The 55,744-nt window shown below is 71.4% G+C and carries 54 protein-coding genes and 2 pseudogenes; 31 read left to right on the top strand and 25 right to left on the bottom strand.

Annotation, left to right across the window (positions count from 1 at the left end):
* Positions 1–126 precede the first annotated feature (126 nt).
* The 3 genes from AB0N03_RS21700 (at position 127) to AB0N03_RS21690 (ending at position 2,643) form a co-directional block, all read left to right on the top strand.
* Positions 127–588 (top strand): hypothetical protein, encoded by a 462-nt coding sequence (locus AB0N03_RS21700; RefSeq protein ID WP_364374451.1) that lies wholly within the window; start codon positions 127–129, stop codon positions 586–588.
* A 150-nt stretch (positions 589–738) separates the two neighbouring features.
* On the top strand, positions 739–1,749 hold the full coding sequence (locus tag AB0N03_RS21695; protein WP_364374448.1) for an NAD-dependent epimerase/dehydratase family protein: 1,011 nt from the start codon (positions 739–741) through the stop codon (positions 1,747–1,749).
* A gap of 9 nt (positions 1,750–1,758) precedes the next feature.
* Positions 1,759–2,643: a MurR/RpiR family transcriptional regulator gene (locus AB0N03_RS21690; protein ID WP_364374445.1), complete on the top strand. Its 885-nt coding sequence runs from the start codon at positions 1,759–1,761 to the stop codon at positions 2,641–2,643.
* 186 nt (positions 2,644–2,829) lie between these two features.
* On the opposite strand, the pseudogene AB0N03_RS21685 reads toward AB0N03_RS21690, so the two are convergent.
* The 9 genes and pseudogenes from AB0N03_RS21685 to AB0N03_RS21645 form a co-directional block, all read right to left on the bottom strand.
* Positions 2,830–3,306 (bottom strand): annotated as a pseudogene (locus AB0N03_RS21685) (transposase); the annotation flags it as partial.
* A gap of 113 nt (positions 3,307–3,419) precedes the next feature.
* Entirely contained in the window at positions 3,420–4,196 is a 777-nt protein-coding gene (gene proC, locus AB0N03_RS21680) for a pyrroline-5-carboxylate reductase (RefSeq protein ID WP_364374442.1), read from the bottom strand.
* Positions 4,193–5,167, bottom strand: a complete 975-nt coding sequence (locus tag AB0N03_RS21675) for a proline racemase family protein (RefSeq protein ID WP_364374439.1) — start codon at positions 5,165–5,167, stop codon at positions 4,193–4,195. Before AB0N03_RS21675 ends, proC begins: the two co-directional genes overlap by 4 nt.
* The gene (locus AB0N03_RS21670) at positions 5,164–6,090 is read right to left on the bottom strand and encodes a pyridoxal-phosphate dependent enzyme (RefSeq protein WP_364374436.1); all 927 of its coding nucleotides are present in this window, start codon (positions 6,088–6,090) and stop codon (positions 5,164–5,166) included. Before AB0N03_RS21670 ends, AB0N03_RS21675 begins: the two co-directional genes overlap by 4 nt.
* On the bottom strand, positions 6,083–7,489 hold the full coding sequence (locus AB0N03_RS21665) for a serine hydrolase (RefSeq protein WP_364374433.1): 1,407 nt from the start codon (positions 7,487–7,489) through the stop codon (positions 6,083–6,085). Before AB0N03_RS21665 ends, AB0N03_RS21670 begins: the two co-directional genes overlap by 8 nt.
* The gene (locus AB0N03_RS21660) at positions 7,486–8,328 is read right to left on the bottom strand and encodes a PHB depolymerase family esterase (protein ID WP_364374430.1); all 843 of its coding nucleotides are present in this window, start codon (positions 8,326–8,328) and stop codon (positions 7,486–7,488) included. The genes AB0N03_RS21665 and AB0N03_RS21660 overlap by 4 nt, the downstream gene beginning before the upstream one ends.
* A 31-nt stretch (positions 8,329–8,359) precedes the next feature.
* Positions 8,360–9,559 carry a DUF4149 domain-containing protein gene (locus AB0N03_RS21655; protein ID WP_364374427.1) on the bottom strand — a complete coding sequence of 400 codons (1,200 nt, stop codon included), beginning with the start codon at positions 9,557–9,559 and terminating at the stop codon, positions 8,360–8,362.
* A 160-nt stretch (positions 9,560–9,719) separates the two neighbouring features.
* A complete protein-coding gene (locus AB0N03_RS21650) occupies positions 9,720–10,616 on the bottom strand; it encodes a MurR/RpiR family transcriptional regulator (protein ID WP_364374424.1) in 897 nt (298 codons plus the stop codon).
* Between the two features lie 34 nt (positions 10,617–10,650).
* Positions 10,651–11,478, bottom strand: a complete 828-nt coding sequence (locus AB0N03_RS21645; protein ID WP_364374421.1) for an alpha/beta hydrolase — start codon at positions 11,476–11,478, stop codon at positions 10,651–10,653.
* Between the two features lie 142 nt (positions 11,479–11,620).
* Here AB0N03_RS21645 and AB0N03_RS21640 point away from each other — a divergent pair, with 142 nt between their 5' ends.
* The 4 genes from AB0N03_RS21640 to AB0N03_RS21625 are packed head-to-tail and all read left to right on the top strand — an operon-like array spanning position 11,621 to position 14,831.
* Positions 11,621–12,358, top strand: a complete 738-nt coding sequence (locus tag AB0N03_RS21640; RefSeq protein WP_364374418.1) for an amino acid ABC transporter ATP-binding protein — start codon at positions 11,621–11,623, stop codon at positions 12,356–12,358.
* 23 nt (positions 12,359–12,381) lie between these two features.
* Positions 12,382–13,323: a transporter substrate-binding domain-containing protein gene (locus tag AB0N03_RS21635; protein ID WP_364374415.1), complete on the top strand. Its 942-nt coding sequence runs from the start codon at positions 12,382–12,384 to the stop codon at positions 13,321–13,323.
* A gap of 12 nt (positions 13,324–13,335) precedes the next feature.
* The gene (locus AB0N03_RS21630) at positions 13,336–13,980 is read left to right on the top strand and encodes an amino acid ABC transporter permease (protein WP_364374412.1); all 645 of its coding nucleotides are present in this window, start codon (positions 13,336–13,338) and stop codon (positions 13,978–13,980) included.
* Positions 13,977–14,831 carry an amino acid ABC transporter permease gene (locus tag AB0N03_RS21625; protein WP_364374409.1) on the top strand — a complete coding sequence of 285 codons (855 nt, stop codon included), beginning with the start codon at positions 13,977–13,979 and terminating at the stop codon, positions 14,829–14,831. Before AB0N03_RS21630 ends, AB0N03_RS21625 begins: the two co-directional genes overlap by 4 nt.
* Before the next feature lie 73 nt (positions 14,832–14,904).
* Here the strand turns inward: AB0N03_RS21625 and AB0N03_RS21620 are convergent, their stop codons facing one another.
* Genes AB0N03_RS21620 through AB0N03_RS21610 form a run of 3 tightly spaced genes read right to left on the bottom strand, consistent with a single transcriptional unit; the run spans position 14,905 to position 17,604 of the window.
* Positions 14,905–15,831, bottom strand: a complete 927-nt coding sequence (locus AB0N03_RS21620) for a hypothetical protein (RefSeq protein WP_364374406.1) — start codon at positions 15,829–15,831, stop codon at positions 14,905–14,907.
* Complete coding sequence (locus tag AB0N03_RS21615) at positions 15,828–16,643, bottom strand: SIS domain-containing protein (protein ID WP_364374403.1); 816 nt, start codon at positions 16,641–16,643, stop codon at positions 15,828–15,830. The genes AB0N03_RS21620 and AB0N03_RS21615 overlap by 4 nt, the downstream gene beginning before the upstream one ends.
* Position 16,644: 1 nt before the next feature.
* Positions 16,645–17,604 (bottom strand): threonine/serine dehydratase, encoded by a 960-nt coding sequence (locus AB0N03_RS21610; RefSeq protein WP_364374400.1) that lies wholly within the window; start codon positions 17,602–17,604, stop codon positions 16,645–16,647.
* A 41-nt stretch (positions 17,605–17,645) separates the two neighbouring features.
* Between AB0N03_RS21610 and acnA the strand changes: the two genes are divergently transcribed.
* The 4 genes from acnA to AB0N03_RS21590 are packed head-to-tail and all read left to right on the top strand — an operon-like array spanning position 17,646 to position 23,251.
* On the top strand, positions 17,646–20,210 hold the full coding sequence (gene acnA / locus AB0N03_RS21605; RefSeq protein ID WP_364374397.1) for an aconitate hydratase AcnA: 2,565 nt from the start codon (positions 17,646–17,648) through the stop codon (positions 20,208–20,210).
* Complete coding sequence (locus AB0N03_RS21600) at positions 20,203–20,367, top strand: hypothetical protein (protein ID WP_364374394.1); 165 nt, start codon at positions 20,203–20,205, stop codon at positions 20,365–20,367. Before acnA ends, AB0N03_RS21600 begins: the two co-directional genes overlap by 8 nt.
* Positions 20,364–22,586 carry an aminotransferase class III-fold pyridoxal phosphate-dependent enzyme gene (locus AB0N03_RS21595; protein WP_364374391.1) on the top strand — a complete coding sequence of 741 codons (2,223 nt, stop codon included), beginning with the start codon at positions 20,364–20,366 and terminating at the stop codon, positions 22,584–22,586. Before AB0N03_RS21600 ends, AB0N03_RS21595 begins: the two co-directional genes overlap by 4 nt.
* On the top strand, positions 22,583–23,251 hold the full coding sequence (locus AB0N03_RS21590; RefSeq protein WP_364374388.1) for a GntR family transcriptional regulator: 669 nt from the start codon (positions 22,583–22,585) through the stop codon (positions 23,249–23,251). Before AB0N03_RS21595 ends, AB0N03_RS21590 begins: the two co-directional genes overlap by 4 nt.
* On the opposite strand, the gene AB0N03_RS21585 is transcribed toward AB0N03_RS21590, so the two are convergent.
* Complete coding sequence (locus AB0N03_RS21585) at positions 23,229–23,630, bottom strand: helix-turn-helix domain-containing protein (RefSeq protein WP_364374385.1); 402 nt, start codon at positions 23,628–23,630, stop codon at positions 23,229–23,231. The two genes, AB0N03_RS21590 and AB0N03_RS21585, sit on opposite strands and share 23 nt — an antisense overlap.
* An 88-nt stretch (positions 23,631–23,718) precedes the next feature.
* On the opposite strand from AB0N03_RS21585, the gene AB0N03_RS21580 reads away from it, so the two are divergent.
* From AB0N03_RS21580 to AB0N03_RS21565, 4 genes are all read left to right on the top strand, one after another.
* The gene (locus AB0N03_RS21580; protein WP_364374382.1) at positions 23,719–24,462 is read left to right on the top strand and encodes an SDR family oxidoreductase; all 744 of its coding nucleotides are present in this window, start codon (positions 23,719–23,721) and stop codon (positions 24,460–24,462) included.
* A gap of 278 nt (positions 24,463–24,740) precedes the next feature.
* Positions 24,741–26,282 carry an alpha/beta hydrolase gene (locus AB0N03_RS21575; RefSeq protein WP_364374379.1) on the top strand — a complete coding sequence of 514 codons (1,542 nt, stop codon included), beginning with the start codon at positions 24,741–24,743 and terminating at the stop codon, positions 26,280–26,282.
* A 174-nt stretch (positions 26,283–26,456) separates the two neighbouring features.
* A complete protein-coding gene (locus tag AB0N03_RS21570; RefSeq protein ID WP_364374376.1) occupies positions 26,457–27,602 on the top strand; it encodes a histidine kinase in 1,146 nt (381 codons plus the stop codon).
* A complete protein-coding gene (locus tag AB0N03_RS21565) occupies positions 27,599–28,273 on the top strand; it encodes a response regulator transcription factor (protein WP_364374373.1) in 675 nt (224 codons plus the stop codon). Before AB0N03_RS21570 ends, AB0N03_RS21565 begins: the two co-directional genes overlap by 4 nt.
* A 16-nt stretch (positions 28,274–28,289) precedes the next feature.
* Here the strand turns inward: AB0N03_RS21565 and AB0N03_RS21560 are convergent, their stop codons facing one another.
* Positions 28,290–28,712 (bottom strand): MarR family transcriptional regulator, encoded by a 423-nt coding sequence (locus AB0N03_RS21560; protein ID WP_364374370.1) that lies wholly within the window; start codon positions 28,710–28,712, stop codon positions 28,290–28,292.
* 94 nt (positions 28,713–28,806) lie between these two features.
* Here AB0N03_RS21560 and AB0N03_RS21555 point away from each other — a divergent pair, with 94 nt between their 5' ends.
* From AB0N03_RS21555 to AB0N03_RS21545, 3 genes are read left to right on the top strand one after another with little or no spacing between them, the layout of a single operon-like run.
* A complete protein-coding gene (locus AB0N03_RS21555) occupies positions 28,807–29,586 on the top strand; it encodes an alpha/beta hydrolase (RefSeq protein WP_364374367.1) in 780 nt (259 codons plus the stop codon).
* A gap of 27 nt (positions 29,587–29,613) precedes the next feature.
* Positions 29,614–30,369, top strand: a complete 756-nt coding sequence (locus tag AB0N03_RS21550; RefSeq protein ID WP_364374364.1) for an MBL fold metallo-hydrolase — start codon at positions 29,614–29,616, stop codon at positions 30,367–30,369.
* Positions 30,366–30,713, top strand: a complete 348-nt coding sequence (locus AB0N03_RS21545) for an antibiotic biosynthesis monooxygenase (RefSeq protein ID WP_364374361.1) — start codon at positions 30,366–30,368, stop codon at positions 30,711–30,713. Before AB0N03_RS21550 ends, AB0N03_RS21545 begins: the two co-directional genes overlap by 4 nt.
* A gap of 110 nt (positions 30,714–30,823) precedes the next feature.
* Here AB0N03_RS21545 and AB0N03_RS21540 read toward each other — a convergent pair whose 3' ends face one another.
* On the bottom strand, positions 30,824–31,462 hold the full coding sequence (locus AB0N03_RS21540) for a LysE family translocator (protein WP_364374358.1): 639 nt from the start codon (positions 31,460–31,462) through the stop codon (positions 30,824–30,826).
* Between the two features lie 89 nt (positions 31,463–31,551).
* Between AB0N03_RS21540 and AB0N03_RS21535 the strand changes: the two genes are divergently transcribed.
* Complete coding sequence (locus AB0N03_RS21535; RefSeq protein ID WP_364374355.1) at positions 31,552–32,484, top strand: LysR family transcriptional regulator; 933 nt, start codon at positions 31,552–31,554, stop codon at positions 32,482–32,484.
* A gap of 365 nt (positions 32,485–32,849) precedes the next feature.
* Here AB0N03_RS21535 and AB0N03_RS21530 read toward each other — a convergent pair.
* The 3 genes and pseudogenes from AB0N03_RS21530 to AB0N03_RS21520 form a co-directional block, all read right to left on the bottom strand.
* Positions 32,850–32,894: pseudogene (locus AB0N03_RS21530) on the bottom strand (hypothetical protein); the annotation flags it as partial.
* An 810-nt stretch (positions 32,895–33,704) separates the two neighbouring features.
* Positions 33,705–34,052 carry a hypothetical protein gene (locus tag AB0N03_RS21525; RefSeq protein WP_364374352.1) on the bottom strand — a complete coding sequence of 116 codons (348 nt, stop codon included), beginning with the start codon at positions 34,050–34,052 and terminating at the stop codon, positions 33,705–33,707.
* A 67-nt stretch (positions 34,053–34,119) separates the two neighbouring features.
* Complete coding sequence (locus AB0N03_RS21520) at positions 34,120–34,524, bottom strand: helix-turn-helix domain-containing protein (RefSeq protein WP_364374349.1); 405 nt, start codon at positions 34,522–34,524, stop codon at positions 34,120–34,122.
* Positions 34,525–34,777: 253 nt separating this feature from the next.
* On the opposite strand from AB0N03_RS21520, the gene fabG reads away from it, so the two are divergent.
* From fabG to AB0N03_RS21485, 7 genes are all read left to right on the top strand, one after another.
* Positions 34,778–35,539, top strand: a complete 762-nt coding sequence (gene fabG, locus AB0N03_RS21515; protein ID WP_364374347.1) for a 3-oxoacyl-ACP reductase FabG — start codon at positions 34,778–34,780, stop codon at positions 35,537–35,539.
* Positions 35,540–35,544: 5 nt separating this feature from the next.
* Entirely contained in the window at positions 35,545–35,997 is a 453-nt protein-coding gene (locus tag AB0N03_RS21510) for a MaoC family dehydratase (RefSeq protein ID WP_364374344.1), read from the top strand.
* Between the two features lie 105 nt (positions 35,998–36,102).
* Positions 36,103–37,128, top strand: a complete 1,026-nt coding sequence (locus tag AB0N03_RS21505) for a phosphotransferase family protein (protein WP_364374341.1) — start codon at positions 36,103–36,105, stop codon at positions 37,126–37,128.
* The gene (locus AB0N03_RS21500; protein ID WP_364374339.1) at positions 37,128–38,351 is read left to right on the top strand and encodes an acyl-CoA dehydrogenase family protein; all 1,224 of its coding nucleotides are present in this window, start codon (positions 37,128–37,130) and stop codon (positions 38,349–38,351) included. Before AB0N03_RS21505 ends, AB0N03_RS21500 begins: the two co-directional genes overlap by 1 nt.
* Positions 38,348–39,532, top strand: a complete 1,185-nt coding sequence (locus tag AB0N03_RS21495) for an acyl-CoA dehydrogenase family protein (protein ID WP_364374337.1) — start codon at positions 38,348–38,350, stop codon at positions 39,530–39,532. The genes AB0N03_RS21500 and AB0N03_RS21495 overlap by 4 nt, the downstream gene beginning before the upstream one ends.
* Complete coding sequence (locus tag AB0N03_RS21490) at positions 39,529–40,635, top strand: acyl-CoA dehydrogenase family protein (protein ID WP_364374335.1); 1,107 nt, start codon at positions 39,529–39,531, stop codon at positions 40,633–40,635. The genes AB0N03_RS21495 and AB0N03_RS21490 overlap by 4 nt, the downstream gene beginning before the upstream one ends.
* A gap of 382 nt (positions 40,636–41,017) precedes the next feature.
* Positions 41,018–41,905 (top strand): alpha/beta hydrolase, encoded by an 888-nt coding sequence (locus AB0N03_RS21485; protein WP_364374333.1) that lies wholly within the window; start codon positions 41,018–41,020, stop codon positions 41,903–41,905.
* On the opposite strand, the gene AB0N03_RS21480 is transcribed toward AB0N03_RS21485, so the two are convergent.
* Genes AB0N03_RS21480 through AB0N03_RS21465 form a run of 4 tightly spaced genes read right to left on the bottom strand, consistent with a single transcriptional unit; the run spans position 41,902 to position 47,627 of the window.
* A complete protein-coding gene (locus AB0N03_RS21480) occupies positions 41,902–44,328 on the bottom strand; it encodes a hypothetical protein (RefSeq protein WP_364374331.1) in 2,427 nt (808 codons plus the stop codon). The genes AB0N03_RS21485 and AB0N03_RS21480 overlap by 4 nt on opposite strands.
* Before the next feature lie 8 nt (positions 44,329–44,336).
* On the bottom strand, positions 44,337–44,960 hold the full coding sequence (locus AB0N03_RS21475; RefSeq protein ID WP_284740207.1) for a TetR/AcrR family transcriptional regulator: 624 nt from the start codon (positions 44,958–44,960) through the stop codon (positions 44,337–44,339).
* 41 nt (positions 44,961–45,001) lie between these two features.
* Positions 45,002–45,970 (bottom strand): phosphotriesterase-related protein, encoded by a 969-nt coding sequence (locus tag AB0N03_RS21470; protein ID WP_364374329.1) that lies wholly within the window; start codon positions 45,968–45,970, stop codon positions 45,002–45,004.
* 4 nt (positions 45,971–45,974) lie between these two features.
* Positions 45,975–47,627 carry an AMP-binding protein gene (locus tag AB0N03_RS21465; protein ID WP_364374327.1) on the bottom strand — a complete coding sequence of 551 codons (1,653 nt, stop codon included), beginning with the start codon at positions 47,625–47,627 and terminating at the stop codon, positions 45,975–45,977.
* A 287-nt stretch (positions 47,628–47,914) separates the two neighbouring features.
* On the opposite strand from AB0N03_RS21465, the gene AB0N03_RS21460 reads away from it, so the two are divergent.
* Positions 47,915–48,730 carry a hypothetical protein gene (locus tag AB0N03_RS21460; protein WP_364374325.1) on the top strand — a complete coding sequence of 272 codons (816 nt, stop codon included), beginning with the start codon at positions 47,915–47,917 and terminating at the stop codon, positions 48,728–48,730.
* A gap of 3 nt (positions 48,731–48,733) precedes the next feature.
* Here AB0N03_RS21460 and AB0N03_RS21455 read toward each other — a convergent pair whose 3' ends face one another.
* Positions 48,734–51,802, bottom strand: a complete 3,069-nt coding sequence (locus AB0N03_RS21455) for a glycoside hydrolase family 2 TIM barrel-domain containing protein (protein WP_364374322.1) — start codon at positions 51,800–51,802, stop codon at positions 48,734–48,736.
* Between the two features lie 101 nt (positions 51,803–51,903).
* Positions 51,904–52,338, bottom strand: coding sequence for a MarR family transcriptional regulator (locus AB0N03_RS21450; RefSeq protein WP_364374319.1), 435 nt, complete (start codon positions 52,336–52,338; stop codon positions 51,904–51,906).
* 37 nt (positions 52,339–52,375) lie between these two features.
* Between AB0N03_RS21450 and AB0N03_RS21445 the strand changes: the two genes are divergently transcribed.
* The 4 genes from AB0N03_RS21445 to AB0N03_RS21430 all read left to right on the top strand — a co-directional run bounded on the left by AB0N03_RS21445 (position 52,376) and on the right by AB0N03_RS21430 (position 55,400).
* The gene (locus AB0N03_RS21445) at positions 52,376–52,882 is read left to right on the top strand and encodes a hypothetical protein (RefSeq protein ID WP_364374316.1); all 507 of its coding nucleotides are present in this window, start codon (positions 52,376–52,378) and stop codon (positions 52,880–52,882) included.
* 27 nt (positions 52,883–52,909) lie between these two features.
* Positions 52,910–53,707 (top strand): enoyl-CoA hydratase-related protein, encoded by a 798-nt coding sequence (locus tag AB0N03_RS21440; protein WP_364374313.1) that lies wholly within the window; start codon positions 52,910–52,912, stop codon positions 53,705–53,707.
* A gap of 68 nt (positions 53,708–53,775) precedes the next feature.
* Positions 53,776–54,084, top strand: a complete 309-nt coding sequence (locus AB0N03_RS21435) for a hypothetical protein (protein WP_364374311.1) — start codon at positions 53,776–53,778, stop codon at positions 54,082–54,084.
* The gene (locus AB0N03_RS21430) at positions 54,081–55,400 is read left to right on the top strand and encodes a DUF4474 domain-containing protein (protein WP_364374308.1); all 1,320 of its coding nucleotides are present in this window, start codon (positions 54,081–54,083) and stop codon (positions 55,398–55,400) included. Before AB0N03_RS21435 ends, AB0N03_RS21430 begins: the two co-directional genes overlap by 4 nt.
* A 4-nt stretch (positions 55,401–55,404) precedes the next feature.
* Here the strand turns inward: AB0N03_RS21430 and AB0N03_RS21425 are convergent, their stop codons facing one another.
* Complete coding sequence (locus tag AB0N03_RS21425; RefSeq protein WP_364374305.1) at positions 55,405–55,656, bottom strand: hypothetical protein; 252 nt, start codon at positions 55,654–55,656, stop codon at positions 55,405–55,407.
* Positions 55,657–55,744: the final 88 nt, after the last annotated feature.

The raw sequence follows: 55,744 nt of genomic DNA, 5'->3' as shown, positions 1-55,744 counted from the left end.
GGTCCCGGTCTCGGTTCCGCCGGTCTCGGTGGCGCTCCGCCGGCGCGGCACCCGGCCGCGGTCACCCGTTCGTGGCGAACGGGCGGGGACGACACTGGGCGGACCGCCGCGTTCGAAGGGACCCCGATGACCGCCTCGCCGACCGACCCGCCGCTCGTCCGCCAGCTCGGCCTGCACGAGCTCCTCACCGGCCGCGGCTGGCACCTCGACGGCGAACGCGACCCCGGCGACCCCGGTTTCACGGACGACCCGCGGTGCGGCTGGCACTACCCGGCGACGTTCGGCGGCCGGCCGATCAACACGATCGACTTCGTCACGCCCGCCCGCCTGCAGTGCTACTTCGCGTTCGATCGCCGGGGCGACGAGGTGGTCGGGATCCTCCCGGCCGGGAACAAGCGCCGCAACGGGTGTCCCGAGCACGACACGGAAGAGCAGTACTTCCCGTACGCCGCCGACGGCGGCATCGACCTCGGCCGGCTCGGCGCCGAGCTGGACGCCCTCGAGCCCCGGGCGCGGGAACTCGACGCGCGGGCGGTCATCGAGTGCCTGTTCTTCGGACCCTGCGCCGTCAGCTCGCGCGAGGCCTGAGCACGTCCTCGACGAGCAGGCCAGCGCGCGGTTCCTGGACCGCTTTGGCGAGCCCGTGCCGTGAAAGTGCCCGTTCGAGTCGACATGCCGTCACGCCGGCTGCTACCTTGGCTTCATTAGCCGAATGGCTAACGAAAGCGAGGTGAGGTCATGGCCGACACGGTCCTGGTCACCGGGGGCACGGGCTACGTCGCGGGCTGGTGCGTCGCGCGGCTGCTGGACGACGGCTACGACGTGCGCACCACGGTCCGCGACGCGAGCCGGGCCGATCGGGTCCGGCGGGCCGTGGCGACGGTGTCGCCGCGGGCGGACCGGCTGGAGTTCGCGGTCGCGGACCTGACCTCCGACGACGGTTGGAAGGAAGCCGCCGACGGCTGCGCGTACGTGCTGCACGTCGCGTCCCCGCTGGCCGGCGCGGACCTGCTCGGCCCGGCCCGCGACGGCACCCTGCGCGTCCTGCGGGCCGCCGCGGCGGCCGGGGTGCGGCGGGTGGTGATGACGTCGGCGGCCAACACGGCGAGCCCGTCGTCCTACGCGACCGACGGCGTCACCGACGAGACACTGTGGACAGACCTCGACCCGCCGGGCCTGCCCGCGTACCGCCGGGCCAAGACGGCCGCCGAGCGCGCGGCGTGGGAGTTCATGGCCACCGAGGACTCGATGACCCTGGCGACGATCCTGCCGGGCGCGGTGTTCGGCCCGATCCTGTCCGCGGACACAAGGGGTTCGACGCGGATCATCGCGCGGCTGCTCGCGGGTTCGGTGGCGGGCACGCCGCGGATCGGGCTCGAGGTGGTGGACGTCCGCGACCTGGCCGACGTCCACGTCCGCGCGATGACGGCTCCTGCGGCGGCCGGCGAGCGGTTCCTGGCGACCGGTGAGTTCCTGTGGATGCGAGACATCGCTTCGGCTTTGCGCGAGGGCTTGGGCGAGGAGGCCCGCAGGTCCCGACGCGGCAGCTGCCGGACATCGTGGTGCGGGTGGCGGCGTTGTTCGACCGTTCGCTGCGCGACATCATGCCGGGGCTGGGACGGCGCAACCGGCACAGCATCGAGAAGGCCAGGTCGGTGCTCGGGTGGTCGCCGCGGCCCGCGCGGACGAGCGTCGTGGACTGCGGCCGGAGCCTGCTCGAGCACGACGCCGTGGGGTAGCACTGGGTAGGCTTCCGGGGTGAGCGACGAGGAAACCCAGGGCCCGCTGGCCGAGCGGATCGGGCAGCGGATCGGCGCGCTGTCGGCCGCCGAGCGGCGGGTGGCCGAATACCTGTGGAAGCACCCCGGGATGATCGTGCTGTCGACCGCCGGGGAGCTCGGGGAGCTGAGCGGCACCAGCGACGCCACCGTCATCCGCACGGTGAAGTCCCTCGGCTATTCGGGCCTGCCCGAGCTCAAGCGCGCGGTGGGGCGGCACGTCGTGTCGGACACGCCCGCCACCCGCCTGCGGCACCGGGTCGAGGAGGCCGGCGACGACACCGCCTCCCAGCTCGACCAGCTGCTCGCCGAGTCCGTCGACCGCCTCACCGAAACCCGGCGGCTGCTCACCGAGCCCGCCTTCACCCAGGCGGTCGACCTGCTCGCCGGCGCGCGCGAAGTGCTCGCCTACGGCTTGGGCATTTCGGAGCTCCCGATGCGCTACCTCGCGACACGGCTCCAGCGCCTCGGCCGGCGGGCGCGCAGCACCTCGGCGACGGGGTTCCGGCTCGCCGACGAGCTGCTGCCCTTGGAGCCGGGCGACGTCTTCGTGCTGAACGCCCCCGAACGCCTGCTGCCGGACATGACGACGGCGGTCCGCCACGCGCGCGCGGCCGGCGCGGGAGTCCTGCTGCTGACGGATTCCCTGGGGGCCACTTTGGACAGTCAGGTCGACGTGACGCTGCCGGCGGTGCGGTCCCCGACGGGGCTCACGCAGGAGGGTTTGAGCACGACGCTGGTGCTGGATTGCCTGCTGCTGGCGGTGGCGAAGCGGGACCCGGGTGCAGTGTCGGCGAACAACGAGCTGCTCGCCGCGCTGCGCGACCGGTTGGCGCCACGGGACATGCGCTCGCGACGCACGTGAGGCGGCTTTCCCCGTGTTTCCGGTGTCGCGAATGACTCATTGGGGGCGCCGGAGGTCGCGAATGGGTCATTCGCGACCTCGCCGAAATCCTGCCGGGGTGACGCGAGGCTGCGGCTTTCCACAGGGTGGCTTCGTGGTGGACAAACGCGCCGCTGCAAGGGCTTTTCGGCCGGTTTGTCGGCAGGCGCGGTTGACCTCCCGGATCGCGGCCAGCACGTGGGTCGAGTCGGTCCGGACCCGACCACGGGTCTTGAGCAGCCCTTTCTCCGCCGCGGCGGCCAGCACCAGGTCCAGGACCCGCTGCCCCGCATCCCCGGCAACCAGCCGGTCCCGGAACTCCGAGAGCACCGAATGATCAAACCCGGTGTCGGTCAGCTCCAGGCCCAGGGCGTACTTCCAGTCGATCCGGGCCGCGACCGCCTGCGCGGCCTGCCGATCCGAGAGGTCCTCGCCGTACTGCAGCAGCAGCAACATCGTCAGCATCGCCGGCGACAAACCGGGCTTGCCGCGAGCCGGGAACAGGTCCGCGAAGTCCGCGTCGGCGAACACCGGCCCGAGCGTGTCCCGTAACCGGAGGACCGGGCAGCCTTTCGGGAACGCCGCCCGCGCCACCCGGACCGTCTGCTCCGGAACCGGCCCCCACACCCCGGGACGCACCGACACCCTCGACCTCCACTCATCGAACCGACCATGACCACCCACATCATGCCGATCACCAGCAAAGATCAATTAACCAACAGCATCCAAGAGGAGGGCGGGGGCGGGGTGGGCCGCGCTCAGCGGCCCATCTCGATCGACCGGTCGCGCGCCGCCACTACCGCGGCCATCACCGCCGCGCGCAACGCCCTTCCCTCCAGCTCTCTCATCGCCGCGATCGTCGTGCCTCCCGGGCTGCACACCGCCGCGCGCAACCCCGCCGGGTCCGCGTCCGGGGCCCCCAGCATCCGGCCCGTGCCCTCCGCCGTCGTCAGGACCAGCTCCTCGGCCAGCGGCCGCGGCAGGCCCGCCAGCACGCCCGCGTCGATCATCGCCTCCGCCAGCAGCGCGAAGTACGCCGGGCCGCCGCCCGACAGCGCCGTCACCGCGTCCAGCTGGGACTCCGCCACCTCGATCACGCGCCCCAACGGAGCCAGCATCGTGCGTACGCGCTCGAGGTCCGCGGCGACCGTGTGCGCGCCGCCGCTGATCGCGATCGTCCCCAGGCCCACCGAGACCGGGAGGTTCGGCATCGTCCGCACCACCGCCGGTGCGCCCGGCAGGTGCGACTCGATGGTCGAAGCAGGTGTCCCGCCCACCGCCGACACGATCAGCTGCCCCGGCCGCACGTGCGGCGCCAGCGAATCCAGCAGCGCGGCGAAGTGGTACGGCTTCACGACGACGAAAACGGTGTCCGCCGAAGCCACCGCCGCCTCCAGCGGACTCACCGCAACCCCGTAGCGAGACTCCAAATACGAAGCCCGCGAAGGATTCTGCTCCACGACGGTGACCTCCGGAGCGAGCCCCGCCAGCAGGGCCTCGCCCATGTTCCCGCCGCCCACGATGGTCGTGCTCATCGCAGCACGAACCCCCTTCCCAGCTCGTCGTCCGGATCGAGGCTGAACGTGCACTCGCCGGTGGGGTAAGCGTTTCCCGACACCTCGGTGGCGACCGAGGAGCCGCCGGACAGGACCCGGCCGGTGAACCGGGTCCCGATGATCGAATCGTGCGTCAGCACCGCACCGGACGGAAGCCGCCCGTCCGCGGCCAGCAACGCGAGCCGCGCCGAAGTCCCCGAACCGCACGGCGACCGGTCGACCTGGCCGTCGGCGAAGATCGTGACACTGCGTTGGTGCGGCCCCGAGGGCGTGTCCCCGAGGTCGTCGTAGAAGATCGTGCCGTAGATCCCGCTCAACCGGCTGTCCGAATGCGACGCCCACGACGTCGAGTTCAGCGCGCCCTTGATCTCGCGCCCGGCGGCGATCAGCTCCGCGTAACAAGAAGGCGAAACCGTCAGCCCCACCGAAGAAGCCGGCACCGACGCGTAGATCGCCCCGCCGTAGCTGACGTCGACGCGCGCCGGGCCCGCGGGAATGTCCCGGCCGATCACGTACGCGTCGACGTTCCGGAAGGTCACTTCCCGCACGACGCCGGAAACGCACGTCACCACCGCCGTGACCCGGCCGGACGGCACGTCCATGACCACCTCGGTGACGCCGTCACGCGAAGCCGGGACCCGGCCCGTCCGCACCGCCCACGCGCCCAGCGCGATCGTGCCGTGCCCGCACGCCGTCGAATAGCCGTCCTTGTGCCAGAACAGGACGCCGAACTCGGCGCCGTCGTCGTTCGGCGGGACGAGGAAGCAGCCGTACATGTCGGCGTGCCCGCGCGGCTCCTGCACCAGCAGCTGCCGGACGGCGTCGATCTCCGCGGACGTCTGCGCGGCGGCCCGGCGTTCGAGCACGGTCGCGCCCGGGATCTCCGGCACTCCCGCCGTGACGATCCGGAAGGGCTCGCCGGCGGTGTGGTAGTCGGTCGTGGTGATCATCGCTCTCCCAGGATCGTGGTCAGCAGGCCCAGGTCGATGTTGCGACCGGAAACGACCAACACCACGGGCCGGTCGAGCGGCACGAGCCCGCCGCGCAACGCGGCCAGCGACGTCGCCGACGCACCCTCGGCCACGAGCCCGGCGGTCGTCACGAGCTCGCGGACCGACCGGCGGATCGCCGCCTCGGCCACCGCGACCATCGTCACCCCGCAGTCGCGCACGATCGTGGGCGTCAGCGACTCCGGTTCGAGGTTGCCGGCCAGCCCGTCCGCGATGGTCTCCCCCATCTCGACGGGCACCACCCGTCCGGCCGTCACCGCGGTCGACAGAGCGCGGCACGCCTCGGCTTCCACGCCGACGACGCGGACGTCCTGCGCCGCGCGACGAGCACCCAGCGCCACCCCGGAAAGCAGGCCGCCGGCGCCGGCCGGGACGACCACCGTGAAGTCTTCTTCCAGCACGCCGGCCACCTCGGTGAGGAGCGTGCTCTGCCCCGCGATGACGTGGGGGTCGTTGTAGGCGGAGACGTACTGCCCGGGAAGCGCGAGTGCGTGCCGCTCCGCGCCGTCGAAGTCCTCGCCCGCCAGGACGAGGTCGATCGGGTACCGCCGCAGAGCCTCGACCTTCACGGCGGCCGCCGTCTTCGGCACCACCACGGTCGCGTCGCCCGACAACAGCCGGGTCCCGTAAGCGATCCCGAGCGCGTGGTTGCCCGCCGACGCCGTCACGACCGGCTTGCCCGCGTACGCGGTGAGAGCCGCCAGCGCGCCCCGGATCTTGAAGGCGCCGATCGGCTGGGCGCCGTCGTACTTCAGGTACACCGGGACGTCGAGCCCGGCCTGCGGGTACGGGATCAGCGGGGTCGGCGGCAGGTGCCGGGACACGACTTCCCAGGCCTGGTCGAGGACGGCGGCGTCAAGCACGGGCGGTCCCCTTCGCGGGCGGCAGCTCCGTCGGGCCCGAGTTGCAGTTCACCCGGTGCTCCAGGACGACGTCGTCGCCGTCGAACCGCAGGGTCAGCCGGTCGATGAACGGGCCCTCCAGGAAGTGCCAGGTCAGCTCCAGCACGTCCACTCCGGCCCACCGCGCCCCGGCCAGAATCGGCGCCGCGTCCTCCTGGTAGGAGTGGTGCAGCCGCCAGACGCTCACGCCGGTGTTCTGCGGCACCCACTCCCCCAGGCCGTGCTCGATCCGGTGCGTGCCCCGGTCGTCTTCGATCCCGAGCCGCACGACATCGGCATCGACGTCGACGGACAACGATCGAACACCCTGCTCGCCGGACTCGAAATCGAAGGTACGAAGGAAAACCGGGCTGTCCACAGCGGACTTGAGCGGCTCGGGTTCGCGGGCCCGCGTCACCCACGGCTCGAGGGACTCGACCTCGTCCGCGGCGAACGCCTGCCAAAACGCTTCGCGCAGCATCCCCGGCAGGTCGTGGTAGGTCGGCTCGGGCATCGCGCCGGTGACCACGACGACCCCGCCGTGGTCCGGGAAGACCATGCACTCCTGCCCGAACAGGCCCGACGCGGAGTAGCTGCCGTTCTCGCTGACCCAGAACTGGTAGCCGTACCCGGAGTCGGCGACGGCGTCCGGGCCGGGCGGGAGCAGCTCGGTGCCGGTCCACTCCCCGCTCACCGCCTGCCGGACGTGCAGGCCCGACGCCTTGCGCACCCACCCGGCGGGCAGCACGCGGCGACCGTCCCGGAAGCCGTCCCGCAGGCACAGGACGCCGAACGACAGCAGGTCCCGCGGGCGCAGCGACAACCCGTTGCCCCCGCTGGACACGCCGGCCGGGTCGCGCTCCCACGTGTAGTCGGTGATCCCCAAGGGCTCGAACAGCCGCGGCCGCAGGTACTCGTCGATCGGCTCGCCCGCGACCTCCTGCACGATCGCGGACAGGACGTGGCTCGTCGTGCTGCTGTAGCGGAAGCCGCGGCCGGGCCGGTCGACGACGGGCTCTTCCAGGAACTCGCCGGCCCAGCCGGTCTTGCGCAGGCGGGTCGTCGCGCCGGAGAGCCCGCGCGCGTGCCCGGTGCGCATGGTCAGCAGGTCCCGCACGCGCATCCGGCTGTCGAGATCGCTGCCGGGAAAGAAGTCCACGACCGGGTCTTCGAGGTCCAGCAGCCCCTCGGCTTCGGCGAACCCGACGGCGCTGGCGGTGAAGCTCTTGGTGGCCGAGTGCAGCTTGTGCTTCAGCGCCGGCTCGTGCGGCCACTGCCACAATTCGTGCACCAGCTCGCCGTGCCGGTGCACCAGCAAGGAGTGCACCCGCATCCCCCGCGCGGCCAGGGTGTCCAAAAGGGACCCGACGGTCCCGGTCACCGCGGGCTCCGGGCTTCGGTCAGCAGGCCGCCGAGGAAGTCCTGCACCACCGGCGCGACGCCGGTGCCGCGGTGCGCGACGCCGGGAACGACGTCGAACCGCACGGGGATGTCCTGGGAGACGAAGTTGTCGCGCAGGGTCTCCAGGCGCGCGAGGCGGGTGTCGCCGGTCTTCTCCACGCCGTCCATCCAGTTCGGGCCGCCGGGGTTCATGATCTCCCAGGTTTCGACGTCTTCGGCGCCGACGACCATCTGCACCGGCACCCGGCGCAGCGCGTCGAGGTCGATGCGGATGCCGAAGCGCTCCTCGAAGCCGCCGGTGCCCAGCCACCACGGCAGGCTGTCGTCGAGCTGGGTGATCCGGCCCGGCGCGCCGATGGACACGCCGGCGAGCCGGTCGGGGTGCGCGTAGAAGAAGCGGTGCGCGAACTGGCCGCCGCCGGAAAACCCGTGGAGGTAGAACCGGTCGCCGCGCGCGTTGAACGTGGCGGCGGCTTCGTCGACGATGTGCAGGAGCTCTTCGTCGAAGCGGATGCCTTGGAACTCCAGGAACTTGAAGCTGTGCAGCTCGCCCTTTTCGACCAGGCCCGCCGGGAACAGCGGCGTGAGGATCACGCACCGGTGCTCGATCGCGAACTCCTTCCAGCGGTCGCGGTAGAGCTCGGCCGACCGCCCGGTGCCGTGCTGGATGACCACGAGCGGCAGCGGTACGGCGTCCGGCGTGTGGTCCTTGGGCACGTACAGCGCGTAGAACAGGCGCTGGTCGTGCTGCGAGGCGAAGAAGGGCGTGCCACCGACGAAGTGGGCGCGCTCGGATGCGAGGTCGGTCGTGCCGGTCATGGAGAAGTGTCCTCCCAGGACGTGGGGGTTTTCAGTACTCGGGGACCGCTTCGGCGGCCGGGGCCGGGGCGGCGGACCGGGAAAGCCGTTCGCTCACCTTCGCCGTGGTGACGAAGGAGATCGCGAGCAGCACGGCCAGCAGGACGCCGATGCCGACGATGCCGCCGCTGAGCGTCGGGTCGGGCTCGCCGGCCTCGACGCGAGCCGAACCGGTCAGGAACGACAGCACGAAGAGCACGCCGACCGCGAGGACCACCTCGACGGTGACCAGGCCGGGGAACACGCGCAGGGCGAGCCGGAACACCGACCCCTCCTCGCCTGCCGTGCGGGCCCGCGCGATGCGGGGCATGAGCAGGAACTCGTTCAGCGCACCGACCGCGATCATGGTGGCCACCAGGCACACCTTGATCAGCAGGAACCGGCCGAAGCTGGTGGTGAACAGCTCGCCGGGGCTGCCGACGAGGCTCCAGGCCAGGTAGAGGCCGCTGATCAGCAGGCAGCCGACGGCGCACAGGGCGACGGTGCTGAACCGCGTCCAGATCTGCGCCCACGTGGCCCCGGCGCGCGGGGTGAGCCGGCGGCGGGCCGTCGCCAGCACGACGAGGGCGGCGATCCCGCCGACCCACGTGGAAACGGCGGAGACGTGCGTGTGGTCCAGCAGGCCGTCGACGAGGGTGTCGGCCGTCTCCTTCGAGAAGTCGGTCGGCAGCAGCGTGACCTGGTAGGCGACGAAGTTGAGGACGAGCGAGGTCAAGGCGACCGCGGTCAGGTGCGCGCGCACGCGCGGCGACCACAGGAGCATCAGCACGATCGCCGACGCCGCCCACAGCAGGTACTGGGCGAGCGTCTGCGCGCCGGTCGAGAGCCACTCCCCCTTCTTGGCGGGCACGGTGACGTAGTTCCAGATGGTGCCCGGCCGCAGGGCCCGGCCGTAGGGGATCTCGACGCCCTTGACGCGGGCGGCCTTGCCCGCGATCTGGAAGTACAACGCGATCAGGAACCAGGTGCCGGCGACCGCCAGCAGCAGGCTCGTCCGGCGGTGCAGCACCGCGCGATCGGCCTCGTCGACCGACTGTCGCTTGAGGACGGGACGGAGCACGAGGAGGTGCAGCACCGTGGCACCGATCGTCCCGATGAGGCCGGCGAAGTAGGCCATCTTCGTGATGATCCGCCACGGCGCGGGGGTCGGGTTGGCGACGGCGGCCGGGACTTGCGCAAGCAGGAACGACATCACGGCGGTCTCCTCGGCGGGAATTGGGATTGATCCGAGTGTAGCTAGAACTTCCAGAATGTGAAGTACGAAGTTTCCACTACACGCACGACGACGGTCCACAGTGGACAGCATGGGACCCCCGCGCGGCGATCGCCCCGCGGTGTGAGGAAACCGAGCGTCAGGCCCGCTTCTTGCGCCGCCGTTTCGGGGTGGCCGAGCGCTCGTCGCCCTGGACCAGTTCCGAGCGCAACGAGGTGAGCAGCTCCGAGGCCCAGGTCGCACGGAGCTCGTCGCCGGAACCCAGCTGCAACAGCAAGGCGTCGGTCAGCACCTCGGCGCTGAGCATCTCCCCGGTGAAGTTGCTCGTCGACTGCGGCGCGGCGAGCGTGACGTCCACGCGGTCGGCGAACTGGGCCCCCAGCGAGCTGGAGACCAGGAGCACCCGGGCGCCCACGGCGTGCGCATGGTCGAGCACGACCTCGATCTCGGCCAGCAGGCGGGCCGGGGTGTAGAGCACGACGACGTCGTCGGCGCGCAGGCCCAGCAGGTCGTCGGCGAGCTGGAACCCGGTGGCCCAGCTCGCGCGGGCGCGCCGGCCCATGCGCGTCAGCCGCAGCGCGAGGTAGCGGGCGAGCAGCCCGGACCCGCCGAGCCCGAAAGCGAGCACCTCACGCGCTTCGTCGAGCAGCCCGACCGCGGCGGCGAACTCGTCTTCTTCGACCAGCCGCCAGGTCGCCGCGAGCCGGTCGGCGGCCTCGGTGAACACCCGGGCGACCGCCGAACCGCCGTTTTCCCGCTCGTCGTGGAACTGCCGCACCGGGCTGGTTTCGACCACGACCTCCGCGGCCAGGCTGCGCCGCAGGTCGAGCAGCCCGCTGAACCCGAGGGACTTCGCCGTGCGGACGACGGTCGCGTCGCTGGTCTTGGTCACGGTGCCGATCTGCTCGGCGGTCGCGAAGATCGCGTGCCGGCCGTGGTCGCGCAGGTACTCGGCCACGATCCGCTCCGCCCGGGACATCCCGGCCAGGTTGCGGTTGATCCGAGCGCTCAGCGACAGGTCATCGCCGTCGGTCATCTGCTCTCCCCTCGGCACCGTCGCATCGTAGTGGTCACCGGCCGGCGAGCACGCCGGCGAAGAACTCCTGGACCGTCGGCTGTAGCTGGAGCCCGCGGTGGGCCAGCCCGGGCACGACGTCGAGGCGCACGCCGATGCCGTGCGCTTCGAAGTTGTCCCGCAGGGACGTGAGCCGCTCGACGCGGGTGTCCCCGCCGGCGTCGACGCCCGGCTCGGCGATCTCCCACGTCTCGGTGTCCTCGGCGCCGACGATCATCTGCACGGGCACCGTCCGCAGCGCGTCGAGGTCCAGGTCGACGCCGAACCGCTCGCGCAGGCCGGCCGTGCCCGGCCACCACGGCACCCGCGGGTCGATCCGGGTGACGCGGCCCGGCGCCCCGATCGACAGCGCGGACAGCCGGTGCGCGTGCAGGTAGGCGAAGCGGTGGACGAACTGTCCGCCGCCGGAGAAGCCGTGGAGCGCGAACCGCGTCGCGTCGATCCGGTACCGCTGCGCCACCTCGTCGACGATGCCGAGCAGGACGCGGTCGAACCGGATGCCGCGGAAACTGAGGCGCTTGAAGCCGTGCAGGTCGCCCGGTTCGCCGATGCCGGCCGGGAAGAGCGGGGCGAGCACGACCGTCTCGTGCTCTTCGGCGAAGCCGCGGTAGGCGTCGCGGTAGCGCTCGGCCATCCGCTGCGTCCCGTGGACCACGACGGTCAGCGGGAGCGGTGCCGTCGCCGTGCGGTGCACGCCGGGAACGTAGAGGCAGTAAGAGAAACGCTGGTCCCGCTGCGAAGCGAAGAAGGCGGTCGGGCCCGAGTGGTAGTACTCGACCGGATCCAGGACGCGCGCGTCGGCACTCGGGCGCGGACTCGTCATGACTGCTCCTCGGCTGGGATTGCGACAGGTGTAGCGACGACGACAGGTGTTGACATCTCGGTAGCACCGTCTATCTTATCGGTAGCTGATGCTACAACAATATGTGAACTGTAGCGAATGCTTCCAAAATCGGAGGAAGCCGATGACCCCGCTGGTGAGCATCCGCGGCCTGTGCAAGAGCTTCGGTGACATCGAAGTCCTGCACGACGTCGATCTCGACATCCACCACGGCGAAGTGGTCGTCGTCGTCGGGCCGTCCGGCTCGGGGAAGTCGACCCTCTGCCGCTGCGTCAACCGCCTCGAGCAGATCAACTCGGGGACCATCACCCTCGACGGGGAGCCGCTGCCCGCCGAAGGCCGCCGGCTCGCGCAGCTGCGGGCCGACGTGGGGATGGTCTTCCAGTCGTTCAACCTGTTCGCCCACCGCACGATCCTCGACAACGTCACCCTCGGCCCGATCCAGGTCCGCGGGATGTCCACCCGCGACGCCGAGACCGAGGCGCGGCGCCTGCTCGACCGCGTCGGCGTCGGCGACCAGGCGGACAAACGCCCCGCCGAGCTCTCCGGCGGGCAGCAGCAGCGCGTCGCGATCGCCCGCGCGCTCGCGATGCGCCCCAAGCTCCTGCTGTTCGACGAACCGACCAGCGCGCTGGACCCCGAGATGGTGCACGAGGTCCTCGACGTGATGACCGCGCTCGCCGCCGACGGCACCACCATGGTCGTCGTCACCCACGAAATGGGCTTCGCCCGCAAGGCCGCCAACCGCGTCGTGTTCATGAGCGACGGCCGGATCGCCGAGCAGGGCACGCCCGAAGAGTTCTTCGACCGCACCGGCACCGCCCGGGCGCGGGACTTCCTGTCCAAAGTTCTCCAGCACTGACCGCCACGATTCCGGGAGCACCCATGAGAATTCGCACCACAGCCGGCACCGCGGTGGTCACCACCGCCCTGCTCGCGGCGCTGACCGCGTGCGGCAGCGCCCCCAACCAGGCCCCCGGCGCCGCCCCCAAGCCGGCCGGCGCGGAGATCGCGGGCCAGATCGACCAGACGTCCGTGGTGGACGCGGGCCCGGTCGGACAGAACCTGCCCAGCACGCCGATGCTCGACAAGATCCGCCAGAAGGGCGAGCTGTCGTTCGCGGGCAGCCGCAACACGATCGGCTTCTCCCAGCTCGACCCCGCGTCCGGCAAGCTGTCCGGCTTCGACGCCGGGATCGCCCAGCTGCTCGCGAAGTACCTGCTCGGCAAGCCGAACGCCAAGCTGCAGAGCGGCGGCTCGGACACGCGGGAAGCGTTGCTGGGCAACCACACCATCGACACGGCCATCCAGACCTACACGATCACCGAAGACCGCGCGAAGCTCGTCAACTTCGCCGGGCCGTATTACCTGGCGGCCAGCGGCATCGTCGTCAAGACGTCGGACACGACCACCAAGCAGGCGAGCGACCTCGCCGGCAAGAAGGTGGCCACCGAGTCCGGTGCCGCGAAGGACGCGCTCCTGAAGGCGGTGCCGACCGCGCAGCCGGTCCTGTTCGACACCGCGGCGCAGTGCGTCGCCGCCGTCGAGCAGGGCCGCGCCGAAGCGATGACGCTCAACAACGCGTCGCTCTACGGCGTGGTCGCCACGAAGAACGACGTCAAGCTGCTGGACTCGACGTTCGGGTCGAACCCGTTCGGCATCGGCCTCCCGAAGGACGACCCGGCGTTCAAGGACGTCGTCAACGGGTTCCTGAAGGCGATCGAAACCGACGGCACGTGGACCAAGCTCTGGCAGGCCACGGTCGGCAAGCTCGTCAAGACGGCCGCGCCGCAGCCGCCGCAGGTCGGCTCCGTGCCCGGCTCCTGAGAGGCCACCACCATGTCCGTCCTGTTCGATCACATCGGTGAGCTGTTCACCGGTCTGCTGGTGACCCTCGAGCTGGCCGTGCTCGCCTTCCCGCTGGCCCTGCTGATCGGGACCGTGCTCGGCGTCTGCCGGGTCGGCCCGGTCGGCCCGCTGCGGGCGGTGGCCGGGTTCTACGTCCAGTGCCTGCGCAACTCGCCGTTGCTGCTCGTCCTGGTCATGGTGGTGTTCGGGTTGCCCTACGTCGGGGCGACCGTGCCGTTGTTCGGCTCGGTCGTCCTCGGCCTGGGGCTGTACTTCGGCGCGTACGTCTGCGAGACGGTCCGCTCGGGCATCGCGGCCGTCCCCACCGGGCAGGTCGAAGCGGCCCGCGCGCTCGGGCTGACCTTCGCCGGCGTCCTGCGGCAAGTCGTGCTGCCGCAGGCGTTCCGGTCCATGGCCCAGCCGCTGGGGTCCATCTTCATCAACGTCTGCCTCGCGTCGGCCCTCGGCGCGGCGGTCGGCGTGCAGGAGCTCACCGGCTCCGCACGGCAGTTCAACCTCGACCACGCCCAGCCCATCCCGAGCTTCATCGCCGCGGCGATCGGCTACCTGCTGATCACGCTCACCGCGGGCCAGCTGACCGGGGTCATCGAACGGAAGGTGCGGATCCGCCGATGAAGACCACCGTGTTGTTCGACGAGCTCGGCCCGCGCGGCAAGGCGCGGCTCCGGGTGGCGACGATCGTCGCCTCGGTGCTCGTGCTGGGCGCCCTCGTCGGGATCGTCTTCCAGCTCCAGCACGTCGGCCAGCTGTCGGGCCGGCTGTGGTCGCCGCTGGCGTCGTGGCCCAACATCCGCTACCTGCTCGACGGCCTGGGCATGACGCTGCGCATCGGCCTGTCGTGCGCGGCGATGTCCCTGGTGTTCGGCACGGTGTTCGGTCTCGGCCGGCTTTCGCCGCGCCGCTGGCTGTCGGTGCCCGCCGCGGCGGCGATCGAGCTGTTCCGGGCGATCCCGCTGATCCTGCTGGTGTACTTCTTCCTGATCGGCCTGCCGGCGTTCGGCTGGAACCTGCCGCCGTTCTGGGTGCTGTCGATCCCGATCGTGCTGCACGCGGGCTCGGTGTTCGCCGAGATCGTCCGCGCGGGCGTGAATTCGCTGGATCGAGGGCAGTTCGACGCGGCGGCGGCGATCGGCCTCCGCCGCGGCCAGGCCCTGCGCCTGGTGGTGCTGCCCCAGGTGTTCCGCGCGCTGCGGCCGGCGCTGGTGACGCAGGTGATCCGGACGCTCAAGGAGTCGAGCCTCGGGTACGTCGTGAGCTACCCCGAGCTGCTGCGCAACGGGCAGGTGCTCGGCGAGTACAACGCGAACTTCATCCAGGCGTACGCGTTGACGGCGGCGTTCTACATCGTGCTCAACTTCGGGTTGTCGCGGATCGCGGAGCTGCTGGACCGGCCGCCGCGGCGCCGTCGGCGGGCCCGGGTGGCCGAAGTGGACTCCCCGGCTCCGGCACTCGAAAGCGTTTCCTGAGTATCCGAATATCCGAGACCGGCCTCGCCGGGGCGGCTGGCCACCACCGCCCCGGCGAGGCTTTCCACTGTGCTCAGGAGTTCAGCGCCGTGAAGACCGCCGAGGCCACCGCGGCGTCCGCGACCCCCACCCCGGTCAGGTCGGCGATGCTCAGCCCCGACCGCGCGACACCGTCACGCAGGACGACGCCCGCCGCGACGTCGATCCCCGGTCCCGTGACACCGGCTCGGACCGCGTTCCCGAAGTCACCGTGATCGAGGCACTGCGCATGATCGTCCGTCACCACGAGCCGCGCTCGCGCGAACAGCTCCGGCGGCAGCTCCCCCTTGCCCGGCAGATCGGTACCGATCCCCGTGACGTGCTGCGCGCCCGCGAAGGCGGACGCCGGCGCGAGCGGCGAGGTCGAAGGCGTCGCCGTGATGACACACGGCGAACCCGCCGCCTCCTCGACCGTCGCCGGGCGGGCGTCCAGGTCCAGCTCCGCACACAGCTCCCGCACCGCCTCCGGCCGGCGCCCCCACACCCGGACCCGCGACAGGGGCCGCAGCGCGTGCAGCCACTCCACCTGCAGCCGAGCCTGCAATCCCGTGCCGAGGACGCCGACCTCGTCGACGCCGGGCGGGGTCAGCGCGTGGGTGACCAGCGCGCCCGCCGCGGCCGTGCGCCACGCCGTCAGCCGGCCTTCGTCGGCCAGCACCGCGGCCGGGACCCCGGTCGCCGCGTCGAGCACCAGGATGAGCCCGCTGTTGCTGGGCAGGCCGCGCTCGGCGTTGCGGTAGAAGCCCGCGGCCACCTTGACCCCGAAGTACGGCGAGCCGGTCACGTGCCCGGCCTTGACGTGACAGTCGCCCTCCACCGCAGGGAACACCAGGGCGATCGGCGGCGGGAGCTGGGTACGGCCTTCGGCGTGCGCGACGAGCGCGTCGCGCACCGCCGTGAACACCAGTTCCCGGGAAGCGACCTCCCGGATGCGGGTCAGGTCCACAGTGGACAAGGTCATTGAATGTCCTCACGCAGTTTCGTCAAAAGGGCGTAAGTGTCCCCGTCGCCGAGGGTGCCGAGCACGAGCAGGTCGGCGACGAGCATGGCGCACAGCGGTTCGGCGGTGAGGCTGCCGGGCGAGCCCGGGTCACGCAGGACCGCGTCCGCCGGGAGCGCTTCGGCGAGGTGCTCGGTGACCAGGACCAGCCCGGCACCGACCTGGTTCGCCCGCGCCGCCAGCACTTCCAGCTCGGGCAGCAGCCGGCCGGGCGCGAAGACGACGACCGCGTGCCGCGGCGAGAGGTCCGCCAGGTCGTCCGCGAACGCCACCCCGGTGGCCCCCGACGCCGAGGCGGCCTTGCCGGCCCGGGTCAGCTTCAGCGCCAGGTAGCGCGCGCTCAGCTCGTTGACCCCCCAGCCGTAGCAGAACACCCGCGACGCCGACCCGACGATCCGCAGCGCCTCGGCCAGCTCGCCGACGTCGAGCCCGCGGCCGAACGCGCTGATCCGGCCGAGCGCGTCGCGCACCACGTGCGTCGTCGCGCTCGGCAGGTCCCGGGCCACCTGCCGCCGGAAGCCGACCTGCGGCGCGCCGGTGGCCCCGCCGAGCGACGCCTTCAACGCCGGCAACCCGGCGTAGCCGAGGCGGCGGGCGGTGCGGACGACCGTCTCGTCGCTCGTGCCGGTCCGGCGGCCGAGGTCGTCCGCCGTCGCGAGCACCACCTGGCGCGGAGGTGACGTGACGAGGTATTCCGCGACCGCCCGCTCCGGCTCGCTCAGCCGGCTCCACGCGTGGTTGACCCGGCTGACCAGCGGTTCCGGCGCGCCCACGTCACACGGCCACAGCGCGCAGGAAGGTCTCCAGCGTGACGTTGCGTCCACAGAGGACGACCGCGACCTTCTTCCCCCGGTACCGCTGCGCGGACTTGACGAGCCCGGCGACCGCGACCCCGGCGGCGCCCTCGATCATCCAGCGCTCCCCCTCCGCGATCTTGCGCATCGCGCCGGCGATCTCGTCCTCGGAGACCGTCACGGTCTCGTCGATCACGTCCTGGCAGATCGGGAACGTGACCGAGCCCGGCTCGACGGCCCCGGCCGAACCGTCCGACAGCGTCGGCGACTCGGGCGTCTCGACGATTTCGCCCGCCTTCAGCGAGTCCAGCAGGCAGGTCGACGCCTCGGGCCAGACGCCGACCACCCGGGTCCGCGGGCTCAGCGCCTTCAGGGCCGTCCCCACACCGCCGATGAGGCCGCCCCCGCCGACGCAGACGAACACCGCGTCCAGGTCCGGGGCCTGCTCGGCCAGTTCCACCCCCAGCGTGCCCTGTCCCGCCACGGTGTCGACGTCGTTGTACGGCGCCACGTACGGCTTGCCCTGGTGCCCGGCCTGCTTGCGCGCTTCCACCTCGGCGTCCAGGGGGCCGCCGGGGACCACGACGAGGTCCGCGCCCAGCGCCTCGATCGCGGCCATCTTCGCCCGCGTCGTCGTCCCGGCGACGTAGACGGTCACGGCGACGCCGGCCAGCCTCCCGGCCCGCGCGACGCCTTGGCCATGGTTGCCCGTCGACGCCGTGATCACGCCGGTCCGCTTCGCCGCGTCGCCGAGCACGCGGATCTTGTTGGCCGAGCCGCGCACCTTGAACGAGCCGGTCGGCATCAGGTGGTCGGTCTTCAGCCACACGTCGGAGCCCAGTTCATCGGACAGCAGCCGGCTGCGTTCGAGGGTGCTCACGGGCACTTCGGGGCGGATGCCGCGGTGCGCGTCCATGATCCGGTCCAGGAGGGAGGTCATGCCTGATATTATAGCCTATAAGCTATGCGGAGAGGATCGGCGTGAAGACGACAAGCAGGGCGGACAGCTACACCAGCCTGAGCCGGCTCGACCTGGCCGGCACGCGGTACCGGGTGCACCGCCTGGACGCCGTGCCCGGCGCCGGGCGGCTGCCCCTGAGCCACAAGATCCTGCTCGAAAACCTGCTGCGCCACGAAGACGGCCACACGGTCACCGCCGGGCAGATCGACCGGCTCGTGCGCGGGGAAACCGGCGTCGTCGCCTTCTCGCCGTCGCGGGTCTTCCTGCACGACACCAACGGCGTCCCGGTGCTGACGGACCTGGCCGCGCTGCGCGACGCCGTGGCCGAGGCGGGCGGCGACCCGGCGGCGGTGCGCCCGCACATCCCCAGCCACCTGACCGTCGACCACTCGATCGCGACCGAGGTGTCCGGCCGCCCGGACGCGCTGCGCCGCAACGTCGAGATCGAGTACACGCGCAACGCCGAACGGTTCCGCTTCCTCAAGTGGGGCGAACGGCTCGACGGGCTGCGCGTCGTCCCGCCCGGCACCGGGATCATGCACCAGATCAACCTCGAGTACCTGGCGAGCGTGGTCGAACGCCGCGACGGCTGGGCGTTCCCGGACACCTGCGCCGGCACCGACTCCCACACCACCATGGTCAACGCGCTGGGCGTGCTGGCCTGGGGCGTCGGCGGGGTCGAGGCCGAGGTCGCGCTGCTCGGGCAGCCGCTGAGCCTGCTCGTCCCGCCCGTCGTCGGCGTCGAGCTGACCGGTGAGCTGGGCCCCGGCGTCACCGCGACCGACCTGGTGCTCACCATCGCCGAGACGCTGCGCGCGCACGGCGTCGTCGGGAAGTTCGTCGAGTTCACCGGCCCCGCGGTCGCCCGGATCCCGCTCGCCCACCGCGCGACGATCTCGAACATGTGCCCGGAGTTCGGCGCCACCGCGGCGATGTTCCCGATCGACGACGCGACGCTCGGCTACCTGCGGCTCACCGGACGCGCGGCCGGGCACGTCACCGCCGTCGAGGTGTACGCGAAGGAACAGGGCCTCTGGCACGACCCGGGCGCCGACCTGCGGTACGCCGAGCGGGTGCGGATCGACCTCTCCGCCGTGATCCCGTCCCTCGCCGGGCCGCGGCGGCCGCAGGACCGCGTCGCGCTCGGCGACGTCCCGGCGAACGCGCGGGCCGCCATCGGATCCACAACGGACAGCGCGATTCCGGACGGGGCCGTGGCCATCGCGGCGATCACCTCGTGCACCAACACGTCCAACCCGCACGTGATGGTCGCCGCGGGCCTGCTCGCCCGCAACGCCCGCGCCCGCGGCCTGACGGCCGAGCCGTGGGTGAAAACCAGTCTCGCGCCGGGCTCGAAGACCGTCACCGAGTACCTGCGCCGGGCCGGGCTCGACGGCCCGCTCGACGAGCTCGGCTTCCAGCTCGTCGGCTACGGCTGCATGACGTGCATCGGCAACTCCGGGCCGCTGCTGCCGGAAGTCGCCGCGGCGGTCGCCGACGGCACCGTCGTCGCGTCCGTGCTGTCGGGCAACCGCAACTTCGACGGCCGGATCAACAACGACGTCTCGCTCAACTACCTCGCGTCGCCGCCCCTGGTGGTCGCGTACGCGCTCGCCGGGTCGATCACCCGCGACCTGACCACCGAGCCGCTCGGCACCGGTGCGAACGGCGAGCCGGTGTTCCTCGCCGACCTCTGGCCGGACGACGCCGAGGTCGACGCCGTCGTCACCGCCCACCTGACCCCGGAGCTGTTCCGCGACGCCTACGCCGATGTCTTCACCGGCGACGAGCGCTGGGCCGGCGTGCCCGCGGCGGGCGGAGCCCGGTTCGAGTGGCCGGCCGGCTCGACCTACCTGCGCCGCCCGCCGTTCCTCGACGACGTCGCGCCGCCGCCGCAGGACCTCCGCGACGCGCGGGTGCTGCTGCTCCTCGGCGATTCCGTGACCACGGACCACATCAGCCCGGCCGGGCGCATCCCGCCGTCGAGCTGCGCCGGGCGCTACCTGACCCGGCTCGGCGAGGCGGACCTGAACACCTACGCCTCCCGCCGCGGCAACTTCGAGGTGATGGTCCGCGGCGGGTTCGCCAACCCACGGTTGAAGAACCGGCTCGGGCCGGGCGGCCTGACCCGGGACGCCGCCGGGGAAGCCGTGCCGGTGTTCGACGCCGCCCGATCGTTCGCCGGCACTCCCCTGCTCGTGATCGCGGGCCGGGAGTACGGCACCGGTTCGTCGCGCGACTGGGCGGCGAAGGCCACCGCGTTGCTGAAGGTGCGGGCCGTGCTGGCCGAGTCGTTCGAGCGGATCCACCGGGCCAACCTGGTCCAGCTGGGCGTGCTGCCGCTGCAGTTCGCCGACGGGCAGAGCGCGGGCGCGCTCGGGCTGGACGGCACCGAGGAGTTCGACCTGCTCGGCATCCCCGAAGCCGTCGACGACCCCACGCGCCCGGTCACCGTGCGGGTCCGGCCGGCCGCGGCGCCGGCGTTCGAGTTCGAAGTCCGTGCCCGGCTGGACACCCCGCAAGAGGCCGTCTACTACGCCCACGGCGGCGTCCTGCCCTACACGCTGGGCCGGTTCCGTGGCTGACGTCGATCCCCTGCTCTGCGGCCAGGGACAAAGCTCGGACCAGGGCTGCATCGGATTCTGCGGGGTGTACCTCGCCCGCGCCGACGTCGTCTACCCCGGCCACGACGACCCGTTCACCCTGGAAGCCGGCACCCCCGGAAAGGACCTCCCCGCATGAGCACCTTCACCGAACCGGCCCCGGCCTTCTCCCCCGAGAGCCTGCGCGCCGCGCTGCGCGAGCACTGGGACCTCGCGGACGCCGCGCTGAAGCCGCTCGACAGCGAACGCGACCTCAACGTGCTCGTCGACGACCGGTTCGTGCTCAAGATCTCGAACTCGGCCGAACGCGCCGACGTCGTCGACATGGAGGTCCGCGCGCTCGCGCACGTCCACGCCGCCGAGCCCGGGCTGCCGGTGCCGGAGTCGGTCGGGGAGGTCGCCCGGCTGACGGACGACACCGGCCGCGCCTGCCTGGCCCGGCTGATCACGCTGCTGCCCGGCCGTCCGCTGGAAGGCAGCTCGATCGACGACGACCTGGCCACGCGAGTGGGCTCGGTCGCGGCGCGGGTTTCCGTTGCGCTGCAAGGGTTCTTCCACCCCGCGGCGGGGCGGGAGCTGCTGTGGGACATCCGCCGGACGCCGGAAGTGGTGGCCGGATCGGGCCTCGCCGGCTTCGACGAACTGGTCGCGCGCGTCACCCCGGCGCTGGCCGCGACGGCCACGCTCCCGGCCGGGCTGCAGCACGCCGACGTCACGCTCACCAACGTCCTGGCCGAAGCCGGCGCGGTCACCGGTGTGATCGACTTCGGCGACATGCACCACACGGCCGCCGTCACGGACCTGGCCGTCACGCTGACCTCGGTGCTGCGCCGGGCCGGGGACGCCTGGCGCGCGACCGAAGCCGTGCTGCGCGGCTACCAGCGGCATCGCGAGCTGGGTGCGGCCGAGGTCGCCGTGCTCGGCGAGCTGGTGATCGCCCGGCTGCTCACGACGCTGGCGGTGTCGGCGACGCGGCGGGAAGCGCACAGCGACAACGAGCGGTACATCACGCAGTACGACGACACCAGCGAGCGCGTGCTGCGCCTCCTCGGCGCGCTCACCCCGGACGAGCTGGGCGAGCGGCTGGCGCGGCTGGCCGGAACCCGCGACCTCGCCTCGGCCATCCCGGCGAGCGAGCTGCCGTCCCGGCGGGCGGCGGCGATGGGCGGCGGGCTGTCCCCGCTGTTCTACCGCCGCCCCCTCGAACTGGTCCGCGGCGAAGGCGTCCGGCTGCACGCCCGGGACGGACGGCGGTACCTGGACGCGTACAACAACGTGGCCGTCGTCGGGCACGCGCACCCCGCCGTCACGCGGGCCGTCGGCCGGCAGCTGGCGGAGCTGAACACGCACTCGCGGTACCTGCACGGCGGGATCGTCGGCCTCGCGGAACGGATCCTCGCCACGATGCCGCCCGAGCTGGACACGTGCCTGTTCACGACGTCGGGCACCGAGGCGAACGAGCTGGCCTGGCGGCTGGCGACCGAGTACACCGGCGGCGACGCGGCGATCGTCGCCGAGCACGCGTACCACGGGTCGTCGAAGTGGATGGCGGACCTCAGTTCGAACGAGTGGCCACCGGGGTACCGGCCGGCGGGAGTCGGCACGTTCGCCGCCCCGCGTGATCCCGGTGCGGTACCCCGGATCGAGACCGCGGGCCTGCGTCCGGCATTGGTGCTCGCGGACTCGCAGTTCACCTCGGAAGGCATCCTCGACGTGCCGGACGAGTTCCTGGCCGGGCTGGTCGAGAGCGCCCACGCGGCCGGGGCGCTGTACCTGGCCGACGAAGTCCAGTCGGGGTACGGCCGCAGCGGGCCGCGGCTGTGGCGGTTCGCGCTCGCCGGGATCACGCCCGATCTGGTGACGCTGGGCAAGCCGATGGGCGCGGGCTACCCGATCGGCGCGCTCGTCACCCGCCGCGAAATCGCCGACGTGCTGGCGCGCAAGTACGAGTACTTCTCGACGTTCGCCGCGACCCCGGCCGCCGCGGCCGCGGGCCACGCGGTCCTCGACGTCCTCGAACTGACCGGCCTCCCCGCCCAGGCGGTCCGGGTGGGCGAGCACCTCCGCCGCGGCCTGCGCGCGCTGGCGGCCGAGACGCCGGTGCTCGGCTCGGTGCGGGGCACCGGGCTGCTGGCGGGCGTCGACGTGCTGCCGGTCGGCGGCGTCCCGGCTCGGCAGGTGGCGCGGACCCTGCTCGACGGCCTGGTCGAGAGCGGGGTGCTCGCCGGCCTCACCGGCCCCGGCGGGGACGTGCTGAAGGTGCGTCCACCGCTGGTCTGGGAAACGGCCCACGCCGACGAGTTCGTCGTACGCCTCGCGGACGCGACGCGGATTATGGGCTATAGGCTGTCCGGATGACCAGCCCCCGCCCGGCCCTCACCAAGAACGCGTACGCCTACGAGGAGCTGCGCCGCCGCATCCTCGCCGGCGAGCTGGCCGCCGGGCAGACCATCTCCCAGGAGCAGCTCGCGGTCGAGCTGGGGGTCAGCACGACACCGCTGCGCGAGGCGCTCCGGCGGCTGGACGCGGAGGGCCTGGTGACCCTCGCGTCCCACCGCGACGCGCGGGTCACCGAGCTCGACGCCGCCGAGGCGCGCAGCCTGTTCGAGATCCGCGAGAACCTCGACCCGCTGGCGGCCGAGCTCGCGGCGGACCGCCGCACGGACGCGGATGTGGCGGCCATCGAAGCGGCGCTCCGTGGCCTCGAGCCCCTCAGCACGTCGACGGGTTTCGAAGCGCTGCTCCTGCACCGGGCGTTCCACCGCAGTGTGTACACGGCTTCGCACAACCCGCTCCTGTCGTCGTTGCTGGAAGGGCTCTGGGACAAGGCCGACCGGTACCGCCTGGTGGGGTTGCGGTCGACACCGGACTCCGACGAGGACCGCGAGCGGGTGCGGCGCGAGCACGTCGAGATCGCGGAGACGGTCATCGCGGGAGACGCCCGGGCGGCGAAGCGGGCGATGAAGAAGCACGTCCGAGGCAGTCTCGGCCGCCGGGCCATCACCGCGCTGGAGACCCGCTGACCGACGCCGGCGCGCCGTGTCGCGCGGAGTGCCGGCGGCGTGCCTCGGCGATGTCGCCGACGTGCCGCTCGGCCCAGTCCCGTACCGGCGTGAGCACCTCGAGCAGCGAGCGACCGAGCGGGGTCAGCGCGTAGTCCACTCTCGGAGGTACGGCCGACGGGGTCTCGATCCGGTCGACGATCCCGTCGTGCTCCAGGGTGCGCAGCGTCTCCGTCAGCGCCTTGGCCGTCACGCCGTCGACGACCTTCTTGAGCTCGGTGAACCTCATCGGTCCCGGGTCCAGGGCGGTGAGCACGGTCGGCACCCAGCGCGCACCGATCAGGTTGAGCACCGCCCAGCTCGGGCACCGGGCGGCCAGCAGGTCGTGAGCGGCGCCCATTGCCTGGCTCCTCCTGGTTTCGTTGAAGATACCGATATCCCGAAGATACCTTCGCCCGCATGAAGAAGCGCGCAGAAGGAGAATCGCCGTGGACCTGGGCTTGACGGGCAAGACCGCCCTCGTCAGCGGCTCGTCGTCCGGAATGGGCTTGGGTATCGCCGAGGCCCTGGCGGCGGAAGGCACCAACCTCGTCATGACCGCCCGGCGCGCGGACGTGCTGGCCGGGCACGCCGCGAGGATCGGTGCGCACGCGGTCCCGGCGGACATGAGCCTGCCGGGCGAGCCCGCGCGCGTGGTCGCGGAAACCGTGGAGCGGTTCGGCGGGCTGGACATCGTGCTGTGGAACAGCGGCGGACCGCCGCCGGGCAGTGCGGTCGGCTTGACGGCCGAGCACGTGGTCGAGACCGCCGAGCTGGTGCTGCTCCCCCTCGTCCGGCTCGTGCAGGCCGGCGCCCGGCACCTGCGCCGGAGTTCGAGCGGGCGGATCCTGGCGATCACGACGAACGGGGTCCGGGAGCCCACCCCGGGCATGGCCGCCTCCAACGCGGTCCGCCCCGGGATCCACGGGTACCTGAAGACCTTGGCGACCGAGCTGGGACCGGCCGGGATCACCGTCAACACCCTGGCACCGGGACGCATCGCCACCCCACGCCGGGACGTCCTGTACCCGGACGGGGTGCCGTCCCACCTCACCGACGAGATCCCGTTGCGGCGCTGGGGAACCGTCCGCGAGTTCGCCGACGTCGCGGCGTTCCTGGCCTCGCCGCGGGCCTCGTACGTGACGGGCACGACGACCTACGTCGACGGCGGCCTGACGAGGAGCGCGTCATGACGGGAGCGAGCAGCGAAGTCGCCCTCGCGCTGGTGTGTCCACCGGCGGCCGGGTGATGCTCGGCAAGGGCGGGCTGCCGGTCGTCGAGGTCGCTGTCGCCGCGGTACATCGCCCGGTGTCCACATCGGACACCGGTGCGTTGTCCCCCTGGCGAGCTACAAGAGTTGCTCGCCCCGGGGTGACGTTTTCGCCGTCCTTTCCTCGATAACTTCGTCGCCGTCACCGCGGACGGCGGACCGGAAGGGGCCGCCGCCGCGGAAAATCGGAGGGCGAGCACCATGAGGAAGACACGCGGGACGCGGTTCGCCGCGACCCTGGCGGTCACCGCACTGACCGTTCTCGGCGTGGCCGCTTGCGACAGCGCCGACGACGAGGACGGCCCGGCGGCCGCGACCCTCACGTGGGGGGCGTGCCCGGCAGCCGCGCCGGGCACGCCGCGGGATCCCCGGCTCACCTGCGCGAAGGTGAAGGTCCCGCTCGACTACGGCCGGCCGGACGGCACGTCGATCGACGTCACGATCTCCCGGCTGGGCGCCGCCGACCCCGCGAAGCGCCACGGCGTCCTGCTGCTGAACCCGGGCGGTCCGGCGCTGCCGGGTCTCGACACGCCGAGTGCGATGGCGCCGACGCTGCCGAAGCCCGTGCTGGACGGCTACGACCTGATCGGCTTCGACCCGCGCGGCGTCGGGACCAGCAGCCCGCAGAGCTGCGGCCTCGACAACCCCAGCGTCGCCGGCCTCTTCCCCTACCCCGCCGCCGACGGCTCGATCGACGCGAACGTCCAGGCCGCCCGCGACACGGCCGGGAAGTGTGCCGCCAAGGCCGGGGAGAACCTGCGCTACTTCACCACCGCCAACACCGCTCGCGACCTCGACCGCGTCCGCGAAGCCCTCGGCGAAGCCAAGATCTCGTACTGGGGCCAGTCCTACGGCACCTACCTCGGGACCGTCTACAGCGCGCTGTACCCGGACCGGACCGACCGCATGATCCTCGAAGGCAACGTCGACCCCGCCCACGTCTGGGCCGGCGAGGCGGCGAGCTGGGGCAAGGGCATGGCCGAACGGTTCCCGGACGCGGCCGCCGTCGCCGCCGGGCAGAACGCCGCCCTCGGCCTCGGTGCCACCCCGGGCGAAGTCACCCGGACCTACCTCGCGCTCGCCGACCGGCTCGACCACCGGCCGGCGCCGGTGCCGGGCACACCGCAGTCGTTGACCGGGGCGATGCTGCGCAGCGTCACCTACGCGCTGCTGATCCACAACGACACCCTGCCGGTGCTCGCCCAGGTCTGGAAGGCCGCCGCGGACCTGGCCGACGGCCACCTCACGGAGGCCGACGGCAAGGTGCTCCAGCAGGTGTTCGCCGACACCCCGGCCACCCCGGGCGTGCCCGCGGACAACCAGGCGACCATGTTCCTGGCCCTCACCTGCGGCGACGCCGAGTGGTCCCACGACGTCGCCGGCTACGCCCGGCAGACCGCCGCCGACCGCAAGGCGTGGCCGCTGACCGCGGGCATGCCGGCGAACATCTGGCCGTGCGCGTTCTGGCCGCAGCCGATCGAGAAGCCGGTGACCGTGCCGGACCGGGGCGCGCGCAACACCCTGATCCTGCAGAACCGCCGCGACCACGCCACGCCGTGGGAGTCCGGCATCGGGCTGCGCCGAGCGCTGGGGAACCGCGCCGCCTTCGTCGGCGTCGACAACGGCGGGCACTACGTCTACCACGAAGGCTCGGCCTGTGCCGACAACGCGACCGTGGCCTTCCTCGACACCGGCCGGCTGCCGGACAAGGATTTCGACTGCACCGACGTCACCCCGCATTGAGCATCCCGGCGCGGGCGGCCCTCCCCTCGGAGGCCGCCCGCGCCGCCGCGGATTCGGCAGCGGGTTGCCTTGCTGACCACGATTCCTGCCCTCGCGTACCGTCGAGCTCCGTCGGGCGGTCGCCTTTTTCCGCCGGGGCGAACGGGAAGCGCGCGGCCTCGCTAGGCTCCCGCCATGCCGCCGCTGGGACGTCTTCGCAACCGTTGGGCAGGCGTCACTCCGGAAATCCGGGATCGGGCCCTCGCCGCGGCCGTCACCGCCGCCGCGTTCGTGCCGGGACTCGCGATGCTCGGGGCCCAGTTCGGCGATCTGCCGAGGCACGACGGCGGTTTCGCGGCGGTCGTGCTCGTGCTCGGGCAGACGCTCCCGCTGGCGGTGCGCAGCCGGTGGCCCGCGGCGACCCTCGCGATCATCGCGACCTGTTTCGCGGCGCACGAAGTGCTCGCCTGTCCCCCTTCGATCGGCAGTCTCGCGCTGTACTTCGCGCTCTATTCGGCCGGAGCGCGCGAGGAGCGGTTCCGTCGGGCGCTGCCCGCGGCGGTGTCTGCGGGATACGTCGTCTTCGCGATCCTGGTCGTCTTGCGCGGATCCCCGACGGACTTGCCGACCTACGTCGTCTACTACGTGGTGCTGGTCCTGTTCTGGTCGCTGGGTGCCCTGGTGCGGCAGCGACGGCGGGAAGAAGCCGAGCGGCGGCGGCTCACCGCCCGGGCCGCGGCGGCCGACGAGCGGGAGCGCCTCGCCCGCGAGCTGCACGACGTCGTCACCCACCACGTGACGGCCATGGTGGTCCAGGCCGACGCCGCCCGGTTCCTCCCGCCCGAACGCTTCCCCGACGTGCTCGCCACCATCACCGGCTCCGGTCGCGACGCCCTCACCGAACTGCGGTTCCTGCTCGGTGTCCTCGAAGCGACCGGCGCGCGCACGCCGGGCCTGAGCGCGCTGCGCGGCCTCGTGGAGCAGCCGGGCCGGGAGGTCGAGCTGGTCGAAGCGGGCGAACGCCCGGCGTTGCCGGCGGAAACCGAGCTCACCGCGTACCGGATCGTGCAGGAAGCACTGACCAACGCGGCCAAGTACGCCGCCGGCCGGCCCGCGAGGGTGCGCGTCGGCTACGGCGCGGACCTCCTCGAAATCGAGGTGACCACCCGGGGTCCGGCGACCGAGGCCGGCGCTCTCGGCTCCGGCGGGCGCGGACTGGCCGGGTTGCGCGACCGCGTCGACGCGCTCGGCGGGCGATTCACCGCCGGACCGGCGGACGGCGGATTCCGGGTCAGCGCCGAATTCCCCACGGCCGGCACTCCCGTGGGGAGCGGCCGATGACCGGCGAGCCGATCCGGGTGCTGATCTGCGAGGACCAGGAACTCATCCGCGCGGGGTACGTGGCCGTGCTCGGCGCCCAGCCGGATATGGACGTGGTGGGCCAGGCCGCGAACGGCCGCGAGGCGCTCATCGAAATCGACCGGCTGCGCCCCGACGTCGTCGTGATGGACATCCAGATGCCGCTGCTGGACGGGATCGAGGTGACCCGCCGCGTCGCCGGGCCCGACGCGGCGAACCCGGCGAAGGTCCTGGTCGTCACGACGTTCAACGTCGGCCAGTACGTCTACGACGCGCTGCGGGCCGGGGCGAGCGGGTTCCTGCTCAAGGACGCACCCCTGGACGAGCTCGCCGAAGGGGTGCGCACGGTGGCGCGCGGCGAGTCCCTGCTCTCCCCCGCGGTGACCCGGACGCTGATCGGCCGCTACGCCGACCGGATCCAGCCGGTGGCTCCCGCCGATGGCCCCCTGGACCGGCTCGCGCCCCGGGAGCGGGCGGTGCTCGAGCTGATCGCCGGCGGCCTGTCGAACGCCGAGATCGCGGCCGAGCTGGTGCTGAGCGTGGAAACGGTGAAGACGTACGTCTCGCGGATCTTCACCAAGCTCGACCTGCGGGACCGGGTCCAGGCCGTGGTGCTGGCCTACCGGACCGGGCTCGTCAGCGCCGCGGGGTGAGCTCGGGACGGGGCCGCTAGGCGGTCGGGTCCGGGCCGAGGACCCGGTCGAGCAGTTCGCCCAGCTGGTCGACCTGGGCCGCCGACAGGTTCCGGAACGAGGACTCGACGACGGCGTCCGCGAGGTCCTGGCCCTCGGCGCGCAGGCGGGCCCCTTCCTCGGTGAGCCGGTGCCGGACGGCCCGGCCCGGTCCCGGAACCCGTTCGATCAGGCCGCGCTCGGCCATCCGCGTGGCCAGCGAGCCGAAGGACTGGTCGGTCTGGAAGGTCAGGACCGCCAGGTCGTGCAGCGAAGCGTCGGGCTCGCGGTGCAGGTGCCGCAGGGTGTCCCACTGCACCAGCGAAAGCCCCAGCGGCGCCAGCGCCCGGCTCAGCGCGCGGTGGTGGCGGTACTGCAGGCGTTTGACGGCCAAGGAGACCTCGCCCGGGCGGTACTTCATGCGCCCACCCTAGCTCATCGAAGACAGGTTGCTTATCTAAGGAAGCTTATATAAGGTTCCTTAGATAAGTCCCCACGAACCCCGAGAAGGAACCATGACAACGCTCCCCGCCGCCGGCTCGCTCCGGCCCACCCGCACCGAAACCCACGCCCTCGGCCCGGTCGAAGTGACCCTCCAGGACCGCGACCGCACCCGCCCCTTCCTGCTCCTGCACGGCGGTGGTGGCGTCGCCACGATGGCCGGCTTCGCCGACCTGCTCGCCGAGCGCACCCACTCCCGCGTACTGCTGCCCACCCACCCCGGCTTCGGCGGCACGCCGAAACCGGCGGAACTGAGCAGCGTCACCGAGCTGGCCGGCGTGTACGTCGACCTGCTGGAGGAGCTCGACCTGACCGACGTGACCGTGCTCGGCAACTCCTTCGGCGGCTGGCTGGCCGCCGAGATCGCGCTGCGGAAGAGCCCGCGGGTCAGCGGCGCGGTGATCGTCGACGGGATCGGCATCGACGTCGAAGGGCACCCGATCACCGACGTCAGCGGTCTTTCCCCGGCCGAGCTCCGGTCGTTCTCCTTCCACGACCCGAGCAAGGCGCCCGTCCCGCCGGGCGGTGGCACCGGACCGAGCCCCGACGTGCGAGCGCTGATCGGCTACACCGGCCCGGCCATGTCCGACCCGACGCTCGCCAAGCGGCTCGGCGACATCGACATCCCGGTCCACGTGCTGTGGGGCGAAAGCGACGGCATCGCCGGCCCGGACTACGGCCGGGCCTTCGCCGCCGCGATCCCGCTCTCGAAGTTCACCCCGCTCCCCCGCACCGGCCACCTGCCGCAGGTGGAGACGCCCGAGGAACTGCTCGGCGCCCTGCTCGACCTCTGATCTTCCGCACCGGACGAGGAGAACCGCATGAGCACCCCCTTGAGCGTGACCCGGATCGGGCACGCCTGCCAGCTGATCGACATCGGCGGGATTCGCGTCCTGACCGACCCGTGGTTCACCCAGACCGCGGTCTACTACCAGGGCGAACCGGTCGCCGCGACCGTCGGATCCCTCGGCCGGGTCGATGCCGTCGTGGTCAGCCACGAGCACTACGACCACTGCGACCTCGACGCGCTCGTCGCCGGGGGCTTCGACCTGGGCACGCCGCTGATCGGGCCCGGCACCGTCGCGACCATCGCGCGCGGCAAGGGTTTCCGCGACGTCCGCACCGTCGAAGCGTGGGAGGCGGCCACGGTCGGGGACCTGACGGTGACGGCGACGCCGGGCGAGCACGGCGTCCACGAGGTCACGTTCGTCATCCAGGCGCACGGGCGCACGATCTTCTTCGGCGGCGATTCCTTGCGCGTGCCCGAACTGGACACCATTCCCGACCGGTTCGGGCCCGTCGACCTGGCCATCCTGCCCACCAACGGCCTGTGCGTCCGGCCGATGGACCTGCGGCAGGTGGTCATGGACGCCGAGGAGGCGGCAGGGCTGACGGCGGCGTTGCGGCCGGCCATGGCGGTGCCGCACCACTACGCGTTCCACAGTGGACGGCTGGGCGACCGGATGATCACGAAGGCGGACCAGGACCCGCGCCACTACGCCGACGCGGTCGCGCGCCTCGCCCCGGAGGTCGACGTCCGCCTGGCCCTGCCTGGAACCGTGGTGACGGTCCCGTGAGCGACCGGCGGTTCCTGCCGGAGGTCCGCGACGACCTCCCGCCCGGCGAGCGGCCGATGGTGGCCGTCGTCCGGGCGATCCCCGGCCACGAAGAGCAGCTCGCCGCCGCGATCACGACCCTCACCGCCGCGGTGCGGCGCGAGCCGGGCTGTTCGGAGTTCCGGTCGTTCCGGGAGGTCACGGCGGGCGGGGTGTTCTACCTGTACGAGATCTACACCGATATCGAGGCGTTCCACGCGCACTTGGCCACCGAGCACGTGACGCGGTTCTTCGGCGAGCTGGCCCGGCACAGCACCACGGACGCGACGGCGCTGGTCCAGCTCGCCGAGCTGCCGATCCCCTGAAGCAGCGCGTGGCCCATGGCCCGGCGGCGCCGCGAACCGGCGGTTGGCGGATGCGGTGGGATTCTCGGCGATGCTGCACTCGGCAGGGAATGCCAGGCGGCCATGCAAGCTCAGTTCGATCGTGAACCGGTGATCGCGGCCCACCCGGCGAGGCCGAAATAGGCCAGCCCCTCGGCCCCTGGTCGGAACGCTGCGATCCGGGGTCGGCGACGAAGCCAGTTCCCGATCGTTGCGGACGCCCACGCGAACGCGAGGTCCCAGACAGCGCCGACAATCCAGAACACGCCGCCGAGGACCAGGATCTGCATGGTCTCGGACCCGCGTTCATGATGGATGAACTGGGGTAGGAACGCGAGGTAGAAGACCATCATCTTCGGGTTGCCCAGCCCGACGAGCAGACCTCTGCCGACGGATCGGGCCACGGCCGTCGCCACCACGGGTGTGGAGGTCCCCGCTTTCGGTGCGGGAGTGCGCGACGCCTGGAAACCGAGGTATACGAGATAGGCGACTCCCGCCCAGCGGATCACAGTGAAAGCCACTGTGGACGCGGCCAGCGCCGCCGAGAGTCCTGCGGCGGCGAGCAGGACGCGCACGAGTGACGCGGCCTCGATTCCAGCAGCGGCGGCGAGCGCAGCTCGACGGCCGTGGCTGATTCCGTGCGCGAGCAGGTAGAAGTTCGACGGCCCGGGAATGAGCATGATTCCTGCCGAAACGACGGCGAAGACCAGCAGCGTGTCGGAGGTGGGCATCGCGAGCGTGTTCCTCTCATCGGGAGATGCCCTCACCTTCCGGGACTCGAACTGGTTAGCACAAGCAAGGATTTCCGGTCGTCTGTTCAGTGTTGCTGTACAGTTTCGGTGTGCTTGATCTCCGTCACCTCCGCGCACTGCACGCCGTGGTAACAGCCGGATCGGTGCGAGCTGCCGCCACGCAACTCGGCTACACCCCGTCGGCTGTGAGCCAGCACATCGCCGCGCTCGAACGACAGACCGGGTCGGTGTTGCTGGAGCCGGCGGGGCGGGGCGTGCGAGCTACTGCCGCCGGCCTGCTACTCGCCCAGCACGCTGCCGGACTGCTCGACGGGGCGGCCGAAGCCGAAGCGGCCCTCGCGGCGTTGACCGCGGGCGAGGCGGGTGTGCTGCGGATGGCGTCCTTCGCCACCGCCGGGGGCGAACTTGTACCCCGAGCGCTCGCGCAGACCAGATCGGAGCTACCCGAGCTGGGGATCACCCTTCGCGTCGCCGAACGGGACGACGCGCTGAGCCTGCTCCGACGAGGAGAGCTGGACCTCGCCATCATCGAGGACCACCAAGACCCCGCCATCGACGACGCGCTCGTTCGACGGCCCCTGCTCACCGATCCGTTCAGGATCGTCCTGCCGCGCGGCCACCGGCTGGCCCGCAAGCGCACGATCGACCTGGCCGACACCGCCGAGGAGCCATGGATCCGCGTCGCTTGTGAGATCGGCTGCTGCCGCGAAGCCACCGATGCTGCGTTCGCGCAGGCCGGGTTCCTTCCCGACCGGCCGACCGAAGCCGACGAATACTGGCCCGCACAAGGATTTGTCGCAGCCGGACTGGGCCTCGCGCTGATCCCGGCCCTAGCGCTGAGCGTGCTCCACGGCGGTGTCGCCGTTCGACCGCTGTCTCCGGCAACTCGGCCCGTGCGGCACGCGGTAGCAGTCACCCGGCCGGCCGTGCTCGGCACCGCCTCGGTCCGAACGATGATCGCCGCCCTTGAAGCAGAAGCCGCCGGCTCCGCATCCGAGTGATCACGCGGGCTATCAGTCTCGCCTCGAGTCCCGCTCTGGCCGTCGCTGATCACGTGACGATCGTGATTTCGGCCTGGAACCGGCTCGCGTTCAGGCCTTCGGTGTCCACGGCGACCGTCGCTCCCGATGCGGGTGTTCGGCTGTTCGATCCGATCAGTCGAACGCGCACGGATCGAACCGACCGTGCTCGCCGCCAGCCCTGCGACGGCGGCGATACGGCGATCCGACCACTCGGGGTGTGCGGCGACGATGCGATCCGCGGCGGCGCGCCGGTCGGCGGTGGACAACGGCAGACCGTGCGCGCGGTTGAGTTCGACAGCCAGGACGAACGCGTCGTCCTCGCTCCCGTCGAAGAAGACCGCGTTGACGTGCTCTTCACCGCGCAGGGCCGCGGCGCGAACGCGATGCATGCCGTCCACGACGCGCATCGTCGGCCGGTGCACGACGATCGGGGGCAACGGCTTGTCCAGATCCGCCAGCAGGCTGGCGTGTTCCAGGCTCTCCCCGCTCAGGCGCGGCGAGAAGGCACCGGCGAGCTCCGCGATCGGCACCCGCCGAAGTGGCTGCGGCTCGACGTCACCGGACGCGGAGCTGACCGACCGCAGGACCGCAACCTCATCCTTCACCCGCTCAGCTCCGTCGCCATCCACTAGCCCAAGCAAACCGACGAATGACAGATTGCCCGGTCAGGTCAATAAGGTTGCCCGATCGGGCAACCTTATTGACCTGACCGGGCAATTTATGGTTGGAAGAAACGACACCACCACTGATTCGGACATTCAGGATAGCTCCCGTACCTCACACTGCCTCGGTCAACTCGTAATGACGCGATCACCGCCAGTTACCATGACATCAAGAGACTGAACTGTCAACTATCTTGCCGACGTCCCACCGGCACCACACAACATCAGAAGCAGCCTGGAACAGGCGGGTCCGCAGGAAGAATTGCAATGCAGGAAAGTGTCATGGTCGATTTCTTCGATTCTTTGCCGGTGACCCGGCCTGCTTATTCTTACGTTTCCCAGAATTCATTACCCCGGCTCGAAGCCGCAGAAAGCGGGATTCGGTGTCGTAAGCGCGACCGGCCCGGCACGACCGAGCCCCTCCTCAGCCGTTCGCCGTTGTTCGATAGTCCACCTGGACTCGCCCCGCGCACGTCCGAAGCCATCGCGAGCGCCGCGGCGTAGGCGCCACCAGCGGAGGTCGGGTTCAGGAAGATGTCACCGGAGTCGGCTCCGGCGGGCCTCGGTCAGCACGGTGAGCGGCGGCGCGGTGACAGCCGTCACCAGGAAGTGAGGGCGCATTATAGAATAGCCCAGGCGCAGATCGAGGCGCTTTTCGGCAATTTCCACATCATCGATCCCGGGCTGACGTGGACGCCGTTGTGACATCCCGAAGAGGCCTCGTCCACCGACGAGACACCGACGCTCGAACAAGCGAGTCAATCCATTGTGCTCACCGGAGCCGCGAAGAAGGAGTGAAATTCGGTTCCGCGATCGGGTGACCAGCCAGGCCACACCGAAGGCCGAAAGGCCGGAAGACATCGAGAAGATCTCCAGTCGCGTCAACCGGATCAAACGTGTTCGACTTGGTCGACGACTTCGAAGGCCTGCTGAAAGCCGTTCGTTCCCCGGTCTACAAGGGAGTGCGCAACTCCTCCGTGCCTGACTCAAACGCCAGGTGACTGCCGACGAGCGATTCCGACAGGAGTAACGCGGCCTCGATCGCGATCAGGATCTCCGCGGTGGTTTTCGGGTCGCTGAGGGAGCGACCGGTGGCCGACTCGATCCGGCGCAGCCGATGGCGGATCGTGTTGGGGTGACAGAACAACACACCCGCCGACGTCGCACGGCAGACCGGAACGGCCGGGTACGTGGGCCGCAAACTGGCCGCCCTCCGTCCGCAGCTGGCCCCGTTCCGTGCCGACACCCACGTCCGCCACCTTGAGCAGGAGATCAGCCGGGGCACTCGGCCGGCCTGCTCGGCCAAAGTCCAGCCGTGGTCCCGCGCCCTGCCGGCCAGGAGAAGACCAGGCTTCATCGACTGGACCCGCGCCGTCCAGGTTCGCGGCCCACCGAATACAGCAACCTGTCCGTCAAGTCAAGGGCCTAGTCGGCCGAACTACCGGAAGCGGTTGCCCCGAGCGGAGTAGTCGGTTCCGCGCACTAGGGCGTAGCTATGATCCTGCCCATGGTGTCACCACTTTGGGGACCACTCCCGCGTATCGTCAGGTGACCAACCGCTTAGTAGGCTGACGAGCACGAGTCCGTTTCTCAACGACGAGGAGGTCCCTGTGACCGATTCCCCTTCCCGTGTCGCCGTGGTCACCGGTGCCGGCCGTGGCATCGGCGCCGCCGTCGCGGCGCGGCTGGCCGATGACGGCTTCGCCGTCGGACTGCTGGACCTGGACGAAGCCGGCGTCAAGCAGGGCGCCGAAGCGATCGTCGCCAAGGGCGGCAAGGCCGTCGGCGTCGCGCTGGACGTCACTGACGCCGAGCAGGTCGAGGCGGCCGTCACCCGTGTCGCCGACGAGGTCGGCCCGCCGGTCGTGCTCGTCAACAACGCCGGCATCACCCGCGACAACCTGATCTTCAAGATGACCGAGCAGGACTGGGACTCCGTCCTCGGCGTGCACCTCAAGGGTTCGTTCCTGATGACCCGCGCGGTGCAGAAGTACATGACGCAGGAGAAGTACGGCCGGATCGTCAACCTGTCGAGCACGTCGGCGCTGGGCAACCGCGGCCAGGTCAACTACTCCGCGGCGAAGGCCGGCATGCAGGGCTTCACCAAGACCCTCGCCATCGAGCTGGGCAAGTTCAACGTCACCGCCAACGCGATCGCGCCGGGCTTCATCGCCACCGACATGACCGCGGCGACCGCCGAACGGATCGGCATGTCGTTCGAGGACTTAAAGGCCGCGGCCGCGACGCAGATCCCGGTGCAGCGCGTCGGGACGCCCGACGACATCGCGCACCTCACGTCGTTCCTGGTCAGCGAGGGCGCCGGGTTCGTCTCCGGCCAGGTCATCTATGCCGCCGGCGGACCGAAGGACTGAGGCAGATGCGCGAGTTCGCTTCTTTGGACGAGTTCGCCGCGGCGGTCGGCGAGCACCTCGGGTACAGCGAGTGGCACACGATCACCCAGGACCGGGTGAACAAGTTCGCCGACGCCACCGACGACCACCAGTGGATCCACGTCGACGAGGCGATGGCGGCCGCGGGCCCGTTCGGCGGCACCATCGCCCACGGCTTCCTGACGCTGTCGCTGCTCTCGGCGTTCGGACAGAAGATCTACCAGATCAAGGGCATCAAGATGGGGATCAACTACGGCCTCAACAAGGTCCGCTTCCCGCAGCCGGTGAAGGTCGGCTCGAAGCTGCGCGCCGGGGCCGAGCTGATCGAGATCACCGACATCCCGGGCGGCAAGCAGGCGGTGTCGAGGTGGACGGCCGAGATCGATGGCGAAGTGAAGCCCGCCTGCGTCGCCGAATGGGTCACGCGTTTCCTCGCGTGAGGCCATCAGGGCGCCGCTTTCACGTGAAAGCGGCGCTTGCCCTGGCCGCTGTACGTCATACCGACTAGTCGGTATGCTCTCCCGCAGACTGCTTGAGGAGGCACGATGAGCCGGATCGACCCCCCGGGTCTCGACCTGGGCCGCCTGCGCGCCCACCTGGACGCGCACCGGCCCGGCCTGGTCGCCGGGGAGCTGACCGCGGACGTCGTGGAGGGCGGCCGGTCGAACCTCACCTACGTGGTGGGCGACGGCCGGTCGCGCTGGGTGGTGCGCCGCCCGCCGCTCGGGCACGTCCTGCCGACCGCGCACGACATGACGCGCGAGTTCCGGGTGATCTCGGGCCTGCGCGACACCGCCGTGCCGGTGCCCGAAGCGCTGCTGCTCTGCGAAGACGCCGACGTCGTCGGCGCGCAGTTCTACGTGATGAGCTTCGTCGAGGGCACGCCCTACCGGACCGCGGACGAACTCACCGAACTCGGCGCGGCCCGCACCCGGGCCATCGCCGACGCGCTGGTCGACACGCTCGTCGACCTGCACGCCGTCGACCCGGGCGCGGTCGGGCTCGGGGACTTCGGCCGGCCGGAGGGCTTCCTCGAGCGGCAGCTGCGGCGCTGGAAGAAGCAGCTCGACGCCTCCCGCAGCCGCGACCTGCCGGGCATCGAGGAGCTGCACGACCGGCTCGCCGCGGCGGTGCCGGTGTCCGGGAAGCCGTCGATCATCCACGGCGACTACCGGCTCGACAACGTGCTGGTCGACGCCGACGACCGGATCTCGGCGGTGCTCGACTGGGAGATGTCGACGCTGGGCGACCCGCTCACCGACCTCGCGCTGCTGGTGGCCTACGCCGAGCGCGACAAGGTGTCGCTGCAGTTCGTCTCGAACGCCAGCTCGGCCCCGGGGTACCCGACCACCGACCAGGTCGTCGCCCGCTACGCCGAACGCTCGGGGCGCGATGTCTCGCAGCTGAACTGGTACGTCAGCTTCGCGTTCTTCAAGCTCGCCGTGATCCTGGAGGGCATCTACTACCGCTACACGAAGGGCCAGACGGTCGGGGCGGGCTTCGAGGGCGTCGGGGCCGGCGTCCCGCTGCTCATCACGCACGGCAACGAGATTCTCAAAGAGGAGAAGTAATGGACTTCGCGTTCGACGAGAAGACCGAGGAGCTGCGCGGGAAGCTCCTCGAGTTCATGGACTCGCACATCTACCCCGCCGAGCCCGTGTTCGAGCAGCAGCTGGCCGAACGCGAAGACCCGTGGGCGATCCCGCCGGTCATGGACGAACTCAAGGCCGAGGCCCGCAAGCGCGGCCTGTGGAACTTCTTCCTCCCCGGCGACCACGGCGCGGGCCTGACGAACCTGCAGTACGCGCCGCTGGCGGAGATCACCGGCCGCAGCATCCGGCTGGCGCCGACCGCGGTCAACTGCGCCGCCCCGGACACCGGGAACATGGAAGTGCTCTCGATGTTCGGCACCGAGCAGCAGCAGAAGCAGTGGCTGGAACCGTTGCTGCACGGGGAAATCCGCTCCGCGTTCGCGATGACCGAGCCGGACGTCGCCTCCTCCGACGCCCGCAACATCGAGACCAGCATCCGCCGCGACGGCGACGAGTACGTGATCAACGGCCGGAAGTGGTACATCTCCGGCGCGATGAACCCCGCGTGCAAGATCTTCATCGTGATGGGCAAGACCGACCCGGAAGCCGCGCCGCACAAGCAGCAGAGCATGATCCTCGTCCCCCGCGACGCGCCGGGCCTGACGGTCAAGCGCGGCATGCACGTGTTCGGCTACGACGACAGCGACCACGGCGGTCACGCCGAGGTGCTCTTCGAGGACGTCCGCGTGCCGGTCGAGAACCTCGTCGCCGGTGAGGGCGACGGCTTCGCGATCGCCCAGGCGCGGCTCGGCCCGGGCCGCATCCACCACTGCATGCGCGCCATCGGGATGGCCGAGCGGGCGCTGGAGCTGATGTGCCGCCGGGCGATCTCGCGCGAGGCGTTCGGCAAGCCGATCGCCCAGCAGGGCGTCGTGCAGGACTGGATCGCCGAGTCGCGCGTCAAGATCGAGCAGCAGCGGCTGCTCGTGCTCAAGACCGCATGGTTGATGGACACCGTCGGCAACCAGGGCGCGCACACCGAGATCCAGGCCATCAAGATCTCCACCCCGATCACCGTCGAGTGGATCCTCGACAAGGCCGTGCAGGTGCACGGCGCGGGCGGCGTCAGCCAGGACTTCCCCCTGGCGGCGATGTGGGCGGGCAACCGCACGCTGCGCCTGGCCGACGGGCCGGACGAGGTCCACAAGCGCTCACTCGCCCGGCGTGAGCTGAAGAAGTACCTCTCGGAGGGCGCCAAGTGACTGTCACCGCTTCGGATCTGAGCCGCCAGGCGACCGAGTTCCTCGCCTCGCACGATCCCGGGACTACTGATCGGATGGACTTCCTGCGGGCCCGGTTCGACGCCGGTCTCGCCTGGATCCACTTCCCCGCCGGGCTCGGCGGGCAGAACGCGCCGCGCGCGCTGCAGTCCGTTGTGGACGAAGTGTTCACGGCCGCGGGCGCGCCGGACAACAACCCGCGCCGGATCGGCATCGGCCTCGGCATGGCCGCCCCGACCATCCTCGCCTTCGGCACGCCGGAGCAGCACGAGCGCTTCCTGCGTCCACTGTGGACCGGTGAGGAGGTGTGGTGCCAGCTGTTCTCCGAGCCGGGCGCCGGCTCCGACCTCGCGGCGCTGGGCACGCGGGCGGTGCGCGACGGCGACGACTGGATCGTCACCGGCCAGAAGGTGTGGACGTCGGGCGCGCACGAGTCGCAGTGGGCGATCCTGGTCACCCGCACCGATCCGGACGTGCCGAAGCACCAGGGCATGACGTACTTCATGTGCGACATGAAGGCGCCCGGCGTGGACGTGCGGCCGCTGCGCCAGATCACCGGTGAGGCCGAGTTCAACGAGGTCTTCCTGACCGAGGTCCGCATCCCGGACACCCAGCGCCTCGGCGCGGTCGGTGAGGGCTGGAAGGTCGCGCAGACGACGCTGATGAACGAGCGCGTCGCGATCGGCGGGCACGTCCAGCCGCGCGAAGGCGGCCTGATCGGCATCGTCGCGAAGACCTGGCGCGAGCGGCCCGAGCTGCGCACGCCGGAGCTGCGTGACCGGCTGGTGCAGCGGTGGGTCGAGGCGGAGACGCTGCGGCTGGCCGGCACCCGGCTGCGCCAGCAGCTGACGGCGGGCGCGCCCGGGCCGGAGGGCTCGGCCATGAAGGTCGCGTTCTCGGAGCTGAACCAGGCCCTCACCGGCCTGGAGGTCGAGCTGCTCGGCGAAGAGGGCCTGGCCTACGACGACTGGACGTTCCGGCGCCCGGCGATCGTCGACTTCACCGGCCGCGAAGCCGGCTACCGCTACCTGCGTGCGAAGGGGAACTCCATCGAGGGCGGCACCTCGGAGGTCCTGCGCAACATCATCGCCGAACGCGTACTGGGGCTGCCGTCCGAGCCGCGCGTCGATAAGGACGTCGCCTGGAAGGACCTGCCCCGATGAGTCAAGCACAGCCGGATCTGCTGTATTCGGACGTCGAGGAAGACCTGCGGGCTTCCGTCCGGGACCTGCTCAAGGACAAGGCCGACGCTTCGGCGTTGCTGGCCCGCGTCGAGACGGCCGAGGGCTACGACCTGAAGCTGTGGCGCACGCTGGCCGACGAGGTCGGCGTGGCCGGGCTGGCGGTGCCCGAGGAGCTGGGCGGCCACGGCGCGTCGGCCCGCGAGGTGGCCGTGGTGGCCGAGGAGCTGGGCCGCAGCGTCGCGCCGGTGCCGTTCCTGGGCAGCGTCGTGCTGGCGACGACGGCGCTGGTCCGCGCGGGCGCGGGCGGCTTCGTCCGCCGGCTCGCGGCGGGTTCGGCGATCGGCGCGCTGACCGTGCCGCTGTCGACGGCGCCGGGGGCGGGCTTCCCGTCGTCGGTGACTGTCTCGGCGGACGGCAAGCTCAGCGGCCGGGTGGGCACGGTCGCCGACGCGTCGGTGGCGGACCTGCTGGTCGTCCCGGCCGCGGGCCCGCACGGGCCGGCCCTGTACGTGGTCGAGGCGTCGGCGGCGACGGTGACCGAGCTGGTTTCGTTCGACCTGACGCGCCGGGTCGCCGACGTGGTGCTCTCGGACGCGCCGGCGGTGCTCGTGGCCTCGGGAATGGACGCGGCTTCGGCGCTGGAGGAGGCCCTGCTGTTCGGCGCGGGCATCCTGGCGTCGGAGCAGACCGGCATCGCCGAATGGGCGTTGACCGAGACGGTTTCCTACCTGAAGGGCCGGTACCAGTTCGGCCGTCCGGTGGGCGGGTTCCAGTCGCTCAAGCACCGGCTGGCGAACCTGTACACGGACCTGGTGCTCGCCCGCGCGACGGCTCGCAACGCGGCGGACGCGCTGGCCACGGGCACGGACGTGCCGATCGCGGTGGCGGTCGCCCAGGCGCGGGTTTCGCCGATCGCGGTTCACGCGACGGAGGAGGCCATCCAGCTGCACGGCGGCATCGGGATGACGTGGGAGCACCCGGCGCACCTGTACCTGAAGCGGGCCAAGGCGGACGAGCTGGCGCTAGGGACTCCGGGGAAGCACCGGGCCCGGCTGGCGGACCTGGTCGACCTGCCCGCCTGACCGGCGGGCTTGATGACCGGTCGCCAGCGCCCCAAGGTGGCCTTCGGTGCGTCAGACGCACCGAAGGCCGCCTTGGGTGCGTTGAATCAGCACTGCGGCGCGAAGCGCCTCCGTTGAGGGTGGTGGCGGGGGCATGGATGGAGCAACCAAGGCCACCTTGGGGCGGGGGGGACCTCCGGGGCGGGGGCCTTCGCGCCCAGCTCGGAAGAGCGGCCACGCGGCGTAGGTCGGCCCGGTTTCGTGAATACTCTTCATTTTCTTTCGTATTTTCGCTCATCTGAGCGAAAATTCTGTGAGCCAGGCCACTCGGGAGGCAAAAGGGTGGCAAAAGTGCCCCGCTTCCCATGGTTCTTCCCACCCGTCGCGATCTAGCCTGGGCGCCATGGAATTCGCCGTCGCGCCGACGGATGCCGGGGTGCCCGCCGTGCTGGAGGAATTGACCGTCGTCGTCGGCGGTCATCGGCACAGTGCGCTCGCGGCCGGCCCCGAAACGGGTGAGCTCGTCCTCCTGCTGCACGGCTGGCCCGAATTCGCCGACGCCTGGACCGAGCAGCTGCACGCCCTCGGCGAGGCCGGCTACCGCGCCCTCGCCGTCGACCAGCGTGGCTACGCGCGGCAAGCGCGCCCCGACGGTGTCGAGCACTACTCGATCGAGCACCTGGTCGGCGACGCCCTCGCCTTCGCCGACAGCCAGGGCGCCGACCGGTTCCACCTGATCGCGCGCGACTGGGGCGGCATGATCGCCTGGGCGCTGGCCACCGCGCACCCGCACCGGCTGCGGTCGCTGACCGTGCTCTCCACCCCGCACCCGTCGGCGCTGCAGCGCGCCGCCGCCACCGACGACGGGCAGTTCCACGACCTCGGCTACATCCGCTTCTTCCGCCGCGGTGTCGGGAAAGCCGAGAAATTCCTCTTACGCGACGAAGCCGCACAATTACGCGCTGTCTACAACCGCCGGATTCCGGTCGAATTCGTCGAACGCGCCGTCGAACGCCTTTCCGAACCGGGCGCGCTGACCGCAACGCTGAATTGGTACCGCGGCGCCACGAACGACGTATTCGACGTCCCGGCCGGCCGCATCACCGTGCCGACGCTCTACCTGTGGGGCAGCGAGGACCCCTACCTCGGCCAGAGCGCCGCGGAACTGACGGTCCACCACATCGACGCGGAGTACCGCTTCCAGATCGTCGAGGGCGCGAGCCAGTGGATGGCGATGGAGGTCCCCGACGAGGTCAGCGCCCTCCTGCTGGACCACCTCCGCCGGCACTAGGCGGTCTTGCGGACCAGCCCGGTGTAGCCGACCAGCGCGAGCGTGGCGAGCGCCCAGATCGCGGCCTGCACCAGCCAGATCGCCACGGTGAACCACTGCCCGGCGGGAATCCCGGTGTTGAGGTCGCACCGCCCGCGCACCCCCGGCGACAACGGCAGCCCGCGGTCCAGGCCGACGCCGATCAGCTCGACGGTCGTGCAGGGGGCGCCGCGAGCAGCCGTGAGGTCCGAAGTGCGCTCCGCCGCGCGATGGCCCGCGTCGCCGACGTGCCCGGCCCAGAGCCCCAGTCCCCCCGCAGCGACCACGGCGAGCAGGAGCGCGGCCGCCGTCCGCCGGGCCCGGTAGCCGTACCCGGCGAGCGCGCCCCACACCCAGTGGAACCGCCGGGCCGGCCAGCCGCCGATCGCTTCGGGCGCCCGCCGCTGCAGGTCCCGCTGCTGGGCGATGAGGATCTGCCGCGCGTTGCCGTCGTGCCCGGCGGCTCGTTCCGACGCGGCCAGCCGCTGGTACGGCCCCGGCCGGTAGGCGGCGGTGTGGTGCCGGATCAGGTCGAGCCACTCGCGCCAGGTTACGTCGCCGAGGGAGCCGAACCGGAAGCCGTCGAGGTCCACCTGGCCGGCCGGGCCCACCAGCTCGACCGGAAAGAAGATCGGCCCGTCGACCACGGCGTCTTCGACGTCCACGAGGAACTGCGCGTCACGGTGGGTCAGCTCGGCGCCGGTGAAGCTCAGCTGACCGCCGATGTGCGCCCCGAGCAGGTGAATCGTGGCGCGTTCGCCGGCGCTGGTCCCCCGCAGGCCGCTCAGCGCCAGGCTGCCCCGGACCTCGCACCGGTCGGCGACCAGCACCGGTCCCGCGTCGTTGGTGACGTCGGCGCCGGCGAGGGTGACCGAGCCGTGGACCCGGGCCGCCCGCAGGCTCAGCGCGCCGAGTTCGGACGAGGAGGTCACCTTCACCTCGAAGAGTTCGAGGTAGCTGCCGACCCGGAGGTCGTCGGCGCTGAAGGCGGGACCCGACGCGTTGGCCAGTTCCGCGCCGGGGAGCCGCAGCTGGCTGCCGACCTCGGCGGCGTGCAACCGAAGTGCCCCTGCCTCTCCGGCTCCGGCGACGGACGCGCCCGTCAGGTCCAAGTTGCCGCCGACGTGCAGGCTGTCGGCATACAGCGCCGGACCGGAGTCGTTGGCGATCCGGGCACCCTCGAGGTACAGCTCGCCGCCGACGTGGGCGCCGAGCAGACGGATCGTGCCCGGCTCAGCGGCCCCGGTCGCGACCAGCCCCTCGATGTGGACGTTGCCGTCGACCCGAAGACGGTCGCCGCTCAACGCCGCCCCGGCGTCGTTGGTCAGCTCCGCGCCCTCGAGGTAGCAGTTCCCGCCCACGTGCGCACCGAGCAGGCAGAGCGCTCCGTACTCGCCCGAGCCGCGCACTTTCATGCCTTCGCCGAAGAAGCTGCCCTCGACCTGGATGCTGTCGGCGCTCAACGCGCGGCCGCGCGGGTTGGCGAGCACCGCGCCGCCGAGGTTGACCTGGCCGTCGACGCGGGCGCCGAGCAGCGAGATCGCCCCGGTCACGGTGACGCCGGTCGCGTACAGACCGCCGGCTCGGAGGCGGTCGGCTCCGACGGCCGGGCCGCTGTCGTTCACGAGCGTGGCGTCGCCGAGGTCGAGCTGGCCACCGACCCGGGCGCCGAGCAGCCGGAGCGCGCCGTCTCCCCCGGCGCCGGTCACCGTGGCGCCGGCCAGGCTCAGGTCGCCGTCGACCGCCGCGCTGTCGGCGTGCACCACGGGCCCGGACTCGTTGGCGAGCACCGCTTCGCCCAGAAAGACCTCACCGGAGATGTGCGCGCCGAGCAGGCGGATCGCGCCGCTGTCGCCGGCGCCGCTCGCGCGCAGGCCGAGACCTTTGATCGCCCGGCACTCGAGGTCGTCGAGGTACAGCGCGGGGCCGTCGCCGCTGCGGACCTCCGCCTGCGCGAACACGGTCAGGCCGTCGACGCGGGCGTCCCGCAGGCAGATCACGCCGAAGTCGCCGGAGCCGGTCGCGCGCACCCCGGTGAAGTCGAGGTCGTGGCCGATCCGGACGCCGGTGCCGTCGAACCCGGCGACCCGGCTGCCGGACAGGTCGAGCCACGGGAGCCGGGCGTGGCGCGCGCTGATCGTGTTCACGGCCACGCAGTCGACCAGCGCGAGGCCGGTGCCGGCCTCGACGTGGTCGAGGTTCAGCGTCCCGGCGATCCGGGCGCCCCCGAGGCGCACTCCGCGGGGGTCCACCGGACCACGGAGGCCGAGCAGCAGCTCGCGCAGCACCACGGCCCGCACCGGGGCGTCGGTCACGTACGCGAGGCCGCGACGGGCGGCGTCGGCCAGCTCTCGCTCCGCTCCGGTCAGCTTGTCGATCACCGGCAGCGGCGGGAACTCGGTCACCCGTCCAACTAACCAGGCGGCCGGAGCGCGTCCAGGAGCAGGTCCGCGTAGTGGTCGCCGACCTGCCGCGCCGAGAGCGTCCCGCCGCGCCGGTACCAGGAGCCCAGGTGGTGCACGGAGCCGAAGAAGAAGTCGACGACGACGTCGGCCGGCTTGTCCGTGCGGAACTCCCCCGACGCCTGCCCCTCCTCGACCAGGCCGCGGAAGCGCTCGTGGTACTTGCGGCGCTCGGCGCGCACCGCCTTCTGCTTGTCCGGCGAAAGCTGGTGCATGGACTGCAGGAAGATCGTGTTGTCGTCGAGGTTGTCGATGCTGGACACGACGACGTCGGACGCGGCGGCGGCGAGGCGTTCGCGCAGCGGAGCGCTCGACGACGCGACGCTCTCCAGCTGGCGGGTCTGCTCGCGCAGCACGCGGGCGTAGATCTCGTAGAGCAGGTCGTCCTTCGAGCCGAAGTAGTGGTACATCGCGCCCTTGGTGACGCCCGCGGCTTCCACGATCTCCTGGACGGACGTGCGGTCGAAGCCCTTCTTGGCGAAGAGCTTCGTGGCGTGCTCCAGCAGCCGGCGCGGCACGGCGGCCTGGTCGTCGCCCGCCGCCTCGCCCGGCTTGCGGGTGCTTGCTCGGGTCACGGCGAGTACCCCCTCTCCGATCGAACGCACAGGATAACGGCTCAGCCCGCCCAGGACAGGAACCGCCGGGGGTTGTCCACGAGCATCGTCGATATGTCCGTTTCGGACACCCCGCGCTCCCGCAGCGCGGGCAGCACGTCCCGCGTGATGTGCAGGTAGTGCCAGTTCGGCGTGAGCACCGGCAGCTGGTCCTCGGGCAGCCAGTCGATGTAGCAGGAGGCGTCGTGCGAGAGCACCATGCTGCCCGCGTAGCCGCGTTCGCACAGCGCCGCGACCGTGTTGACCCGCTCCTCGAACGGCAGCAGCAGGTCGAGGCCGAACCGGTCCATGCCGAGCAGCGACCCGCGGTCGGCCAGCTCGGTCAGGTAGCCCAGGTCCGTCGAGTCGCCGGAGTGCCCGACCAGCACCTTGCTCAGGTCGACGCCCTCTTCTTGGAAGATCGCCTGCTGCTCGAGTCCGCGCCGCGTGCCGGCGTGCGTGTGCGTCATGATCGGCGCGCCGGTCTCGGCGTGCGCCTTCGCCACCGCGCGCAGCACGCGTTCGACGCCGGGCGTCACGCCGGGTTCGTCGGTGGCGCACTTGAGCAGCCCGGCCTTGACGCCGGTGCCGGAGATGCCGTCGCGGATGTCCCCGACGAACATCCCGACGAGCGGATCCTCGCCCTCCAGCATCGTGCCGGGTCCGCGGAAGTGCAGGTAGTGCGGCACGTCGTTGTACGTGTAGAGCCCGGTCGCGACGACGATGTTGACCTCGACCTCGGCGGCGACCCGCTGCACGCGCGGGATGTAGCGGCCCAGGCCGATCACCGTCGGGTCGACGATCGTGTCGATCCCCGCGTCCTTCAGCTCCTTGAGCCGCCGGATCGCCTCGGGAACGTGCTCGTCCTCCCGGAACCCCTCGTGCTCGGGGTAGTTGGCGACGAACTCGGGGCTCAGCACGAAGAGGTGCTCGTGCATCAGCACCCGGCCCAGCGCTTCCGGCGCGATCGCGCCGCGGACGGTCTCGACCACGCCGCTACCCCCTCGCCCGCAGTTCGCGGCGGAGGATCTTGCCGCTCGTGGTCTTCGGCAGCTCGTCGAGGACTTCGATGGTGCGCGGGTACTTGTAGGCGGCGAGCCGTTCCTTGCACCAGGCCACCAGCTCCGCCGGGTCGGCGTTCGCGCCGGGCGCCGGGCTGACGTACGCCTTGACCGTCTCGCCGCGGTACTCGTCGGCGATCCCGACGACGGCGGCCTCGCGCACGGCCGGGTGCGTGTACAGGACGTCCTCGACCTCGCGCGGCCAGACCTTGAAGCCGGACGCGTTGATCATGTCCTTCTTGCGGTCGACGACGTAGACCCAACCGCGGTCGTCCATGAACCCGATGTCGCCGGTGAGCAGGCGGCCGCCGGGCAGCGCCTCGGCCGTCGCGTCCGGGCGGTTCCAGTAGCCGGAGACGACCATCGGACCCTCGACGGCGATCTCCCCCGGCTGCCCGAACGGCAGCTCTTCGCCGTTCTCGCCGAGGATCCGGACGATCGTGTCCGGCACCGGCAGGCCGATCGAAATCGTGCCGGACTCCGGGTCGATCGGCGCCTCGAGGGTGCCCGGGACGACGACGCAGCCGGCTGTCGTCTCGGTGAGGCCGTAGCCGTTGTGGATGTAGTGCCCGGTCTTCGCGCGGAAGGCCTCGACGACGGCGGGCGGCAGCGCGGCGCCGCCGGAGTAGAGCAGCGCGAATGACTCGAAGTGGTCGCGGCTGAACGACGGGTGGGCCATCAGGGCCATGTAGGCCGTGGACGGCCCGACCGTGTACGCCGGCCGGTGCTCGAGGAAGGCGTCGAGCACGACCCCGGCGTCGAAGCGGTAGGCGAGGGCGAGCGTGCCGCCGATGTCGATCGCGGAGCCGACTTCGCAGACCATGCCGGTGATGTGGAACAGCGGCGCGAGCCCGAAGAGCGTCGAGCCCTCGGGAAGACCGCTGAACGAGCCGAGCCTGGCGGCGTTGGTGCCGACGTTGCCGTGGGTGTTGGTGGCGCCCTTCGGCGTGCCGCTCGTGCCGGAGGTGTAGCTGATCAGCGCGGTGTCGTCGAGCGCGAACGCGGGTTCGGGCGGCTTCGGGCCCGGCGTCGCGGCGGCTTCGAGGAGTTCGAGCGCGCCGGGCGTCTCCTCGCGGGTGACCTTGCCCAGGACGCGCTCGTCGTCGCGCGTCTGGAACTCCAGTTCGCTGGTGGTGAGGGCGATGCCGACGCCGTTTTCGGCCGCGGTCCGGCCGATGTAGGCGTTCCAGCCGCGCTGCGAGCAGACGACCGCCTTGACGCCGGCGTCGGTGAAGATGTGGGTGAGCTCGCGCTCGCGGTACATCGGGTTGACCGGCACGACGATCCCGCCGGCCTTCCACGCGCCGAGCAGAGCGACGACGAACTGCGGGATGTTCTGCAGCACCAGGGCGAGCCGGTCGCCGCGGGCGAAGCCGTTCTTCGTGAGGTAGCGGGCGACGCCGTCGGAGAGCTCGTCGACCTCGCGATAGCTCAGCCGCGCGTCGAAGTACGCGATCGCGGCCCGGTCGGGCACGTGATCCACCGCGCGGCGGAACGACTCGGGCAGCGTCGTCGGCTTCGCCGGTTCCGCGTCCCGGACCCGTTCGTCATAGCTCGCGAGCCAGGGCTTCGCGTCGTACCAGCTCATCCAGTGACCTCCCTTGGACACCGACCGGTCGGTATGGCGACGCTAGGAGGCCGTGGCGGTCCGCGTCAAGACCCGGCTCCGCCGGTAAATGCAGAACTCGCCTTTCACCACGGAATACGGACGCCGGTTCGGAATGGTTCAGATTCTCTCTTTTCGCCGCTTCACTCTGGACAAATCCCTGGCGGAACAGCCACGATGGCGTCCGCGGCCGGTTCGGCCGCACCATTCGGAACAACCGCGCGCTGCCCGTGTGGACCCTCTATGTTCACGCTAACTTGGAGTGATTCATGCCTGCTACCGGTGGACGACACCGCCTCTCGCGGCGGACGAAGATCGCGACGGCGGCCCTCGGCCTCGGGATCGCGGCCGGGGCGCTGGTGATCGCGACGACCGTCGGCGACCCCGGCGCCGCCAACGCGGCCGGCGCGGCCTCGTCCGGGCAGATCACCTGCCCGGACGTCGCCTCGCAGCTCCCCGCGATTCCCGCTCAGGCCCAAGCCGAGGTCCAACGCAACCTCGACCTGCTCACCACGCAGATCAGCGAAGCGAACAACCGCCTCGTCAGCACCGCCGGCCAGGGCGGCCCGAACTTCGTGCAGAACGCGATCCTGGGACCGCTGGCCGACAAGCGAACGTCGACGATCGACCGGATCGCCATCGCCATCGGCCGCCAGGGCGAGAAGCCGCAGAACCTCGGCGGGCTCGCCGCGTGCTCGCTGGGCGGGCAGGCGAACACCGGCGCGGGCACGGTCTCGACCGCTCCGGCGCAGGGCACCGGGAATACCGGCAACACAGGCGGCAACGCCGGCACCGACGCCGGGCAGATCTCGTGCCCCGACGTCGCCTCGCAGCTCCCCGCGATTCCCGCTCAGGCCCAAGCCGAGGTCCAACGCAACCTCGACCTGCTCACCACGCAGATCAGCGAAGCGAACAACCGGCTCGTCACCAGCGCCGGCGAAGGCGGCCCGAACTTCGTCCAGAACGCCATCCTCGGCCCGCTGGAGGACAAGCGCGTAGCGACGATCAACCGCATCGCCACGGCGATCGGCCGGAACGCCGACAAGCCTCAGGGCCTCGACGCGCTCGCCCCCTGCAGCCGGTGAGGGTCAGCGGGCCACGAGGGCGCTGATCCGGAGGAACCCCCGGGTCGTCATCGTGATCCGCACTTCCGTGGTGGTGACCGGCTCGAACGAGAACGTCGTCGGGTCGTTCGACCCGGTCCCCCACGAGATCTTCAACCCACGCACCGGCTCGAAGCCGCGAGCCGTCCGGTACGCGACTTCGACGGTCTCCGGCAGTACCAGCTTCGCGTCCACGACGAAGTTCGCCGTGAGTGTGCCGAAGCGCTGCGGCCGCGGCCAGACCAGCGACACCCAGTCCTGCGGCCGCGGCCGGCTAACCGCGGGCAGGGTCGCGGTCGCCGGCTTGACGTAGAAGTTCGACCAGCCCGTGGCCGGATCGCCGTCCAGCATCGCCGCGGGCAGCGTGTCCGGGGCGCCCGAATAACTCGCGTCCGCGGCCAGGACGGCCGGAGCCTCCGGCCGTTCCCCGGCTCGCGCGCCGGGGCCGTTGCGCTGCCCGAGGTTCGTCCCCGCCACCGTGGTCTTCCCCGGCGTCAGGCCCGGCGCGCTCGCCGTCACGGTGATCGGGCCCCGGCCGCCGGTCGCGGCGATCACGGCGACGGCTTGGCCGCGGAAGGCGGGGATCGTCGGCCGCTGGTAGCTCTGCGCGAGCTCCTGCCGGCCGTTGTCCACCCCGGCGACCCGCCCCGGCCCGCGGACGGCGAACCGCAGCACCGGTTCGGCCCCGGGCACCACGACTCCGCGGGAGTCCACGACCGACGCCGTCACGAACGCCATCGCGCCGTCGCCGCGCGGCTCGGCGGTCAGCGTGACCGCGCGCGGCGGCCCGGCCGTGACGAGCCGGTCGCGGGCCACCTCGCGCCCACCGGACCGGGCGATCGCGGTGAGCGTGCCGGGTTCGAAGGGCACGGTCCACGTCAGGTGCAGCTTGCCGGTGCCGCCGTTCGGGCTGGTGTAGCTGCCGGAGGGGTCGTTCTTGTCGTCGCCGACGGGCTCGGTCGTCTCCAGGTACGGCCGTCCGTCCACAGTGGTCTTCCGGTCGAACTTCCTGACGCCGAGCGACCGTCCGTTCAGGACCAGCTCGACGGTGTCCACAGTGGAGTACACCCAGACCGCGACGGGCTCGCCGGGGCGGTGGGTCGTCCAGTCCATCGGGGTCAGGTGCACCATCGGGGCGGTGGTCCACTGGCTGCGGAACAAGTGGAAGGCGTCCTTGGGCAGGCCCGCGCTGTCGACCGCGCCGAAGAACGACGTCTTGACGGGGAAGACGTCGTACGGCGTCGGCTCGCCGAGGTAGTCCTGGCCGGCCCAGAGGAACTGGCCCTGGCAGAACTTCCGGTCGCGGTCCTTCTTCAGCGAGTACTCGCCGCTGAACGTCCACGAGGCCAGGTTGTTGTCGTACGACGAAGTCGCCCGCTTGCCCGGCGTGTGGTTCTCCCCCGTGTTGAGCAGGTCCGGGTCCTGGTACACCCCGCGCGTCGAGGTCTCCGACGACGACTCGGACTCGAAGAAGAACTTGTCCGGGTAGGCCGCGTGCAGCCCGTCGATCGACTGCGCGGTGTTGTAGTTGACGCCGAGCCCGTCGAGCTGCCGCAGGATCAGGTCCTGGGGCGAACCGGGCGCGGGCACGCTGCGGTAGCGGTCCGAGCCCATGATCACGGGCCGGGTGCGGTCGATCCCGCGGACCACGGCGATCAGCCCCGCCGCGATCTCCGGGCCGCCGGCCATCGACGCGTCCGGCACCTCGTTGCCGATCGACCAGAGCACGACCGCCGGTGAGTTCTTGGCGGCGTGCACCATTTCCGCGATGTCGCGCGCGCTCCACGCGTCGAAGTCCCGGTGGTAGTCGAACTCGACCTTCCCGGTCCGCCAGCAGTCGAACGCCTCGACCATCATCAGGATCCCGAGCCGTTCGCAGACGGCCACCAGCTCCGGGGCGGGCGGGTTGTGCGCGGTCCGCAGCGCGTTGACGCCCATCGCGAGCATCAGCCGCAGCTGCCGCTCCAGCGCGGCGGGGTCGATCACGGCGCCGAGCGCGCCCTGGCTCGAATGCAGGTTGACCCCGCGCAGCTTCATCGGCACGCCGTTGAGCGAGAACCCGTGGTCGGGGTGGAACTCGGTGTAGCGGAAGCCGAAGTCCGTCGTGGTCGTGTCGAGCACGCGCCCGGCCACGACGACGTCCGTGCACACGCGGTACAGCCGGGGCTGTTCGACCGACCACAGCCGCGGATCGGCGACGCTCTGCGTGGTGACCGCCGTGGTGGTCTTGCCCGCGGCCACCGGCACGGTCGCCGAGCCCTTCGCCACCACCCGGCCTGCGAGGTCGGTGACCGTGGTGCGCACCTCGGCCGCCAACGCTCCGGCGGAGTCGTTCACGACGTCGGTCGCCACCCGCACGGTGCCGCGGCCGGCGGCGATGTCGGGGGTCGTGACGAAGGTGCCGTGCCGGGCGACGTGCACCGGCTCGGTGACGACCAGCCGGACCTTGCGGTAGATCCCGCTGCCGGAGTACCAGCGGCTGCTGGGCAGCGGGTTCACCGCCCGGACGGCCAGGACGTTCGGGGTCCGGCCGTCGGTGTGCACCCGGCCGGTGAGGTCGAACGAGAAGCCCGTGTAGGCGTACGGGTGGTTGCCGAGCAGCTCACCGTTCACGTGAACATGCGCGTCCGAATAAACACCGTCGAACTCGACCGACACGCGTTTGCCGGCCAGCGACGGCGGCAGCGTGAACGTCTTGCGGTACCAGCCGAGGCCGCCGCGGAAGAAGCCGGACGAGCTGACGGTGCGTCCGTCGTCGACCGGCGGGAGCTCGATGCTCCAGTCGTGGGGGACGTCGACGACCGCCCAGCCCGAGTCGTCGTAGGCGGGGTTCGCGGCGTCGGCGAAGCGCCCGTCCGGGTCGGTGACGCCGTCGGGGTTCGCGAGGACGAACCGCCAGCCGTCGGTCAGGTCGGTGCTCCGGCCGGCGAGGGCGAGGTCCGGCCGCGGTTCGACGGCCCTCGCGACCGGCGCGAGAGCCGAGGTCGCGACGGCGGCGCCGACACCGCCCAGGACCAGACGTCTGCTGAAGCCGCTCGGCTCTTCGTTCGACATCGGGAGGTCCCTTCCGGCGGCGGGGGCGGAGTGCGGGCGGAAAGCACTATCGCACAAGGGTTTCCCGATGAACAAAGGGTTCGATGATTTCGAACCGGCGGTCAGTCCCGCAAAGCGTCGATCACCTTGGCGAGTACTTCGCGGGCTTGCCGGAGGTCGCTCGCGGTGACCCCCGCCGCGGCCAAGGTCTCCCCCCGGCCGGGTTCGCTCGCGGCCCACAAGCGGTCGAGCACGCTCCGGCCGCCGGGCGTGCACGCGAACAGCGGCGAGCGCCGGTGCGCGGGGTTCGGCTCCACGCGCAGCTGACCGGCCCCGACCAGGTCGTCGACGACCCGCTGGACGGCCTGCCGCACCAGGCCGAGCCGCCGTCCGATCGCGGGCACCGTGAGCGGCGTGCCGGAGACGGCGCTGAGCACGTGCCAGCGCGCGACGGTCGTGCCGTGCGCCGCGGCTTCCCGCTCGCTGATCCGGCGGCTCAGCCCGGCCAGCTCGTAGACGTCGGCGATGAGCTCGCGGTAGGCGGTGACCTCGTCCATGGTGGACAGCATACTGCCATAGTGACAGCATGTTGTCATGATTCCCTTCTTCGCCGACGCGCCCCGGCCCGAGCTCGCCGCCCGGCTGGCCGTGTTCGCACCCCTGATCGGCAGCTGGTCGCTCGTCGTGGAGAACGTCCGCGACGACGGCGGCGCCGACGTCACCGACGGCGAGTGGCACTTCGCCTGGGCCCTCGACGGCCGGGCGCTCACGGACGTCTGGATCAGCCCGTCACGCGCGGTGCGGGCGGCCGAGGGGCTGGACGGCGAATGGGGCATGAGCCTGCGGTTCTACGACCCCGCGATCGAGGCGTTCCGCTCCACCTGGCTCGGTCCGGGGCGCGGCTGGGTGATCCCCTTCATCGGCACGCCGACACCGGACGGCTTCCGGCTCGACGCCGAGGGCCGGTCATGGATCTTCTCCGAGCTGACCCGCGACAGCTTCGAGTGGCGGGCCGAGGAGACCACGCCGGGGTCGCCGGCGCCCCGGGTCCGGCAGCGGTTCCACGCCCGGCGGGTGACGGATGGCCAAGCGACCGCTTAGTATGAGCGCGACCCCGAGGAGGCAGCCATGTCCACTGTGGACGGAGTCCGGTACGCGGCGGACGGCCCGGTCGCCACGCTGACGTTCGACAAACCGGACCGCAGCAACGCGATGGACGTGCCGATGCAGGCCCGCTACGGCGGGCTGCTGCGGGAGGCCGACGCGGATCCGGCGGTCCGGGCGGTGGTCGTCACGGGGGCGGGCAAGGCCTTCTGCCCCGGCGCCGACCTGGGGTTGCTGGACGACATCGCCGCCGCTCCCCCGGCCTCCGGAGGCGGGCACGAGAACTTCCGCGACGTCCTGGCAGCGTCCTCGGTGGGGGTGCCGGTGGTGGCCGCGATCAACGGCGGCTGCGCGGGGCTGGGGTTCGTGATCGCGTGCTCGGCGGACGTCCGCTTCGCCGCGGCGGGCGCGAAGTTCACCACGGCGTTCTCCCGCCGCGGGCTGATCGCGGAGTACGGGATCGCGAAGCTGCTGCCGTCCCTGGTGGGCGAGGGCCGGGCGCGGGACCTGCTGCTGTCGGGGCGGACGTTCACGGCGGAGCAGGCATTGGACTACGGGCTGGTCCAGGAGGTCGTCCCGGCGGAGGAGCTGGGCCTGCGGGCCCACGCTTACGCGACCGAACTGGCGACCTACAGCGCGCCTCGGTCGATGGCGGTGATGAAGGCGCAGTTCACCCGGGAGGCGCTGCTGCCCCTGGAGGAGGCGGCCCGCGAGGCGACGGCGTTGATGATCGAGTCGTTCGGCCGTCCTGAGCTGGCCGAAGGGCTGGCCAGCTGGAACGAGCGCCGCGAACCGAAGTTCCCGGCCCACCCGGCAGACTGAAAACCCCGCGCCACCGGGGGCACGACTGTTACATTGCCGACAGATCGTGTCACACGGGGAGGAAACCGGTGGGGTTCGAGGTCGACGTCGAGGGCATCAGCAAGGCCGCGGCCAAGCTCGGCGAGGGAAAGCCGCCCGCACTCGCCGCGGGCGGGTCGCCGAACGTGGGCGCCACGAGCCGGGCCGGCGGGTTCGCGGGCGACTACGACGTCTGGCTGACGACCCGGCAAGAAGACCTGCAGGCCGCACAGCAGCAGGTCGAAAGCCTGGTCGAGAGTATCCAAACCGCCGCGAAGAGCTACCACGCCACCGACGACGGGGCGCGCGACGCGTTCTTGAAGACCCTCGACAGCGGCCTCGGGCGGATCGACCGGTGAACGCGATCTTCGACCGGATCTACGACCTCGCCGGCCAGGTCGAAAAGGGCAGCACCACCGAGCTGGACGACCGGGCCCGCGCTTGCCGGACCACCAAGGAAGCCGTCGAGGACGCCAAGGCGCTGATCGAGAGCGTCCGGGTCGAACTGAGCGAAGGCTGGACCGGCGGGGCCGGCGAGGCCGCGCTGAATTCGCTCGACGCCTTCAAGAAGAACCGCGACGACCAGGCCGAGGACCTCGAGGACTCGGCGAAGTCGTTCGAGGTGATCCGCGACGCGCTGGCGAAGGCCCAGTCGGAAGCCAGGGACAAGCGCGAACGCGCCGACGCCCTCCGGACGAAGATCGACACCGTCTGGCGCGACCTCGGGAACGGCAAGGGCAACCTCGTCTTCGCGTGGGCGCAGGACAAGTTCTTCAAGGCGGAGGCCGTCGTCCTGCTCGCCGACCTGCAGCTGGCCGTCACCACCTACGACGCCGTCCTGCTCGCCGAAGGCCTGAAGCTGCGTAACAAGACGGGCCGGATTTGGGAGCTGGCGGGCTCCGAAAAGCGCAACCCCGCCGAGATCGCCGCGATCCTGCTCCGCGAGCTGCCGGCCCTCGCCGCGCTGGTGGCGAAGAACCCGGAACTGCGGCTCGCACTGCTCGCGGGCGACTGGGACAAGATCATGCAGGACCCGGACGTCGCCCAGGTGATCTACGACTACTTCGGCTTCAAGTACGACGAAAACGGCGACTTCTACACCACCGGCGAGCACTCCATGCAGAGTTACCTCGGCTGGCACGACGTCTACGACAAGCTCGAACCCGTCATCGGCGCGAAGCTCGACCACACCAGCGACGGCGGCGACAACATGCAGTTCACCGACCCCAAGACCGGCAAGCAGTACCGGCTGGAGCTGTGGAAGGGCAGCTACGGCTTCGGCGGGGCGTACGGCGGCGAGGTCGGGTTCTACACCCGCGAACCCGGCGACGACCACCCCGACGGCTACTACTCCGCCGCCCAGGGCGACGACCAGATCAAGGTGACCCAGCAGATCTACGACAAGACGACCGGCGAGGTCTACTTCACCAACGACGGCCAGGGCGCCGACGGCACCGACAAGAAGCACTTCTGGAACCTGGCGATCCGCACCGACTCGGACGTGAACCCCGCCGACCTGGGCCAGCGCTCCACGATCGAGGTCCGCGACACCGACATGCGCGACCGGATGTACGACGAGATGACCCGGTACGCCGCCGCGCACCCCGACCAGCACCTCACCGTCCACAAAGGTACCGACGACCCGCCCACGCTGAGCTACGACTGGCGGAAGTGACGGCTCAGTAGCCGGTCAGCGGCTTGAACTCCCACTCCCCGTCCTCATTCCGGTCGTCCCGGCGCGCCGGGGCCGCGCGTTCGGTGAGGCCGTCGAACACCCCGGGGACGTCGATCAGGGCGGCGACCTCGTCGGCGACGTGCTGACCGTGCCGGGCTTCGATGTCCTCCAGCCCTTCCCGCAGGGCCGTGGTCGCGGCGCTCCTGGCCCGGCCCCGCAGGGTGCGGGCCAGCTCTTCCGAGGTCGAGTCGCTCATGGTCCCAGCCTAAGGGTCGTGGGGGGGGTACAAGTGTTTTTAAAGGTTTGAGCACCACCAAGCCGGCCTCCCTGGGGGCCCATCTGGG

The organism is Amycolatopsis sp. NPDC051061 (assembly GCF_040682935.1).
Lineage (GTDB): Bacteria > Actinomycetota > Actinomycetes > Mycobacteriales > Pseudonocardiaceae > Amycolatopsis.
Note: the sequence above shows the minus strand (reverse complement) of the source record. Positions and strands in the feature narration are given on the sequence as shown.

Bases quoted from the DNA above. Each gene is read 5' to 3' on its own strand.
- AB0N03_RS21450 (WP_364374319.1), bottom strand. From the start codon at position 52,338: ATGGACGAGGTCACCGCCTACCGCGAGCTCATCGCCGACGTCTACGAG.
- AB0N03_RS21585 (WP_364374385.1), bottom strand. From the start codon at position 23,630: ATGGGCGCCGCTCACGACCTGCTGGCCGCCCGGTGCCCGAGCTGGGCG.
- AB0N03_RS21570 (WP_364374376.1), top strand. From the start codon at position 26,457: ATGCCGCCGCTGGGACGTCTTCGCAACCGTTGGGCAGGCGTCACTCCG.
- AB0N03_RS21485 (WP_364374333.1), top strand. From the start codon at position 41,018: ATGGAATTCGCCGTCGCGCCGACGGATGCCGGGGTGCCCGCCGTGCTG.
- AB0N03_RS21640 (WP_364374418.1), top strand. From the start codon at position 11,621: ATGACCCCGCTGGTGAGCATCCGCGGCCTGTGCAAGAGCTTCGGTGAC.
- AB0N03_RS21445 (WP_364374316.1), top strand. From the start codon at position 52,376: ATGATTCCCTTCTTCGCCGACGCGCCCCGGCCCGAGCTCGCCGCCCGG.
- AB0N03_RS21460 (WP_364374325.1), top strand. From the start codon at position 47,915: ATGCCTGCTACCGGTGGACGACACCGCCTCTCGCGGCGGACGAAGATC.
- AB0N03_RS21425 (WP_364374305.1), bottom strand. From the start codon at position 55,656: ATGAGCGACTCGACCTCGGAAGAGCTGGCCCGCACCCTGCGGGGCCGG.
- AB0N03_RS21610 (WP_364374400.1), bottom strand. From the start codon at position 17,604: ATGACCTCCCTCCTGGACCGGATCATGGACGCGCACCGCGGCATCCGC.
- AB0N03_RS21550 (WP_364374364.1), top strand. From the start codon at position 29,614: ATGAGCACCCCCTTGAGCGTGACCCGGATCGGGCACGCCTGCCAGCTG.
- AB0N03_RS21635 (WP_364374415.1), top strand. From the start codon at position 12,382: ATGAGAATTCGCACCACAGCCGGCACCGCGGTGGTCACCACCGCCCTG.
- AB0N03_RS21500 (WP_364374339.1), top strand. From the start codon at position 37,128: ATGGACTTCGCGTTCGACGAGAAGACCGAGGAGCTGCGCGGGAAGCTC.
- AB0N03_RS21565 (WP_364374373.1), top strand. From the start codon at position 27,599: ATGACCGGCGAGCCGATCCGGGTGCTGATCTGCGAGGACCAGGAACTC.
- AB0N03_RS21520 (WP_364374349.1), bottom strand. From the start codon at position 34,524: ATGAAGCCTGGTCTTCTCCTGGCCGGCAGGGCGCGGGACCACGGCTGG.
- AB0N03_RS21660 (WP_364374430.1), bottom strand. From the start codon at position 8,328: ATGACCGGCACGACCGACCTCGCATCCGAGCGCGCCCACTTCGTCGGT.
- AB0N03_RS21625 (WP_364374409.1), top strand. From the start codon at position 13,977: ATGAAGACCACCGTGTTGTTCGACGAGCTCGGCCCGCGCGGCAAGGCG.
- AB0N03_RS21505 (WP_364374341.1), top strand. From the start codon at position 36,103: ATGAGCCGGATCGACCCCCCGGGTCTCGACCTGGGCCGCCTGCGCGCC.
- AB0N03_RS21455 (WP_364374322.1), bottom strand. From the start codon at position 51,802: ATGTCGAACGAAGAGCCGAGCGGCTTCAGCAGACGTCTGGTCCTGGGC.
- AB0N03_RS21590 (WP_364374388.1), top strand. From the start codon at position 22,583: ATGACCAGCCCCCGCCCGGCCCTCACCAAGAACGCGTACGCCTACGAG.
- AB0N03_RS21675 (WP_364374439.1), bottom strand. From the start codon at position 5,167: ATGATCACCACGACCGACTACCACACCGCCGGCGAGCCCTTCCGGATC.
- AB0N03_RS21465 (WP_364374327.1), bottom strand. From the start codon at position 47,627: ATGAGCTGGTACGACGCGAAGCCCTGGCTCGCGAGCTATGACGAACGG.
- proC (WP_364374442.1), bottom strand. From the start codon at position 4,196: ATGAGCACGACCATCGTGGGCGGCGGGAACATGGGCGAGGCCCTGCTG.
- AB0N03_RS21620 (WP_364374406.1), bottom strand. From the start codon at position 15,831: ATGACCTTGTCCACTGTGGACCTGACCCGCATCCGGGAGGTCGCTTCC.
- AB0N03_RS21655 (WP_364374427.1), bottom strand. From the start codon at position 9,559: ATGTCGTTCCTGCTTGCGCAAGTCCCGGCCGCCGTCGCCAACCCGACC.
- AB0N03_RS21645 (WP_364374421.1), bottom strand. From the start codon at position 11,478: ATGACGAGTCCGCGCCCGAGTGCCGACGCGCGCGTCCTGGATCCGGTC.
- AB0N03_RS21630 (WP_364374412.1), top strand. From the start codon at position 13,336: ATGTCCGTCCTGTTCGATCACATCGGTGAGCTGTTCACCGGTCTGCTG.
- AB0N03_RS21650 (WP_364374424.1), bottom strand. From the start codon at position 10,616: ATGACCGACGGCGATGACCTGTCGCTGAGCGCTCGGATCAACCGCAAC.
- AB0N03_RS21540 (WP_364374358.1), bottom strand. From the start codon at position 31,462: ATGCCCACCTCCGACACGCTGCTGGTCTTCGCCGTCGTTTCGGCAGGA.
- AB0N03_RS21695 (WP_364374448.1), top strand. From the start codon at position 739: ATGGCCGACACGGTCCTGGTCACCGGGGGCACGGGCTACGTCGCGGGC.
- AB0N03_RS21555 (WP_364374367.1), top strand. From the start codon at position 28,807: ATGACAACGCTCCCCGCCGCCGGCTCGCTCCGGCCCACCCGCACCGAA.
- AB0N03_RS21575 (WP_364374379.1), top strand. From the start codon at position 24,741: ATGAGGAAGACACGCGGGACGCGGTTCGCCGCGACCCTGGCGGTCACC.
- AB0N03_RS21510 (WP_364374344.1), top strand. From the start codon at position 35,545: ATGCGCGAGTTCGCTTCTTTGGACGAGTTCGCCGCGGCGGTCGGCGAG.
- AB0N03_RS21440 (WP_364374313.1), top strand. From the start codon at position 52,910: ATGTCCACTGTGGACGGAGTCCGGTACGCGGCGGACGGCCCGGTCGCC.
- AB0N03_RS21700 (WP_364374451.1), top strand. From the start codon at position 127: ATGACCGCCTCGCCGACCGACCCGCCGCTCGTCCGCCAGCTCGGCCTG.
- AB0N03_RS21560 (WP_364374370.1), bottom strand. From the start codon at position 28,712: ATGAAGTACCGCCCGGGCGAGGTCTCCTTGGCCGTCAAACGCCTGCAG.
- AB0N03_RS21595 (WP_364374391.1), top strand. From the start codon at position 20,364: ATGAGCACCTTCACCGAACCGGCCCCGGCCTTCTCCCCCGAGAGCCTG.
- AB0N03_RS21490 (WP_364374335.1), top strand. From the start codon at position 39,529: ATGAGTCAAGCACAGCCGGATCTGCTGTATTCGGACGTCGAGGAAGAC.